57 protein-coding genes (2 of these 57 running past the window's edge) are annotated in these 57,671 nt (G+C 42.8%); 15 read left to right on the top strand and 42 right to left on the bottom strand.

The annotated features are described in order from the left end of the window. From J699_RS12565 to J699_RS12590, 7 genes are all read left to right on the top strand, one after another. Nucleotides 1–720 carry the 3' portion of a LysR family transcriptional regulator gene (locus tag J699_RS12565; protein WP_032868232.1) on the top strand. Its footprint begins 213 nt before the window's first position, so the window shows 720 of its 933 coding nt (coding positions 214–933); its start codon lies beyond the left edge, outside the window; it ends in the stop codon at nucleotides 718–720. A 128-nt stretch (nucleotides 721–848) separates the two neighbouring features. Beyond that, entirely contained in the window at nucleotides 849–1,799 is a 951-nt protein-coding gene (puuE, locus tag J699_RS12570; RefSeq protein WP_032882773.1) for an allantoinase PuuE, read from the top strand. A 100-nt stretch (nucleotides 1,800–1,899) separates the two neighbouring features. After that, complete coding sequence (locus tag J699_RS12575) at nucleotides 1,900–2,454, top strand: dihydrofolate reductase family protein (RefSeq protein WP_032867073.1); 555 nt, start codon at nucleotides 1,900–1,902, stop codon at nucleotides 2,452–2,454. Nucleotides 2,455–2,716: 262 nt separating this feature from the next. Next, nucleotides 2,717–2,962 carry a zinc ribbon domain-containing protein gene (locus J699_RS0218595; protein WP_032867068.1) on the top strand — a complete coding sequence of 82 codons (246 nt, stop codon included), beginning with the start codon at nucleotides 2,717–2,719 and terminating at the stop codon, nucleotides 2,960–2,962. Nucleotides 2,963–3,101: 139 nt separating this feature from the next. Beyond that, on the top strand, nucleotides 3,102–4,280 hold the full coding sequence (locus tag J699_RS12580) for an OmpA family protein (protein WP_032867066.1): 1,179 nt from the start codon (nucleotides 3,102–3,104) through the stop codon (nucleotides 4,278–4,280). A gap of 286 nt (nucleotides 4,281–4,566) precedes the next feature. Next, nucleotides 4,567–5,022 (top strand): hypothetical protein, encoded by a 456-nt coding sequence (locus J699_RS12585; protein WP_032867064.1) that lies wholly within the window; start codon nucleotides 4,567–4,569, stop codon nucleotides 5,020–5,022. 85 nt (nucleotides 5,023–5,107) lie between these two features. Then, a complete protein-coding gene (locus J699_RS12590; protein ID WP_032867062.1) occupies nucleotides 5,108–5,548 on the top strand; it encodes a hypothetical protein in 441 nt (146 codons plus the stop codon). Nucleotides 5,549–5,624: 76 nt separating this feature from the next. On the opposite strand, the gene J699_RS12595 is transcribed toward J699_RS12590, so the two are convergent. From J699_RS12595 to J699_RS12615, 5 genes are all read right to left on the bottom strand, one after another. Further along, nucleotides 5,625–7,079, bottom strand: coding sequence for an amidohydrolase family protein (locus J699_RS12595; RefSeq protein ID WP_032867060.1), 1,455 nt, complete (start codon nucleotides 7,077–7,079; stop codon nucleotides 5,625–5,627). Continuing rightward, nucleotides 7,076–7,870: an ABC transporter permease gene (locus J699_RS12600; protein ID WP_032867057.1), complete on the bottom strand. Its 795-nt coding sequence runs from the start codon at nucleotides 7,868–7,870 to the stop codon at nucleotides 7,076–7,078. Before J699_RS12600 ends, J699_RS12595 begins: the two co-directional genes overlap by 4 nt. Next, entirely contained in the window at nucleotides 7,863–8,684 is an 822-nt protein-coding gene (locus J699_RS12605; protein WP_032867054.1) for an ABC transporter ATP-binding protein, read from the bottom strand. Before J699_RS12605 ends, J699_RS12600 begins: the two co-directional genes overlap by 8 nt. 78 nt (nucleotides 8,685–8,762) lie before the next feature. After that, entirely contained in the window at nucleotides 8,763–9,755 is a 993-nt protein-coding gene (locus J699_RS12610) for an ABC transporter substrate-binding protein (RefSeq protein ID WP_032867051.1), read from the bottom strand. A 427-nt stretch (nucleotides 9,756–10,182) separates the two neighbouring features. After that, nucleotides 10,183–10,638, bottom strand: a complete 456-nt coding sequence (locus J699_RS12615) for a hypothetical protein (protein WP_032867048.1) — start codon at nucleotides 10,636–10,638, stop codon at nucleotides 10,183–10,185. A gap of 334 nt (nucleotides 10,639–10,972) precedes the next feature. Here J699_RS12615 and J699_RS12620 point away from each other — a divergent pair, with 334 nt between their 5' ends. Beyond that, nucleotides 10,973–11,986, top strand: coding sequence for an isopenicillin N synthase family dioxygenase (locus J699_RS12620; RefSeq protein ID WP_032867046.1), 1,014 nt, complete (start codon nucleotides 10,973–10,975; stop codon nucleotides 11,984–11,986). A 59-nt stretch (nucleotides 11,987–12,045) separates the two neighbouring features. Here the strand turns inward: J699_RS12620 and J699_RS12625 are convergent, their stop codons facing one another. From J699_RS12625 to alc, 3 genes are all read right to left on the bottom strand, one after another. Beyond that, entirely contained in the window at nucleotides 12,046–12,813 is a 768-nt protein-coding gene (locus tag J699_RS12625; RefSeq protein WP_032867043.1) for a hypothetical protein, read from the bottom strand. Between the two features lie 149 nt (nucleotides 12,814–12,962). After that, complete coding sequence (locus J699_RS12630) at nucleotides 12,963–13,499, bottom strand: ureidoglycolate lyase (protein WP_032867041.1); 537 nt, start codon at nucleotides 13,497–13,499, stop codon at nucleotides 12,963–12,965. Between the two features lie 289 nt (nucleotides 13,500–13,788). Next, on the bottom strand, nucleotides 13,789–14,793 hold the full coding sequence (gene alc / locus J699_RS12635; RefSeq protein WP_032882771.1) for an allantoicase: 1,005 nt from the start codon (nucleotides 14,791–14,793) through the stop codon (nucleotides 13,789–13,791). A gap of 164 nt (nucleotides 14,794–14,957) precedes the next feature. Between alc and J699_RS12640 the strand changes: the two genes are divergently transcribed. Both J699_RS12640 and hpxO read left to right on the top strand, forming a co-directional pair. Further along, nucleotides 14,958–15,674 carry a FadR/GntR family transcriptional regulator gene (locus tag J699_RS12640; RefSeq protein ID WP_009509224.1) on the top strand — a complete coding sequence of 239 codons (717 nt, stop codon included), beginning with the start codon at nucleotides 14,958–14,960 and terminating at the stop codon, nucleotides 15,672–15,674. A gap of 182 nt (nucleotides 15,675–15,856) precedes the next feature. After that, complete coding sequence (gene hpxO, locus J699_RS12645) at nucleotides 15,857–17,014, top strand: FAD-dependent urate hydroxylase HpxO (protein WP_032867037.1); 1,158 nt, start codon at nucleotides 15,857–15,859, stop codon at nucleotides 17,012–17,014. A 114-nt stretch (nucleotides 17,015–17,128) separates the two neighbouring features. On the opposite strand, the gene J699_RS12650 is transcribed toward hpxO, so the two are convergent. From J699_RS12650 to J699_RS12730, 17 genes are all read right to left on the bottom strand, one after another. Continuing rightward, nucleotides 17,129–18,412 (bottom strand): OprD family outer membrane porin, encoded by a 1,284-nt coding sequence (locus tag J699_RS12650; RefSeq protein WP_032867036.1) that lies wholly within the window; start codon nucleotides 18,410–18,412, stop codon nucleotides 17,129–17,131. A 177-nt stretch (nucleotides 18,413–18,589) separates the two neighbouring features. After that, nucleotides 18,590–19,963, bottom strand: a complete 1,374-nt coding sequence (locus J699_RS12655; protein WP_032867034.1) for a nucleobase:cation symporter-2 family protein — start codon at nucleotides 19,961–19,963, stop codon at nucleotides 18,590–18,592. A gap of 49 nt (nucleotides 19,964–20,012) precedes the next feature. Next, a complete protein-coding gene (gene uraH / locus J699_RS12660) occupies nucleotides 20,013–20,348 on the bottom strand; it encodes a hydroxyisourate hydrolase (RefSeq protein WP_032867032.1) in 336 nt (111 codons plus the stop codon). Then, nucleotides 20,348–20,848 carry a 2-oxo-4-hydroxy-4-carboxy-5-ureidoimidazoline decarboxylase gene (gene uraD, locus J699_RS12665; protein WP_032867030.1) on the bottom strand — a complete coding sequence of 167 codons (501 nt, stop codon included), beginning with the start codon at nucleotides 20,846–20,848 and terminating at the stop codon, nucleotides 20,348–20,350. Before uraD ends, uraH begins: the two co-directional genes overlap by 1 nt. A 185-nt stretch (nucleotides 20,849–21,033) precedes the next feature. Continuing rightward, nucleotides 21,034–23,457, bottom strand: coding sequence for a glucose/quinate/shikimate family membrane-bound PQQ-dependent dehydrogenase (locus J699_RS12670; protein ID WP_032867028.1), 2,424 nt, complete (start codon nucleotides 23,455–23,457; stop codon nucleotides 21,034–21,036). Nucleotides 23,458–23,473: 16 nt separating this feature from the next. Continuing rightward, complete coding sequence (locus J699_RS12675; RefSeq protein WP_032867026.1) at nucleotides 23,474–24,703, bottom strand: carbohydrate porin; 1,230 nt, start codon at nucleotides 24,701–24,703, stop codon at nucleotides 23,474–23,476. A gap of 18 nt (nucleotides 24,704–24,721) precedes the next feature. After that, on the bottom strand, nucleotides 24,722–26,182 hold the full coding sequence (locus J699_RS12680; RefSeq protein WP_032867024.1) for a right-handed parallel beta-helix repeat-containing protein: 1,461 nt from the start codon (nucleotides 26,180–26,182) through the stop codon (nucleotides 24,722–24,724). A 20-nt stretch (nucleotides 26,183–26,202) separates the two neighbouring features. After that, nucleotides 26,203–27,042 (bottom strand): type I 3-dehydroquinate dehydratase, encoded by an 840-nt coding sequence (gene aroD / locus J699_RS12685; RefSeq protein ID WP_032867022.1) that lies wholly within the window; start codon nucleotides 27,040–27,042, stop codon nucleotides 26,203–26,205. Between the two features lie 167 nt (nucleotides 27,043–27,209). After that, a complete protein-coding gene (gene pcaG, locus J699_RS12690; protein ID WP_005231114.1) occupies nucleotides 27,210–27,839 on the bottom strand; it encodes a protocatechuate 3,4-dioxygenase subunit alpha in 630 nt (209 codons plus the stop codon). 12 nt (nucleotides 27,840–27,851) lie between these two features. Next, nucleotides 27,852–28,577, bottom strand: coding sequence for a protocatechuate 3,4-dioxygenase subunit beta (pcaH, locus tag J699_RS12695; RefSeq protein ID WP_032867020.1), 726 nt, complete (start codon nucleotides 28,575–28,577; stop codon nucleotides 27,852–27,854). A gap of 10 nt (nucleotides 28,578–28,587) precedes the next feature. Continuing rightward, on the bottom strand, nucleotides 28,588–29,001 hold the full coding sequence (gene pcaC, locus J699_RS12700; protein ID WP_009509226.1) for a 4-carboxymuconolactone decarboxylase: 414 nt from the start codon (nucleotides 28,999–29,001) through the stop codon (nucleotides 28,588–28,590). 15 nt (nucleotides 29,002–29,016) lie between these two features. Continuing rightward, nucleotides 29,017–30,372, bottom strand: a complete 1,356-nt coding sequence (locus J699_RS12705; RefSeq protein ID WP_005231116.1) for an MFS transporter — start codon at nucleotides 30,370–30,372, stop codon at nucleotides 29,017–29,019. Nucleotides 30,373–30,415: 43 nt separating this feature from the next. Further along, nucleotides 30,416–31,201, bottom strand: coding sequence for a 3-oxoadipate enol-lactonase (pcaD, locus tag J699_RS12710; RefSeq protein WP_032867018.1), 786 nt, complete (start codon nucleotides 31,199–31,201; stop codon nucleotides 30,416–30,418). A gap of 4 nt (nucleotides 31,202–31,205) precedes the next feature. Beyond that, nucleotides 31,206–32,555 (bottom strand): 3-carboxy-cis,cis-muconate cycloisomerase, encoded by a 1,350-nt coding sequence (locus J699_RS12715; protein ID WP_032867016.1) that lies wholly within the window; start codon nucleotides 32,553–32,555, stop codon nucleotides 31,206–31,208. 8 nt (nucleotides 32,556–32,563) lie between these two features. After that, entirely contained in the window at nucleotides 32,564–33,772 is a 1,209-nt protein-coding gene (pcaF, locus tag J699_RS12720; protein ID WP_032867013.1) for a 3-oxoadipyl-CoA thiolase, read from the bottom strand. Nucleotides 33,773–34,181: 409 nt separating this feature from the next. Beyond that, entirely contained in the window at nucleotides 34,182–34,835 is a 654-nt protein-coding gene (locus J699_RS12725) for a 3-oxoacid CoA-transferase subunit B (RefSeq protein WP_032867009.1), read from the bottom strand. A 2-nt stretch (nucleotides 34,836–34,837) separates the two neighbouring features. Beyond that, entirely contained in the window at nucleotides 34,838–35,521 is a 684-nt protein-coding gene (locus tag J699_RS12730) for a 3-oxoacid CoA-transferase subunit A (RefSeq protein ID WP_032867006.1), read from the bottom strand. A 247-nt stretch (nucleotides 35,522–35,768) separates the two neighbouring features. On the opposite strand from J699_RS12730, the gene pcaU reads away from it, so the two are divergent. The 3 genes from pcaU (at nucleotide 35,769) to J699_RS12745 (ending at nucleotide 40,505) form a co-directional block, all read left to right on the top strand. After that, the gene (gene pcaU, locus J699_RS12735) at nucleotides 35,769–36,593 is read left to right on the top strand and encodes an IclR family transcriptional regulator PcaU (RefSeq protein ID WP_009509245.1); all 825 of its coding nucleotides are present in this window, start codon (nucleotides 35,769–35,771) and stop codon (nucleotides 36,591–36,593) included. A gap of 572 nt (nucleotides 36,594–37,165) precedes the next feature. Further along, nucleotides 37,166–38,851, top strand: a complete 1,686-nt coding sequence (gene aspT / locus J699_RS12740; protein ID WP_032882770.1) for an aspartate-alanine antiporter — start codon at nucleotides 37,166–37,168, stop codon at nucleotides 38,849–38,851. A 52-nt stretch (nucleotides 38,852–38,903) separates the two neighbouring features. Continuing rightward, complete coding sequence (locus J699_RS12745) at nucleotides 38,904–40,505, top strand: bifunctional aspartate transaminase/aspartate 4-decarboxylase (RefSeq protein ID WP_032866997.1); 1,602 nt, start codon at nucleotides 38,904–38,906, stop codon at nucleotides 40,503–40,505. Between the two features lie 76 nt (nucleotides 40,506–40,581). Here the strand turns inward: J699_RS12745 and cntB are convergent, their stop codons facing one another. The 6 genes from cntB to J699_RS12775 form a co-directional block, all read right to left on the bottom strand. Continuing rightward, the gene (gene cntB, locus J699_RS12750) at nucleotides 40,582–41,538 is read right to left on the bottom strand and encodes a carnitine monooxygenase, reductase subunit CntB (protein WP_032866995.1); all 957 of its coding nucleotides are present in this window, start codon (nucleotides 41,536–41,538) and stop codon (nucleotides 40,582–40,584) included. A 105-nt stretch (nucleotides 41,539–41,643) separates the two neighbouring features. Further along, entirely contained in the window at nucleotides 41,644–43,095 is a 1,452-nt protein-coding gene (locus tag J699_RS12755) for an NAD-dependent succinate-semialdehyde dehydrogenase (RefSeq protein WP_032866993.1), read from the bottom strand. Nucleotides 43,096–43,170: 75 nt separating this feature from the next. Next, a complete protein-coding gene (gene cntA, locus J699_RS12760) occupies nucleotides 43,171–44,286 on the bottom strand; it encodes a carnitine monooxygenase subunit alpha (protein ID WP_032866991.1) in 1,116 nt (371 codons plus the stop codon). 64 nt (nucleotides 44,287–44,350) lie between these two features. Beyond that, on the bottom strand, nucleotides 44,351–45,304 hold the full coding sequence (locus tag J699_RS12765) for an alpha/beta hydrolase (protein ID WP_032866988.1): 954 nt from the start codon (nucleotides 45,302–45,304) through the stop codon (nucleotides 44,351–44,353). Then, the gene (locus J699_RS12770; protein WP_165569292.1) at nucleotides 45,301–46,956 is read right to left on the bottom strand and encodes a BCCT family transporter; all 1,656 of its coding nucleotides are present in this window, start codon (nucleotides 46,954–46,956) and stop codon (nucleotides 45,301–45,303) included. Before J699_RS12770 ends, J699_RS12765 begins: the two co-directional genes overlap by 4 nt. A gap of 39 nt (nucleotides 46,957–46,995) precedes the next feature. Then, the gene (locus J699_RS12775) at nucleotides 46,996–48,108 is read right to left on the bottom strand and encodes a tartrate dehydrogenase (protein WP_005231132.1); all 1,113 of its coding nucleotides are present in this window, start codon (nucleotides 48,106–48,108) and stop codon (nucleotides 46,996–46,998) included. A 100-nt stretch (nucleotides 48,109–48,208) separates the two neighbouring features. Between J699_RS12775 and J699_RS12780 the strand changes: the two genes are divergently transcribed. Next, a complete protein-coding gene (locus J699_RS12780) occupies nucleotides 48,209–49,189 on the top strand; it encodes a LysR family transcriptional regulator (protein ID WP_032866985.1) in 981 nt (326 codons plus the stop codon). A gap of 75 nt (nucleotides 49,190–49,264) precedes the next feature. Then, nucleotides 49,265–50,098: a DMT family transporter gene (locus J699_RS12785; protein WP_032866984.1), complete on the top strand. Its 834-nt coding sequence runs from the start codon at nucleotides 49,265–49,267 to the stop codon at nucleotides 50,096–50,098. A 51-nt stretch (nucleotides 50,099–50,149) separates the two neighbouring features. Here the strand turns inward: J699_RS12785 and J699_RS12790 are convergent, their stop codons facing one another. From J699_RS12790 to J699_RS12840, 11 genes are all read right to left on the bottom strand, one after another. Further along, nucleotides 50,150–51,334 (bottom strand): porin, encoded by a 1,185-nt coding sequence (locus J699_RS12790; protein ID WP_032866983.1) that lies wholly within the window; start codon nucleotides 51,332–51,334, stop codon nucleotides 50,150–50,152. Between the two features lie 187 nt (nucleotides 51,335–51,521). Further along, nucleotides 51,522–52,469 carry an RDD family protein gene (locus J699_RS12795; RefSeq protein ID WP_032866982.1) on the bottom strand — a complete coding sequence of 316 codons (948 nt, stop codon included), beginning with the start codon at nucleotides 52,467–52,469 and terminating at the stop codon, nucleotides 51,522–51,524. An 89-nt stretch (nucleotides 52,470–52,558) separates the two neighbouring features. After that, entirely contained in the window at nucleotides 52,559–53,008 is a 450-nt protein-coding gene (locus tag J699_RS12800) for a hypothetical protein (protein WP_032868230.1), read from the bottom strand. Nucleotides 53,009–53,062: 54 nt separating this feature from the next. Further along, nucleotides 53,063–53,533 (bottom strand): hypothetical protein, encoded by a 471-nt coding sequence (locus J699_RS12805; RefSeq protein WP_032866981.1) that lies wholly within the window; start codon nucleotides 53,531–53,533, stop codon nucleotides 53,063–53,065. A 49-nt stretch (nucleotides 53,534–53,582) separates the two neighbouring features. Beyond that, on the bottom strand, nucleotides 53,583–54,038 hold the full coding sequence (locus J699_RS12810; RefSeq protein WP_032866980.1) for a hypothetical protein: 456 nt from the start codon (nucleotides 54,036–54,038) through the stop codon (nucleotides 53,583–53,585). 655 nt (nucleotides 54,039–54,693) lie between these two features. Further along, on the bottom strand, nucleotides 54,694–55,137 hold the full coding sequence (locus J699_RS12815; protein WP_228131906.1) for a hypothetical protein: 444 nt from the start codon (nucleotides 55,135–55,137) through the stop codon (nucleotides 54,694–54,696). Nucleotides 55,138–55,164: 27 nt separating this feature from the next. After that, nucleotides 55,165–55,623 (bottom strand): hypothetical protein, encoded by a 459-nt coding sequence (locus J699_RS12820; protein ID WP_032866978.1) that lies wholly within the window; start codon nucleotides 55,621–55,623, stop codon nucleotides 55,165–55,167. Between the two features lie 180 nt (nucleotides 55,624–55,803). Next, the gene (locus J699_RS12825) at nucleotides 55,804–56,274 is read right to left on the bottom strand and encodes a hypothetical protein (protein ID WP_032866977.1); all 471 of its coding nucleotides are present in this window, start codon (nucleotides 56,272–56,274) and stop codon (nucleotides 55,804–55,806) included. Nucleotides 56,275–56,316: 42 nt separating this feature from the next. Further along, nucleotides 56,317–56,769: a hypothetical protein gene (locus J699_RS12830; RefSeq protein ID WP_032866975.1), complete on the bottom strand. Its 453-nt coding sequence runs from the start codon at nucleotides 56,767–56,769 to the stop codon at nucleotides 56,317–56,319. Between the two features lie 27 nt (nucleotides 56,770–56,796). Continuing rightward, nucleotides 56,797–57,249, bottom strand: coding sequence for a hypothetical protein (locus tag J699_RS12835; protein ID WP_032866973.1), 453 nt, complete (start codon nucleotides 57,247–57,249; stop codon nucleotides 56,797–56,799). 10 nt (nucleotides 57,250–57,259) lie between these two features. Then, nucleotides 57,260–57,671, bottom strand: the 3' portion of a protein-coding gene (locus J699_RS12840) for an RHS repeat-associated core domain-containing protein (protein ID WP_032882769.1). The gene runs 4,382 nt beyond the window's last position; only the last 412 of its 4,794 coding nucleotides appear in the window; its start codon lies off the right edge, out of view; it ends in the stop codon at nucleotides 57,260–57,262.

The following is a 57,671-nucleotide window of genomic DNA, read 5'->3' as shown; positions in this document are numbered from 1 at the left end:
CGCAGCTGGCAAAAAGAGTTTCAAGCTACACAAAAGCGTTTAAATGAAATCCAGGGTTTACAGCGCGGTTCCATTGATTTTGGAATGATTGCAGCGCTCAGTGAAAGTTTTGTCAGTACCGTGATGCAGTCGATTGCTCAGCAATATCCATGGATTAATTTTAAGCTTCGGGTCTTGGACAGTGAGCGTATCGCTGATCTGGTAATCAATGCTGAACTCGACTTTGGCTTGATACTGAATCCCAAATATCAGCACCAATTACAGATCAGTGCCTTTATTGAAATGCCCTTGGGTTTCGTCATTCCCAAACAGCATGCTTTAGCCCATAAAGAAAAAATCTACTTTTCCGATACGCTGGAGTTCAATCATATTGTTGCTGCCGAACCATTGATTATTCATGATCATGTGCATGCACTCTATAAAAAGCATGACTTCAACCCAGCACACACAATCGAATGTAATGATATCCGCATGATGGTCTCATTGCTTAAGCAAAACTTAGGCATCAGCATCATGAGTTATCTGGATGCAGCCCCTTATATTGAAAATGGTCCGTTTGAGTTTAGAACAATCAATGACCAAGATCTTCATCCGATTACGGTCGCACTTTGTACTGCACCAAAACGGCAACTTTCCCGAATTGCGCAAATCATGATGAATCATATCATTATCGAGATGGAGGCACTAAAATCGCGCATGCTAATGAATATTCATCAATAACATGGTATTTTTGCACCAAAATAAAACACTCAAGCTATTGATTTAAATAAATATAGTGTTTGACACTCAAAGATTCAATCGGTTAATTTGATGTGAAGATTCACCTTTTTCACGATTCAGGCATTGCTATGGTTTGGTCCAGTACAGACACTCATTTAACAGCAGATTATCCACGCGATATGGTCGGTTATGCTGATCAACCACCCCATGCCCAATGGCCCAATCAAGCAAAAATAGCGGTGCAGTTTGTGCTGAATTATGAAGAAGGGGGTGAAAAACATATTTTGCATGGCGATGAAGGTTCGGAACAGTTCTTATCTGAAATCAGTGGCGCAGAAAGTTATCCAGCACGGCACCTTTCAATGGACTCGATTTACGAATATGGCTCACGGGTCGGTTTTTGGCGGATTCAGCAGGAATTTGCCAAACGTCAATTGCCTATGACCATTTTTGCCGTTGCCATGGCTTTGCAACGGAATCCATTGGTGGTCGAAGCCATCAAACAACACAACTATGATGTGGTTTCACATGGCTTACGCTGGATTCATTATCAGAATATGGATATTGAAACCGAGAAACAACATATGGATGAAGCCATGCACATCCTTAAAGATTTGTTTGGTGAAATGCCGACAGGCTGGTATACAGGCCGTGATAGCCCGAATACCCGTCAATTATTGGCGGAATATAATCAGGTGCAATATGACAGTGATTATTACGGTGATGACTTACCTTTTTGGACAACACTCCGCAATGCAGCAGGTGCAACCCGTCCGCATTTAATTATTCCCTATACACTTGATACCAATGATATGAAATTTGCATCCCCTACGGGTTTTAATCGTAGTGAGGATTTTTTTGAATATTTAAAAGATGCTTTTGACGTCCTCTATGCAGAGGGAGCAACCTCGCCCAAGATGCTTTCTATTGGCATGCATTGCCGCATTTTAGGACGTCCTGCCCGTTTTAAGGCGCTACAACGCTTCTTAGATTATGTACAAAATCATGATCGGGTCTGGATTTGTACCCGTCAGCAAATTGCTGAGCATTGGTATACGCATCATCCTTTTCAAGCTTAAGTTTATTAAAGCGTCCTAAAGTGTCGTATATCCGATTTAAACAATTTATCCAAAGAAAATAAGTTTTAAGCTACTCCTTTAGAATAAGGAGATGAACAGAATGAAAGTACAATATTTTGCAGCGAGTACATTAGATGGATTTATTGCGACCGAAGACGATTCTTTAGAATGGTTATTTACATTAGGCGGACTAGATAACTCAAGTTATCCAACCTTTATTGCAAATGTTGGTGCTCTGGTGATGGGTTCAGCAACTTATGAATGGATATTGAATAACGCAGAGCAAGTTGCTGCCGAAACAGGTTCCCCTTGGCCCTATACTCAGCCAACCTGGGTGTTTTCCAGCCGTAAACTGCCCCTAATTGAAGGAGCAAATATCCATTTTGTGCAAGGTGACATCACTCCTGTTTATGCTGAAATTCAATCCATCATTGCGGATAAGAATATCTGGGTTGTAGGTGGTGGCGAATTGGCTGGCCAGTTTTATGATGCAAATTTGCTTGATGAACTCATTATACAAATTGGTTCAGTCACACTTGGGAAAGGAAAAGCACTATTTCCCCGACGAGTACTTGCGCCAACGCTTAAATTAATCTCCGTTCATCACATGGGGGAAGGTATGGTTGAATTACATTATACCGTTGCACCCATATAAAATTAGTCAGATGTTGAATGCCTTAAATGATCTATTGCCTTAAATGATTTATTTATCTACCTTACTAGAGAACAGCAAAGCAATTGGCAAACTCCTCAACTCAGTCGAAACAACCCATTCTGTTAAATAAAATGGGTGATTCGGAAGAATTTTCCAATCTTTTAGCTGATACAATTTTATGATCTGATTGCGAATCGACAACAGTGTCTATACGGCATTTCTTAATGTCCAAAGGGAAAATAACTTAAAAGGAAGAACACTTATGGCGCTTATTTCATGCCCCGAATGCAGCAGTCAGGTTTCGACCCAAGCCAACTCCTGCCCGCATTGCGGTTATCCGCTGCAGACCCAACGTCACACGCCCGAGTCAGGGGCATTACAATCACCGCATGTCTTGAGCCGCGCCATCATGGCACTCGGTGCTTGGCTGGTCACACCCTGGATCGCGCGACTTCTGTTCGGACTAGCGGTGCTTGTCTTCGCCTATTTTTTACTCAAGAGTAAATAATTGATCTTAATGAAATAACTACATCACCTTGTTGTGGAGTTGTACACGTGATTTTTATTAAGCAACATAGGCATTTGAAGGATTTAAAGCGACTTAATTAAAACAAAACACGGTCAATATATAAGTAGAGTAATTAGACATGTTTTCAATGAACAGGTTCATGGTGCTGGGAATGGCATTGCTCGCTTGCTCTTGCACGAAGTCACCCTCGGCTGACGAGCAAAAGACCAATGATGCGACTGCGAAAACTGCCAAAGTCGCAGCCAAGTCCGCCGGGGATGTCGACTTCCCGGTGATCCCGCAAATCGTCGTGCCGGAGATCATCGGCATTGGCCCGGCCCAGCGAGCACTGGAAGCATCAATGCAAGACATCATTGATCCAGTTGCTGGGATTAGCGTTAAGCCCGCTCACTGTGCAACCGACGGCGCATTACTCAACGATGTAGGCATCACCAGCATGGATGCGCAAGGCAATCTATCGCGTAACGGTAATGAAGGCATCTTCCATATCAACGCAGATGGCAGTGGCACCGCCAACTATGAAGGCGGCGTCATCGTCGTCAACGCAGACGGTAGTGGTACAATCAACGGTAATGGCGACGGTGGTGCTGACGATGGGATCATCTCGGTCGAGGCCGACGGTTCGGGCACGTATAACGGCAAGTACGGCATCATCGTGCTGGACGGCAAAGGTGGAGGCACCTGGAACGGTGAACATGGTGTGATTCGCAACGAAGGTGATGGTTCAGGTAGTTGGAACGGTCCGCAAGGCATTGTCACTATCAATGCCGATGGCAGCGGTACCTGGAACGGCCCACATGGGTTGGTAAGCAACGACGGTAAAGGGAACGGCAGCATAGGTACACCAGCACGTCAAGTGAAAATGGCACCAATTCCCAAGGTCGCGCCAGCTGGCAAGTTTCCGCCGTTAACAAAATTCGCTCCATCAGGCGCGCCATGCGGGTTCATCATCACTCTCAATGATCAGGTGTTGTTCGATTTCGACAAGTCAGATATCCGTCCTGACGCAGCCAAGGTGCTGGACAGCTTGGCCGTGGCCTTGCAGAAAGTACCAGCCAAGGCAATAGAAATTCGCGGTCATACAGATGCCAAGGGCAGTGACGCTTACAATCTGGATTTGTCCGAGCGGCGTGCCAAATCAGTGGGCATGGCCTTGCGCCAGCGTGGTGCCGCAGCTGCCGCCAGTACACATGGTTACGGCGAGTCGCAGCCTGTAGCGCCCAACGAGGTCAGCGGTCAAGACAACCCCGCCGGCAGACAGTTGAACCGACGGGTGGAAATCTTCGTGCGCACTTGATGATGTTGAATGGCTTATCTAGCCTGTAAATACTGATAAAGCAATTAAAGAACTCCTCAACTCAATCTACATAACCCATTCTGTTAAATAAAATGGGTTATTCGGAAGAATTATCCCATCTTTGAACTGATACAATTTTATGAGCTGATTGCGAATCGAGGAGATGCGTTTATACGACACTCCTTAATGCTCAAATGGAAAATAACTAACTACGATAAAATTAAAATTTAAATCAGTATCATTATTTAAATGGTGAGTAATGGTGCAGTTTTTGGAGATATAAATCATGAAATACGATGATGCTTCTTGGCATTATGGAGGTGACTTCCCTGTAGATCTTCCACAAGAAGCAGGAGCAACCCATATTGGAATGTTTTTAACATGGATGCTTCTTCACAACTTTGCTAGTGAAGAATTAATTGAAGATTCACGAGATGCAATTGAACATCTAAAGACAAAACAAATTACAGGAGCACATTTTCTCATTGATGAACTTGATGAGAAGCTCACTGACAATGATTTTAACGAAGAAGGTAATGCTTTTGCTTTGGCGTATTACGAAGGATTAAATAATGATAGTCGATATATTGATGACTACTTGCTTAGCTTTTCGGTAGATACGAATAACGTGTATAGAGTCGCTGATACTTGGGAAAATTACCACAAATTGGCAAACCATATTGCTGAAAGGTATCGTAGGTGGGTCATGGATGGTAGGCCAAAATACATAGCTGAACGGTAGCGATAAAACAGTAATCAAAAACTCTCTGAAAAAATAAAGCTTAATATATAAAAAATGTTTTTTAATAATGAACTAGAGGTATTTCGTGTCCTTATATCAAAAAGGAAAATATTGGTATGGTCAAAATCGAGACGACTTGCGTTTAGAAATGACTCGTTTTAGCTACCTAAATGGTTATGAAGCAAAAGAATTTGCATCAAGTTTCTGTCGATGTGGAAACCATATTTTCTGTTTAGAAAGTGACGAAAATGAAGGAATTGCTAGAAGGATCTGTACTCAATGTAACCATGCACATTTGATGGGAGATAGTGCTGAATATATTGAGAATGCCGAGCTAGAAGAACATATTTGTATTTGTGACAATGAACAATTTGAACTGGAATCTGCAGTTGCACTTTATGATGGATCAGATGATGTCCGCTGGTATTACATAGGCTGTCGTTGTACAAACTGCTCACTTATTGGTGTATTTGCAGATTGGAAATGTGAAGGCGGAAATGCAACCAAATTTTTAGCTAAAATATAAACACAAGTATTTTAACTCTTGGATAGTCACTCTTTAAGAAAGAGAGCTATCCAATTCCATAAGGTAATCCATTAGCTTAGGCTATTTTTGCCATACCCATACTGCGCTGTTGTAACAGCTTCACCGCTTGCTTGGCTTGCCAAGCCAACTCCATCATATCCAGATCAGGAACCTGATCATTTTCCATCACCATTTTCCCTGCTACAAACATCGCTTTAATATGCGCGCGTCCACCACTTGCCACAGGTCCAATCGCCATATCATGTAATCCAAAATAACGAGGATCATCTAACTGATATATGACCAAGTCAGCCTGTTGCCCCACTTCGATTGTCCCGACTTGATCAAGCCCTAAAATCTTGGCTCCCCCCATCGTTCCCCAACGGATTACATCCTCAATACTGGCAGCATCTGCACCACCTTCAAATTGCCCTCCCTCATATTGTGGCTTGGCTAACATCCCCTTTCTGGCTCGCTGCAATAACCAAGCGGCATGGGTTTCAGACAACATATCTGCAGCTTCATTGGAACCTGCACCATCTACCCCGATCGAAATCGTCATGCCTGCCTGTTCCAAAGCAACCAGATCGGCAATACCACTGCCCAAACGGGCATTACTCTGCGGGCAATGTGCAATGCCTGTCTGAGTTTGTCCCAGCAACTGAATTTCTTCGGGTAATAATTTCACCAGATGCGCAAACCAGACATCACTGCCAATCCAGTCCTGCTCGGCACAGAACTGGACTGGGGTCATACCAAACTTGGCGCGTGCTGCATCCAGATAATCCACCGTTTCAGATAAATGGCTATGCATCCGAATCCCCAATTGTCTGGCGACTTTGGCGCTTTCCCGTAATTGTTGTGCTGTAGTCGAATGCAAGGTTGAAGTCGGTGCCATCACGATTTTTCGGAAAGCTTTTGAATCGGGTTGATGATAGTGCCGCACCAAACGCTCAATATCCGCCATATAGTCTTCAAATTTCTCAGGTCGTAGGGCTTGAGGCAATTCACTTTCCAAGCCACGTGTAAGTGTTGCTCCACCACGACACAACACAAAGCGCATACCCAGTTTTTCGGCTTCATCAAATAAAATCGCAGCGCCATCAAATGGCATCTTGGGCCAATACAAATAATGATGGTCGGCTACCGTTGCACACCCCGAGCGTAATAGCTCGACAAGACCAATCCGTACTGCAACCCTGAAAGTGTTTTCATCAAACGCACCACGAAACCGATACGGCGTACTGGCAAGCCATGAGGTCAGATTTTGATTCAACCCTTGTGGCTCACCCTTTAACAAGGACTGAAATAAATGATGATGGGTATTCACCCATGCCGGGTAAATTACACAATCTTTAGCATCAATCACCTGTTCATTCGGCTGAGCATTTAACCGACCTATTTCAGTAATTTGTCCTGATTGGATACGGATATCAGTGGATGAAGCACGTGCAGCCTCTCCAGATAAACCCGTTAAAATGGCATGGGCATTTTGAATTAAATAGCTTTGATTTAATTGCTTTGGACTCATACTTGCTCACTCTCATGCCATTTACTTAAAAAGAACTGGCTTAATAAAGACATCACGACAAATAAGCCCAAACCCGTGCAAGTAATTAGGAATAGTGCAGCAAACATCAGTGGTAAATCCAGTTGAAAACCTGCTTGCAAGATTTGATAAGCCAAACCTGCACTGGTGCCACCCGCACCGGCAACGAACTCGGAAACCACCGCACCAATCAGCGCCAAGCCACAGGAAATCCGCAAGCCACCAAAGAAATAAGGCAACGCATTCGGCACACGTAAGCGCATCAGAATCTGCCAGCGACTGGCTTTATTGATTTGGAAAAGGTTAAGCAAACCTTTATTGACACTACGCAGACCTAAGGTGGTATTGGTTAATATGGGAAAAACCGCAACCAGCATGGCACACACCACTAACGCTAAAGTGGTATTTTGAATCCAGATGATGACCAGAGGTGCAATCGCGACAATCGGTGTGACCTGAAATAAAATGGCATAAGGCATAAAACAGGCTTCGAGCACGCGACTCTGTACAAACACAAAAGCGACCAATGTACCGATCATCACCGCGCATGCAAAAGCCAATAAGGTAATTTTTAGAGTGACCCATAAACTGCCAAATAACATACTGGATTGATGAATCAATGCCATCACAATATCACTAGGCTTGGGTACCACATAAACAGGCACCGCAAGCTGCTGGAAGCTCAACTGCCAAATCAGCAGAAAGACCAGCCCCAAACCAAGCGGAGCCGCGATACGTTGTACGGTTGGATGTTGTATCAAGGGTTTAATCATGAGCATGCCCTCCACTTGCCTCAGCCAATAATTGCGATAGATGCGAACATTGTCGGATAAAAATCTCTGAGCTTCGGAAAGCATCGTCACGTAAATAAGGTCCTTCAATGTCCAGATCGGCGACTACCCGCCCAGGCCGTGCGCCCATCACAATAACCCGTGAAGATAGATACATGGCCTCATAAATACTATGAGTCACAAACACCACCGTGAGATCTCGCTCTGACCATAATTGCCGGATATCACTATCCAGTTTATGGCGAGTAAACTCATCCAAAGCGCCAAAAGGTTCATCCATCAATAACAGATCAGGTTCAGTCACCAAGGCTCTGGCCAAAGAGGCACGCATTTGCATGCCGCCCGAAAGTTCCCGTGGATAGGCTTTACTAAATTTCTCTAAACCTACAGCTGCTAAAGCCGCCATCACTTTCGGGGTACTCACTGATTTTGAGATATGTTGTAAATCGAGAGGTAAACGCACATTGTCTTCGATATTGGCCCATGGCATCAGCGTTGCCTCCTGAAACACCATGGCCATTTTGCATTGCGATTGCATCTCAGCCTTGCCATTCCAGCGCACCACTCCGGCAGATGGGTGCTCCAGATCGGCAAACATTTTTAGCAAGGTACTTTTACCGCAACCTGACGGCCCCAGTAATGAAACAATTTCACCACGGGCAATATTTAAATCTAATCGTTGTAAGGCGTTGGTGCCATTTGGATAGGTTTTTTCAACCCCTCTGGCCATAATCATCGGCGTAATAAAGCTCGAAGACTCATGTATTGGTGTATCCATTGGTAAAGCAGAATTCATGTGGTTTCCCCCTTCGTGCGAGTGCCCTATTTTGTTCACCCTTTCACCCTGACTTACTTCTCAGGCAAGTATCTAAGATTATTTGGCTGCTTTAACAAACTGAGTGGTATAAGCGGCTTTCCAATTGGTTTGGGCTTTGAGTAAACCTGCATTCACCATAAAATCTCGGGTTGCTTTCCAACGTGCATCCGTCATGACGCCAATGCCTTGGGTCTTGGCATCTCCACCATCAATCAACTTCAATTTGCGCATTTGCCCGACTGCAAAAGCCAGTAGTTCATCATTCATATTCGGGTTTTCTTTTTTAATGATGCTATTGCCCAAACGTGGATCGGCTAAGTAGTTTTTCCATCCCTCCATCGATGCCTGAACAAAACGGCGTAGTACCTCTGGTTTGTTTTGGATCACATCATTACGGGTAACTAAAATGCCGCCATAGGCTGGATAACCCGCATCAGCAAATAAAAAGAAATGACTCGAAGGTTCTGCTTTTTTGGCCTGAAAAACCTCAGATGTGGCATAGGCTTGCTGGACTACATTTTTGCCTGCTAAAAAAGGCTGCATATTGAAGGTATACGGGCGAGCTTGTGCTACATCTAATTTATATTTGCCTTTTAACCAAGGCCACCAGCTTGCTTGTCCACTGGTCGAGACCAGAATGGTTTTGCCTTTCAGATCGGCCAAAGACTTTACATCGCTATGGGTTAGTACACCTTGCGGATCAAACTGGAATGGTGCTGCCACCGCTTTGATGGGAAAGTTGCTTTCGATGCCTTTTAAGACCTGTAGATCATAATTAATAATAATATCGGCTCGCTTGGACAATAATAAGCTCATGTTATTGACTTGTGGCCCGCCGATTTTGATATCGACATCAAGTCCGTATTTTTTATAAATTCCCTGTGCCAGTGCCTGATAATATCCACCTTGCTCGGCTTGCGCATACCATGTGGTTTGTAAAACAAGTTTATCGGCTGCAAAACTAGTTGAGCTGATAACTGTGCCTAGTCCCAATAACGCGCCCGCAATTACAGTACGTCGCCCTTTGCCTACATAGTGCTGAATATTCATAAATAAGACCCCTAAATCTGTATGGATTCATCTTGCTATTCTTTTTAGGGGGGTAATCAATGTATAAGCTACACATTTCTCTCAAAGCCAAATCAATTGGCTTTGTCCCCGAAAGAGGAACAGCAAACGCTGTAGAGCAATGTCCCGTATGTTTGCCATACTGACCGCTTATACTCAATCATGATTTAGCAAGCTCTGTGCCAAGATTGATTTCACCTTGTTTTTGTTGGTAATTCTCTAGGTCGGATTTATTTTTAATTGTTCTAAGATGAATAGACTGTATTGAGTCTTTGGTGTTGAGTGCAGTTTAATAGTGCATTCAGTACGTGCAGTTGCACCTTAAATGAACTACCTACTGCACAAATGGATGTTTTAAATAGCCATGTTGCATATCAACAATTGTTCTGAAACAGGGTAAAAGTTGCCATCAAGTTCCCGACACACATTCCTCGAAGTATCCATCAATCGTCACTATAGCGGGTAAAAAATCCAAATGTTGTGATGACTCAAAGATAATCATTATATTGATCCGATTATCTTCACCACCAAAATAGTTTTCATCGGAAACCTCTATTTCACAAGGGGAAAGATACTGCCAGATATGATGCACATCAGAACCAAAGTCGCTTGGAAGAAGTTCACAATCCTCAAAAACATCAACCATTGCCTTACTTGCCAATGCCTTGATGGACGCGATATCAGAAAGCAAACGAGCCATTGCTGCAATCTGCGCATCTGTTGGACCATCACGCTTTGCTCGAACAATAACCCTAAGCATCCCTTCAAATGCCCCAAGTTCAACTTCTCCCAGCCAATGTGCACTGCCATATTTCAATCTTCCAAATGGTGGACAATTCACTGTATGCCGATTAAATACGCTCATTACTGTCCTTTCTTGCAGATAGCTTAACCATTGAATTAATTTTACGCAGTGTGAATTAAACCATTCAACATAGCTCAAAATTCAGGCCGATTTTAACATCATTGTATTTCACTTTATAAACTGGCACAAAAACTGCTTCATCCTTTATGTCAGAGTAGAAGCGTTCAGCATAGTCAGTCACATCGGCTGTTATGTGGGTCATTGCTCAGAAATCAGCTTAGGCTCTTCATCAGAACGATCTTTTGAAGGGAATGAAGCTTTTTTTTGAATGTGACCCCGTCTCTTTCAATTCATTTGATTGGGTCACGGTTTATCCAGAAGATGAGGTTGAAATATGAATAGCGCCAACATGTCTGCATTAGCGGAAAATGACTACAGCTTAGAAGAACTGCAAAAAGAAGCGCGTATGGGCGCTTTAGGTCAAGAGACCTTTGAACGTGAAGTTCGAGTGATTGATTTATCCAACTTTGAACAACGTAAATTTGAAATTGCCGAACAGCTTTGGGCAGCAGCAACGGATATTGGTTTTTTTCAGGTCTCGCATCATGGTATTCCACTTGAGCAAATCCAAACTGCATTTGACATGACACAACAGTTTTTTGCTCTACCTGAACCTGTCAAAGCGCGTTACCCGCTCAATCGCAATGGAGGTTGGGAAAGTAAGGCGCAGGTTCGTCCATCAACCAGTACCCCAGACCAGAAAGAATCCTACCAAATCACTCGCCCACGTATGGACGGACTTTATCCAACCGAGCAAGAGCTACCTGACTTTAAAAATACCATGCTTGAATTTGAACAGGCCTGCTGGCAAGTGGGTATGAAAATACTTTCCTGTTTCGCTTATAAACTGGGTTTTGCCGATAATTTCTTTACGCTGGCGCATGATCCGGAACAAGACAGCTATCAAAGTACTTTAAGAATGTTGCATTACTATGCCATTGATCCTGCTTTAAAAGATCAATTGGGGCTATGGCGTGCAGGCGCACATACCGATTTTGATTGTTTAACCTTGTTGTTTCAACGTAATGGTCAAGGTGGTCTGCAAGTGTGCCCAGGTAAAGATATGGAACAGCAACAATGGACCAGTATCGAACCACGAGATGATGTGATCACCTGTAATATTGGCGATATGCTGATGCGTTGGAGTGATGACCAATTACCTTCTAATTTCCATCGGGTCAAAAATCCGGAAGCAGATGAATATCAAGGGCCGCGTTATAGTCTGGCATTCTTCTGCCAAGCCAATGAAGATGTGCTGATTGAAAGTCCACAACAGAAATATCCAGCAATTACAGCGAAGGAATATTTAAAACAACGCATCAGTGCGAATTTTAAAGGGAAATATTAATCGTTGATTCCTTGTAGACAGAGGCAGATGGTCTCTGTCTACCATTAAAAATTATCGATTTATTTTTTCCGTGATCTCTTCTTGGTTCTTTTAGGTACCACTTTTTGGGGAACAATAATTTTTCCAGTGCCTAATCCTCGGAAAAAATAGTTAACAAGATAAATAAATAAAAAACCAAAATAAAAAAATGGGAATATAGTAAAGACACTAAACATACTTTCCCAAAAAAGTACACCAATCCGATAATTATAACCTAACTGGATAAGTGCACCTCTACGACTACCATCCTGAAAGGAGATATTTTCCAAAAGAAAATGGCCCATCCCCATGATAAAGCAGAATAAAAATATCCCTGAAACAATCGTTTTTTTAATCCATGGCTTCTCCAGCCACGGATATTTCTTCGATGCCTCAAACTCAGCCTGAAAAAACTTACTATAAATTTTTTCCTGAAACGCCTTGTTCATGCCTACTTTCTTAATAAATAACAGGCACATGTAACAGCCCGCGACAAAAGTTAAAATAGTACAATAAATACTTGAAAGAATAGTAAAAAATGGCAATGGACCTTTAGTCCCCACCGTAATCAACATCTGCTCTGTAATATAACGATAAATCTCATACTGCCACTGATTGCGTGGATATGCTGGAAATAAAAATAAGGGTAAAACAAATAAGATAATCCAAAAAGCAATCTGTAATTTCGCTTTTCTTTTTACTTTAGCTTGTTGTTCAAGCGCCAAACGTCTTTGTTCTAATTTTTCTTGCTTCTTTTGCTTTGTGTGCTGCTCAAGCAATTCTCTTGCTACATAACGTTTTGTTGACATAGAAAATCAATATTTATGTTTTATATAAAAATCTTAATTAGAAAATAATAAAGATACGCGAATATTCTTACGATCAAGAATTCTAGATTAAAATGAACAACCTTCCAATATTTTAAAGTACATATCTTCTTTTTATAAAACTTGTACAGTCAGAGATTGACGATCTCTGACTGTACTAAAGCTTCAGTGATCCAGCGAACCTGAGATAAATGGTGGACATCACAATTACTGCCGCCACCAATCCGATCAACCACGAGAAAATCACTATTGGCTTCCAAAGTAATTAAAGGATGGTGCCATACCCCTTGATGATAAGTAATTCCCTGTTGTCCGTTACTCATAAATGCATAAATCCTTTGTTCATCGGGACGATCCTGATCCAAAGGCAGTGCCACAACAATAATAAATTTCTGCTGCTGTAAAGGAATAAAGGACTGTGAACCATAAGGATGTCGTTCCAGCATCTCAATTTGAAATGGAATCTGAGTTGCAAATAAATTGTGAAAAATGCTCATCCCAACAGCAACATGATCACCTGAAATTTGTGCCAGTGATAAGGCGTGATAACGCTCAGTGAGTCCCTGATTAATCGGGATAAAGTCTTTGCCGCTCTTTTCAATGACCTCACCAAAAGCAGCAAAACTGTCCTGAGTTAAAGGCTGGATTACAATAGTTTTCTCACACATAGCCATTCTCTTTAATACAAAGAAATATCAGCTCAAATCTCACTTATCTAAATGAAAATTATAGTAATATTTCACTATCGTGGTTGGCGGCATGGATGCCGCCTGTTTGGCTGTGGTATCAAGGACGTACCATCAGCCAATGAGCAGCGGTAAAGCTGCGAAAGATTTTTGCCTTACGCTGTTTCACAGCTCATCATCCTTGAAAAGTAAGATAACACCTATATAAAAATCAGCTTATAAACAGCCAATTTATGAGATCGTACAATCGTACTAAATAATATAATTTAACTTATTCAACTACTTTTCCCCATAAACGAATCCGGCTAATCCCACCATCGGGAATCATATTGACGCGGATATAGTTCACTTTTTGATGTTGCAGTACTTCTGCAACATATTCATGAATATGGTCCATGGTCAAAGGCTGCTGTTCCAATAGAAATGGCCAGAACATACTTTGCGGAATCAGTTGTGCATCGGTTGCATTTTCAATATAAGCGGCTTGAATCGAACAAAATGCGGGGAAATTGCCTTTAAAAAATGCGGTATCGACTTCAATTTTTTCAACGAATCCAGATTGTCCCAAAGCAATAATGCACCAGTCAAAACCTGGCGCACGGCGACGTTTTGTTTCCCAACCATCGCCCATATTTAGCCCACGATCCGGACTGAGCAAATTATTCGGATGACCAAAATGCGCATCGCTAAAGGCCACAATACGCCCGCCATTTTTTAAACCAATCAAGTCCATCTGCCGGGTTGTATCGACATGTTCGAGCAGCACACGGCCATACGCTCTTAAACGTGCAATCCCACCATCAGGGAAAATATTAATGCGAATATGCGTGATTTTCTGTGCTGAGCAATCAAAGAAATGATGCTGATCCGGAGATAAAACCGAGTTTTCTAATAAAGCAGTCCAGCTGATCCCTTCCAATTGATTATCTGGTGCATAGCAGCCCTCAATAGAAGCAGATGCCGGATAATTGCCTGTAAAGAATGAGGTATCAATATCAAATCCAGATACAATCCCCGTTACACCTAAACGAACAATACACCAGTCATAGCCAGACTCACGCTTACGGCGGGTCTCCCAACCATCCATCCATTTACCGTGATCATCATATTTTCCTTCAATGAATTGAGCGGGTGCACTTTGCAACATTCTTGCAGCTTCTGCAAAAAACTCATCGGAACAACTCACAATATTTGCACCAATTCTGGCATCAGCGAGATTGGTTAATGCTTGCAAATGGGTCGGTAAAGCTACGGTTTTAGCAACATGCACTGTCATTGATCGTTCCTGAAGGTTTAATTTCTATTCTATTATGCAAAATCCAGTCCAACTGGTCTGACCTGTTGTTAAAAATATAGCGATTTTTGATCGACAGCACCAACAAAAAGATGAATTTTGTGTAGAATCAAACTGTTTATTTTGATCTTTAAGGCGTGTTGCTTATGAGTCCACAAGCTCTGCTCAATGGAAAATCATCTCAGGTGACTGAGCAAGCGGTGGAAGTAATTCATCAACGCATTCAACAGAATACCTATCCTGTCGGTTCTGCCTTACCCTCACAACGTGATCTTGCCCTCCAGTTGGGCATCAGCCGTGCTTCGTTACGCGAGGCCCTCACCCGTCTTGCCGCTTTAGGATTATTGGAAATCAAGGCGGGTAAAGGGGTTTATGTGATTTCACAACATAGTCAGGCCGCCGAACAATGGGACGGCGAACACCGTGTTTCTCTCAAGGATTTCTATCAATTACGCTACGTACTGGAAGGTTTTTGTGCGCTGTTGGCCTGCGAATATTTAACTGAACAGGATAAGTCGACCTTACAGCAACATTACCAGTCACTAGCCTCTGCAATTCAGGCACAGAACTGGCAGGCCGCCTCTGAGGCAGATTATGCCTTTCATCAGCATATTATTGAACTTAGTCATAATCAGTCGATTATTCAAACACTTAAGATGCATACCGAATGGATTAAAAAAAGCCAGATCCTGCCTTTTGTCCAGCCGAATCTGGCATTTAAAACCATTCAGGAACATGAATTCATTCTGCAAGCCTTATTTAATCAGGATGCAGCTGCGGCTGAAAAAGCCATGCAAGCGCATATTATTGGTGCTGCGCAACGTGCGGGTGTGTACTTTGCTCGGCATAACAGCTCAATCTAAGTATGAAAATTAAATCTGCACCACTTTGCCCCATGCCTTGAACCATATCCATGCAGCCTTCCCTTTTATGCTTTTTAATAAAGCAAACCATCTGGTATGACCAGTAAAACCAGTTGATAAAATTGGCACACTTCTCGCTTAGAACTGTTTAGAAACTTATTTATATCTTTAGGGTCTGAACGATGAATATTGCGATTGTAGGTGCAGGTATGGGCGGTTTGACTGCTGGTATCGCGTTAAAAAAATTTGGACATCAAGTCACGATCTATGAACAGGCAGCCGAAATATTACCTGTCGGTGCAGCCATTTCACTTTGGTCAAATGGAGTCAAGTGCCTGAATTATCTAGGCCTAACCGATCAAATTAAGGCTCTCGGCGGGCAAATGGAGTCTTTGGCCTATGTCGATGGACTGAGCCAACAAACCATGACTCAATTTAGCTTATCTCCTTTATATAAAGAAGTCGGGCAACGTGCCTATCCGGTCGCCCGGGCCGATCTACAACATTTATTAATGCAGCAATTTGGTCTGGCAGATATCAAACTGGGCATGAAAATGACGGCGATTGAAAGCCATCAAGATGAGGTCACCATTCATTTTCAGGATGGCTCACAAGTTCGGGCTGATTTACTGATTGGTGCAGATGGTACACATTCTCTCACCCGACAATTTGTACTGGGCTATCAAGTCGAACGCCGCTATGCGGGTTATGTCAATTGGAACGGTCTGGTTAATATTGATGAAGCCATTGCGCCTGCCATGCAATGGACCACTTATATCGGCGAAGGCAAACGTGTGTCACTGATGCCGGTGGCCCAAAATCGTTTTTATTTCTTCTTTGATGTCCCCTTAGAGGCAGGACTGGAAAATCGACGTGAATACTATAAGCAAGATCTCAAAACTCATTTTAGCGGCTGGTGTGAACCTGTACAAAAACTGATTGAACATTTAGATGAGCAAAAAACCAATCGTGTCGAAATCCATGATATTGAACCTTTTATGGACTTTTACAAAGGACGTGTGGTGCTGTTAGGTGATGCAGCACATAGCACCACACCAGATATTGGCCAAGGTGGCTGCCAGGCCATGGAAGATGCGATATATCTCGCCCGTGCCTTGCAAATCAATACCTTCGGTCTGGAAGATGCTTTGGCGCGTTATCAAAACAAACGTAATGAACGTACACGAGAAATGGTCTTGAGAGCACGTAAACGTTGTGATGTCACCCATATGAAAGATCCTCAGGTGACTGAAGAATGGTATCAATCGCTCTATCAGGAGCAAGGGTCACACATCATGCAAGGCATCATCAGTAATATTATCGGTAATCCACTGGATTAAGTCTTTTTGTTTTTAACTCCCCCCCTTTCTAGGGGGCTTTTTTTCGTCTTATGTTGCAGTCCACAAAAAATGCATATCCCGACGAGAATATGCATTCGATGTTGAACTCATTGCTTAAAATTTATAACTCAGTGTCAAACGGTTCTGCAAGAAGTTCTTGTCATAACGTGGGGAAGTCTGAATCCCTGCAAAATTACTGATACTGAAACCTTTTAGCGCCCCTGTAAAATTATAAATACCGAATAGCATATATTCAGATTGGTTTCGGCTGACCACATGCTCTGCTTCCTTTAAATCCATAAATGAATAACGTGCCCCTGCAATCACTTGATCTGTTAGTTTACCCTCTAAGGACAACATCAAAGCATTGCCCGCACCTAAATCCTGAGTACTGGTAAAAAAAGGCTGGGCAAAAATTTCACCTGAAGAGGTTTTGGCGGCATACGGCGTTAACAGTGCACCATTCAGATAACTTTCACGATCTGGTTTAATATAGTTATATGCAACTTTTAAAGTGGCTACAGGCAAGACCTTAACTGCTGCCTGTGCACCAAAAATCTGGCTGTTCACCTCACCTGCCAGTGCTTTGCCCTGATCTTTGCCAGACATATATTGCAGTGAAAACTCAGGGGCATATTTAAGTTTTGGCATTGCCAGATCCGCTTGTGTATAAATCAGACGGGTATAATCATCATAACTTTGATACCACAACTGGGTTTTTAAGCTTCGATCGTCGGCTAAGTGAAAACGTTTCCCAACACCCACTGACCAAACCCCATCGGTTTGCAGATTCGAGTTCTGACGAGCGCTTTTTGTAAACTCATCTTCGCCATAACTTTTATATTTATTGACTTTGGTCAGGCGCAAGAAATCGTTATTGTCTCCGAACTGGACATCGGCGGCCTGATATAAAAACATCAAGACACGGCGGTCTGCATAATCCCCCATAAACGGTAAATTGAGACGCTGATTCCCGACGGTCACCCGAGCCAAATCATTTTTCCATGTCAGATAGGCTTCTGCTAAACCATCACCATCTTCCTTGAGTTCATCGACTTCAGCCTTATAATCTTTCTCATCTAAACGTCGCTGAATATCATAGCCAATTCCTGCCTGCACCCCATAAAAAGGCGCTGTTTCGTATTTGATATAGCCACCGATGACAGCCGTATCCTGATTCAGATTATCCACAAAATAAGCATTATTGAGTGAGTAATAGGTTGATTTCACTGCACCATGCAGGCTGCCACAGGCAAAAGCCGCAGCCAGTTGATCGTTCACCTGACAATCCTGTTGCAGGTTCAATAGATGATTCAGGCTGGTATCCGTTGCCCACGCCTGTATGGCTGGGCTCATCACGAGCACGAGTATGGCTGATTTTAATTTAAAACTTCTCATAAAATTCCCCGTAAGATTTGATTTAAAAAATCACTTTTGGCTTTTAAAAATCCTGTTTCTGGCTTTTTCAAGACAAAAACTCCCCTTGACCTATTCAAGCTTGAATAAGCAACTTTGAATAATGTGCAGGTAAAAAGCGGGATTCAGACTAAATATTCGACCCTGAACCCGCGATGATCAATGCCCTGAATTTACAGGCAAGCTTGCTACTTCCACTGTTTTTTTAGTGAACGGTAAATGGTTAAAAATGATGTTGAGTAAGATAGCGGTAATACAGGCTGAGCTAATACCTGAATGCAATAAGGTTTTTACCCATGTTGGAAATTGTGCATAGAATTCCTGATTGACGATAGGAATCATGCCGATAGCCAGTGAAGTGGCCACAATAATCAGATTCTTATGATCGTTATAATCCACTTTGGCTAAGGTACGTATACCACTGGCGGCAACCGTACCGAATAACACGATGCCAGCACCACCTAAAACGGGCATTGGAATTGATGCCACCAGCCGCCCCACGATGGGCAATAAGCCGAGGATAATCAAGATTCCTCCTGCAGTCGCCACCACAAAACGGCTTTTAATGCCCGTCATGGCAACCAGCCCGACATTTTGGGCAAAAGCTGTTTGCATGAATGAACCAAAGATCGGAGAAATGGCGCTCGATAACATATCGGCACGTAAACCGTCGCCTATACGTTTCGAATCAACCTTGCTTCCAACAATTTCACCGATGGCAATAATATCGGCGGTGGTTTCGGTCATAATCACCAAAGTCACAATCGTCATGGAAAGAATGGCAGAAAACTCAAATACAGGCGAACCAAAATGGAAGAAACTTGGAAATGCAAAAACCGGACCTGTACTGACCTTTGAAAAATCGGTAAATCCTGCCGCATAGGCGAGCACAGTACCTAGAATAATGGCAACCAGAATCGCGAGCCGACGGAGCATCTGACTACGCAACATGCTGAAGATAATCACAATCGCCAGCGTCATCACCGCCAGACCGACATTAGCCGGATCGCCCCAGTTCTCAGCTTTGGGATTACCCCCCATAATCCAGCGGATCGCCACAGGCAGCAGTGAAATACCAATCATGGTAATCACACAACCGGTTACGACGGGTGGAAAAAAGCGGATGATTTTGGCGAAAAATGGTGTCAGCAATAAACCAATGAGGGAAGCAACGATTACGGCACCAAAGGCAGAGGCTAACCCGCCACCGGTGCTGACAATTGCCAGAATGGTCGCAACACCTGCAAAAGAAACGCCTTGAACAATCGGTAATTTTGCTCCGAAATGCTTGAGACCCAGGGTTTGCAACACCGTCGCCAAGCCCCCTACAAACAAGGCAGCAGCCACCAGCAATCCAATTTCTGAAGCCTCCAGTCCTGCAGCAGCTCCAATAATCAATGGGGGTGCAATAATTCCACCATACATCGTCAACACATGCTGCAAACCATATAAAATGTTTTTATTCATGCCTAAATATTGATGTTCTGCCGAGATCAGCGCCTCTCGTTCTGTAGATGTGTTGTCTTGATGCATGGTTAATTCCTCAAATTAGATTCATAAGGTCCACATTGTTTAAGTTGATTTAGCTACCGCGATAAGTTGAATAGGAAAATGGACTGATCAATAAAGGCACGTGGTAATGCTGTTGCGTATCAGTGACCTTAAAATCGATACAGACGCTTGGATAGAAACTGGCTGTGTTCAAAGTCTGAAAATAATCCCCTACTTCAAAAATCAACTGATAATTGGCTGGGATAAATGCTTCGACCCTGAAAGCAGGAATACGGCCATCCGAATCCGTCAACTGTTTATCCTGCAAAACATATTGATGATTGATTTCCTGATAGAGTTTCACCAATACCTGAGGTGCTGGCTGCCCCAGTGCTGCATTTAAAATATGTGTGCTGATCCCCGCCATTATTGAATCTCCTGTTCTAAACGAATCAAGGCAATTTCAGCCAACTGTTGTTTTACTTCGACTTGCTCTTGTTCGACCGTATTGAGTAAGCGACGTTGCAATTCGGACAAGATTTGCTGACCAGAGCGGCCCGCCGCACGGATCAGAAAAATATGCCCAAATTTGTGCTCGTAATCTAAATTGCCCTGATATAGCGCCAGTTGCAGCACAGCATCCGTTTCAACCTGAGCTTGTTCAAGTTGGGAAAAATGCTGCTCTTTCTCAGACAAAACTGCTGCTGCTTTTTTCTCGCCAATGCGGGGATGTTGCGCCAAAGCTACAGAAATTTCAGGCCAGGACCATGCCTGCGCTTGTGTCACTGCAGCCTGATAAAGTTGCTCTTTAGCTGGATAAGGACGTTGCTGTAGCAGTTCAGCAATCCAGTCCGGGATATGCACACAGGCCTGTAAAACACCTGCTGCTCTCTCTGGATCGAGTTGATTAAATGTTTCAAGTTGCATCGCTGCTCCAATTTAAGGCATTGTCTGACTGGTCAGACCAGATATCCTAAATAAAGCAATGAATATGCCAATTATGCTGTGTGAAGCTTTCAATAGCATTTGTTAAAAAATGATCTGGATATCTAAATGAAAAACGGCAATCACCGAGGATTGCCGTTTTTTTATTACTATCGATTAAAAAAGCTTTAGTTCAGGCTATACGCAATCACATAGTCTCCATGATCAGGCGATTGACGCGCACCACCTGCAGTAATCAGCACATACTGCTTACCTGATTTCGGTGACACATAGCTGATCGGTGTACCTTGGCTACCGACAGGTAAACGCGCTTTCCAAAGCTCTTTGCCCGAAGATGAATCCAGTGCACGCAAGTAATAATCTTGAGTCGCCGCAAAGAATACCAAACCACCTTGAGTTGCCATTGGACCGCCAATGGTTGGCATACCAATTGGAACAGGCAGGCCCATTTTGATTCCCATCGGGCCAGTATCTTCTACCGTTCCCATTGGCACTTGCCATGCAACCTGACGCGTTTTCATATCTACTGCAGTAATGGTGCCATACGGCGGTTTTTGGCAAGGAATCATCAATTTCGACCAGAAGCGGTCTTTATTGACTTTGTATGGGGTTCCTTTCATTGGTACGGCGCCCATACCGGTATTCACTTTTTCACCACCATTGGCCTGAACTGCCAGATCTTCCGGCGTCTGTTTAATTAACTGAATCCATAAGCCCAAACGCATGTCATTGACGAACATATATTGATGGCTTGGATCAAAGGCAATACTGCCCCAGTTCATACCGCCTAGAGAACCCGGGAAGCTCAATGATTTATCGGTACCCGGTGCAGTGAATAAACCTTCATAACGCATCGATTTAAAGTTAATACGACACATGAGCTGGTCAAATGGTGTGGCGCCCCACATATCAGATTCCGTTATGGTCTGATTACCAATCTGCGGCATTTCGACTGAACGTGGCTGTGTTGGGCTGTATTGTTCCCCCGGAATATCCGCAGGTTTCACCGCTTGCTCAACCACCTTGGTTAATGGCTGCCCGGTTACACGATCCAGTACAAAGAACTGGCCGGATTTGGTTCCAATTACCACAGCAGGTTTGTTGCTGCCATCCTTCATCGGGAAATCGACCAGACTAGGCTGCATTGGCAAATCAAAATCCCATAAATCATTATGAACTGTTTGATAGACCCACTTTTCCTGACCTGTGGTCGCATCTAAAGCCAGTACGGATGAGTTGTATTTGTGATCCAGTGGTTGACGGTTACCGCCCCATACATCGACAGATGAGCTACCCATTGGCAAAAATACCGTGTTCATCTGCGGATCATAAGACATCGCTGCCCAAGAGTTGGCAGAACTACGTTTATAGGTTTCTCCATCCTTCAACACATAGTTTGGATCAGGATTGCGTGGATCAAAGGCCCAACGTAATTCACCTGTAATCACATCGTATGCACGAATTACACCACCAGGCATATCTGCTGCAAAATTATCGGCAATACGGCTACCGACGACAATTACCGTACCCGCAATGGTTGGTGCTGAAGTCACTTCAAAACGTGGTGCTGTGGTTCCCTCACCCAAGCCTTTGAGCAAGTCAACGGTGCCTTCTACCCCAAAGTCTTTACAACGTTCACCCGTATCTGCATTGACGGCAATTAAACGACCATCCGGTGTATTGGTATAGACACGACGTAAGCATGAAGTATTGTTTGCCACCGCTTTTACCGGTGTCGCTCCAGCCAGCGTCGGCTGAACCAGCGCTTGCGTTGAGTCAAAATAAGCTACACCACGGCAACGTTCCCATGCATCTGACTTGGAATTGACTTCTGCTTTCCAGAGTTGTTTACCGGAGTCCGCTGCCAAGGCAAAAATATTGTTATGCGGGGTACACAGGAAAATCTTGTTGCCGACTTGTAGCGGGGTCATCTGATCTTCTGCACCATTGCCTGAACCTGTGGTGAAATCACCGGTACGGAAACGCCAGACTTCTTTCAACTGATGCACATTATCACGTGTAATCTGATCCAGTGCCGCAAAACGGCTCCCCCCTGCATCCTGACCATAATGCTGCCAGTTGCTCTTCTTCATATCGGTTTTTACCGGGATTAGCGGTAATGCCTGACCCGACGCAGTGACGGTTGGATGTGGCTGGAACATCTGATAAAGACCTATCACCATACCAATCACTGTCAATATTCCAAGACCATAAGCAGGTAAATCCGCACTCGGTTGAAATTGATAACGACGAATGGCAGGTAAAGTAAACATCAGGGCCGCAAATAAGCCTGCTGGAAACATCAGTCGAGAAAATAAAGGCCAGAACTCCAGCCCTGCATCAAACAACGACCAGACGATTGTTCCCGCAAATACCAGGGTAAATAACCAGACACCGAGCGCTTTTTTCCTGAAAATATAAAGTGCAGCGATCAGCGTAAGGGCACCTGAAATCACGAAATACCATGATCCACCTAAAGTCGCCAGCTTTACCCCACCGACTGTAAAAAACAGTCCGGTCAGCAATAAAACCAGCCCCAGAATAAAACACCATATTTTCAGCATGGTATGCGAGCTTGAAGATTCAGACATCTGTCATACTCCTGTATTAGAAATTCAGCCCAACTGAAATACCGGCTACCCAGACATTATCACGAGACGGATTACCCCTTGGCTGATAAACATACTGGATATTGGGACGTAACATTACGGCTGGGGAATAGTTGTAAACATAGTTCAGTTCAACATTCATCTCATCATCACGATCATGATTGGCAAGGATCTGGTCGTTAAATTTATAACGCCCCACCCCGAAACCGATCTGGTCGGCCGGTCGTGATGGCAAGGCTCCCTTGTACCAGAAGGCGATTTGCTGGGTATCAGAAATATTGGCGGTTTTATCGTTGTTCCAGACCAGATTCACGGCGCCATATAAACCACCCTTTGAATCCGTGGCATTGCTGCTCAACTGTTGCTGGGTATTCAGCCAGATGGCCGACTTTGGATCTTGTCCTGCTTGTGCATCAACCCGGTCATAGCCATGACTACTCCAGAAACCGCCAACTTTATACTCGCCCGCCAAGCCGTTTAATTTGTTGGTTTTCCAAGCCAATTCGACTGGAATCAGGACACCTTTGGCCCGATCCGTAGACAGGTTGAAATTGGCATTGTCCTTCACTTCAGTATTTTCGGGATTATTTTCATAAACGCCCACACCAAAGGTCCATTCAGGCAGAAACTGGTATTTAACATTTACAGCCCAGCCACTCACCGGACCGTTATACCAGACGTCGCCCTGACTCTTGCCCACTTGGCCACCACATAAAATCAGACTCTGGAAATTACAGTGTGAGCCATTAAAGTCCTCGGACATGCCCATACGCCCAAGCTTAAACTGTAGGGTATTGTCCAGAAATCCTGTTTTAATCCATGCTTGCGTCAAGCGCCAGATATTGCCGCGCCCATAGATTTCCGTTGGACTACCGTTCATGCCAATATTGCTGGCAATATTACGTCCATCCCGTTTGGTCACGGTGAGAGCGGCTGTCGTGTTGGGTAATCCCGCAATTTTAGCCAAATCAAAATTTGCACCCAATGCCACCTGATTGGCATTTTTGGTGGGATGATGGTCCAGACCGTCCAGCACTGTTGCTGTCTGGTTCATGACATTGAGGTTAAATTTATAGCCCTCTTTTTCCAGTTGCTGGCGCTGGCCATTCCAGTCGCCGAGGAGCCATTGACGATCCTGTGACCAGGGCTGATCCGCAAAAGCAGATTGAGCAGCACATAGCGCCACAGCCAGACAGCTCATCTTGAGCAAAAATGCATTCGAATTCATATTCAGCCTCCTTGCCGTTTATTTCAGTTTTACAGCTGAACTGAGTTCAGACGTTGCACCCAAACGATCCGTAATATTTGCTGTCACTGAAGCAACTTGTGCTGTTGGTTTCCAAGTCAGCGTCGCTATTCCTTGCGCATTGGTGGCAGCAATCGCCGAACCTAAATAAAACTCGGCTTCATTTGAATTTGCCGATGAGTTTCCAAAAAACTCGACCTGATAACGCTGGTTCGGCTGCGCTTTAACTTCGACTACAATTTGTCCTTTGGACAAGCTTAATTTCGGTGCCTGAATATTTTGGTTAGGTTGAGCATTACAGCCTTGCTCATTGGCCTGCTTGCAGGTCTTCTGCAAGTTTGCAGGATCAATCTTGACGCCATGACCGCGAGATCCTACAAAATGCGCATGTTCCAGTCCTGGAATGTCAAAAATAATCGCGCCGACACGTTGATTCGGTACGCAGCTGCCGCCTGCTTCACAACGTCTAATCTCTTTACCATTATTCCAGATTTGGTTTTTAGTCAATGTGATATGTGCATCGGCATCTTTCTCGGAACGAATGGCAATGCCAACCCGGTTGCCGTGTACCTTATTGCTGTCAAAAATGTTGCCATCACCCGTCAGGTTAAAACCGTTGGAGTTATTGGTCAGTTCGTTATAGGCAATGTAGTTGCGTTTGCCCCAGTTGATCTGTAGGCCATCCGAATAGTTTTCAAATTTATTGCCGACGACTGCATTGTCATTGCCCCACAAGATTTCAATCCCTTGTGATGGTTCAGGATTGGCTGCCGTAGAAATAAAATGGTTATTGGCAACCAAATTGAATGCTGCACCACGGGTCAGTTCAAGACCATCGCCATTGTCCTGAAAATAGTTATTCAATACTTTGTTGTTATTGGTGGTGGTCGCTGTTGGATTGCCCTTGCCATCGTCTCCAGTCAACATTACCCCTGCGCCGCCATAGTTATGCATGATGCGGTTATTTTGAATCAGGTTATTGCTGGCACGGTTCATTAAAATTCCAATACAGAAATGACGGATTTCCAAACCTTGGATGGTGACGCCATTGATGTCACGTAACACGATGCCCGGTAAAGTCGTGGTACGGACATTGGTTCCGAACTGCCCTTCAACTGCACCAGGACAGGCTTCAACACCCGTTCCTTTAATATAATTCGATCCATCGACTGCAATAAACTCCCCTGTTTTTGCCCATTGCGTTCCGATAATTTTTACCGGTGCTTTGATCTCAGGTAATGGACTGTTGACCTTAATGGCATAAGGCGCTTTGCCGACTGCCTGAATCAGAATCTCGCTGGCTTCAGTCGGCTTGCTGTTGGCTTGCTCAATTGCCCAGCGCAAAGAACCTTTATCCGCATCATCCTGATAACGATCAACAATATACGTTTCTGCTGCTGCCCAACCCGAAACTGCCATAGCGATGGCTAAAGTACTTAAACGTAAGTAAATTGTTTTCATGTCTAAACATCCTTTTTAAATTATTGTGTAGGCTGAACCGTTTTTAAAAACTGTTTCAGTTGGGTCACATCAATCTGGCCGGGTGCAGATGCTTCACCAATCATGCCAAAGCTAAAGCTACCGCCCATGTTGGCAGTGGCGATGCGGGAAATCGTGCCCAGTTTGCCCATCGACATGGTCAGTAATGGTTTTTTAGACTGTTGACTGACTTTCAAGGTCGCATTCATGAGGGTAAATACATCCTGTTTGTTTTGCGGCATGACTGCAATTTTCAGAATATCGGCGCCTAACTCATCCTGTTTAAGTAACCTCTTGATAATCTCAGACTCGGGTGGCGTTTTCTGGAAGTCGTGATTGGACATGACGATCAGTACTTTTTTCGCATGAGCTAATTTGACCGTATTCTTTACAATTTGATGATCACGGAACATTTCCACATCCAGCATGTCCATAAATGGCTGCTGTAAATACGCTTGATAGGTCTTGCCATAATCTGCATCACTTATTGTTAATTGCCCACCTTCGTTATGGGTACGAATCGTGGCGATCAGCGGTTTAGTGCCTAATATCTGTTTGAGCTCATGGCCTAAGGCAATCACCTGCTTGCGATCACTGGCAAAATTGAGTAAATCAATCCGAAACTCCGCAAGATCGGCATCCGCATTGGCTGCAATCACTTTTGCCTGAGCAATGGCCTGCTCTCTGGTTTTGGCCGTAATGGGCACAATGGTTTTCACAGGCAGCTTTGCCAGCTCAGATAATTCAACCTGCTTTTGCTGATGATCTTGCGCTTGTGCTGTTTGAACCATCAATAAGGGGCTAACAAGCAACATTACTGCTGCCAGTGTTTTCATTTTCATCTGTATCGTCCTTAATAAATTTTTTGCAACTCTGCGGTCTTGCCGAGTTCTCATTTCATTTTTTGATTGCTCCTCACCGGTTCAAAATGAGGAGTATTTCCAATTTCAGGAATCAATTAATTCCATGATCAGCCCATCGCTGAAACGAAGACATTTAAAAGAAATATCTAAATATCAAAGAACACGGTCTCATCATCACCCTGAATACGGATATCAAAGCGATAGACTACTTCACCATCCACGTCACTGCGTTTGGCGATTAAAGTCTGGCGACGTACTGCCCACTCAATGCTGTTCAGCACTGGATCATTGGCATTGGCATCCACCTCATCATCAAAATAGATACGGGTGTGCAAACCGATATTAATGCCACGTGCAAAAACTGCGACTGCAATATGTGGTGCCTGAATTGAGCCTTTACGACCGGCAACAGCGCCCGGTTTTACCGTATGAAAACTCCAGAAGCCTGTTTCAAAATTGGCACCTGTACGTCCCCATCCTTGAAAATGTGGGTCGGCAGTTTTGCCTTGGGTATCCGCCTGACTTGGATAAACCCCATTGGCATCTGCCTGCCAGATTTCCAGTAACACATCTCTTAATGGCAAACCGAGTCCGTCAAACACCTGACCTTCCAGACGAATCCGTTGCCCTTGCGTCTGCTCATTGACTAACTGGTTATCGAAGTTATGCTCAAATACTTCAATATTGGCCTGTTGTGGTAATAAGCCGATATGCACATAAGGACCGCCGGTTTGTGATGGGGTCTCTTTCAATTCCTGAAAATTCCATGCATTCATCGTATGTCTCCCTTATGTCAAATCATTTTCAAAATAAGTCGCACGACGACCACGCAGATGAATATCAAAGCGGTAATAACGGCTATCTGCTTCAATGAAATTGTTTTTATCTTCCAGTGCGATCAAGGCACGACGCTGATCTTCAGATGGAATGGTTTTTAAAATCGGACAGGTGTCAATCAGCGTATCGCCTTCAAAATAAAACTGCGAAATCAGACGCTGTGCCCAACCATCGGCGATCAGGGAAAAATGGATATGCGCCGGACGCCATTCATTAATCCGGTTACGCCATGGATATGGTCCCGGCTTGATGGTGCGGAAAATATAGAAACCATTTTCGTCGGTTAAGGTCCGGCCACAGCCACCAAAGTTAGGGTCCATCGCACCAATAAACTTGTCATTAGGGTGACGATAACGACCCGATGCATTGGCTTGCCATACTTCCAGCAAGGCATTTTTCACAGGACGACCAAACTGATCACGTACATAACCATGCACAATGATACGTTCACCAATCGGCAATCCTTCTTTGGCATAGTTCAGAATCAGATCATTATCTTTAGGGCCAAAAATACTCGGTGAAAAATGCGGTGATGTCACTTCAGTCAAGGTTTCATTAATTGAAATCAATGCATTCTTTGGCGAGCGTAATACACTGGTCTTATAGCCGGGTGTATATGCTGGCGGATGATCATCGGTATTTCGTTGTGGGTATGCCCCTAATGTATGCTTTAACATGCCTGTCTCCTTAATCCTGTGGTTGTGCCGCAACGGGTTGCACGTCTATGCCAAGTTCTTTAAAGACGTCTTCGGCCATATGCATCGCCGCATTCGCTGCTGGTAAACCGGCATATAAAGAACTATGTAAAATCAGTTCCTTTAATTCATCTTTAGTCACACCGTTATTGAAGCAGGCACGTAAATGCATTCTCAGTTCGTCTTCTCGCCCTAAAGCCAATAAGATGGCAATCGTGACCAGACTGCGGGTATGGCGTGGTAAACCTTCACGTGACCACACTTCCCCCCAGGCGAAGCGACTAATAAAGTTCTGGAAGTCCTGATTGAAATCATTCAGGTTCTGTAAAGAACGTCCGACATGTTTTTCGCCCAGTACTTCGGTACGGACTTTCAGTCCTTGTTGATAACGCTGCTCATCATTCATTGACTTTTTCCTCGATTAAGTTGCATCGGTATGGGCAACGATAGATTTAACAAAAATGGCGACTGCTGCTGCTGCGGCAGGAATCATTAGCAGGCTCAGAATGGCGGTAAATGACCAGTTATTTCCAAGCAGGATCGCCCCGATCCATGCACCAAATACCGCACCAAAACGTCCAATTCCCATCATCCATGCAATCCCTGTTGCACGACATTGAGTCGGGTAGAAACGGGCACTTAATGCAGGCATGGAAGACTGGGCACCATTGATGGCAACACCGGCACAAAGCACCAGAATGGCCAATAAAGTCGGGCTATTCAGGCTTTGACCAACGGCTACAGCGAAAATCCCTGCCACGACATAGAACACTGCCAATACCCGGTTTGGATTGAATTTATCCATTGCCCAACCAATCACCAATGCACTGAGTACACCGCCAAACTGGAATAACCCGCCGATAAATGCCGCACGTTCCATGCTCGCACCGGTTTCACGCATCAAGGTTGGCAACCAGCTGGTCAATAGATAAATAATGACCAGCCCCATGAAATAGGTGAGCCACAATAAAACCGTACCTTTGGCATATTGTTTGGAAAACAACATCTTGAATACGTTGCCCTTTGGTGCAACATTGGATTCTTCTTCAGGAATATGAAACTGGGTAATACCTTGGACTTGTGAAGGCGCAATATGGTTTAAAATTTTACGTACTTTTTCAGGGCTCTTATTTTTTACGATCAGGAAGCGATAAGACTCCGGCAAGAACACAATCACCAGAAGCATCAATATCAAAGGAATGATTCCGCCAAACAGGAATAAACTGTGCCAACCAAAAGCAGGAATAAGCCAGCTACTGATAAAGCCACCAATCGCCATCCCCAGGTTAAAACCGCAGAACATACACACCACTAAAATAGAGCGTACGCGTTTCGGGCAATATTCCGAGAACAAGGTTGTGGCATTCGGCATGGCTGCACCCAAACCAATACCGGTTAAAAAGCGTAATACCACCAATTGATCCAGTCCGGATGCATAGGCAGAAGCAAAGGTAAAACCACCAAAAATCAGCATGGCCACAGTCAAAACGATCTTACGGCCAAAACGGTCAGCAGTTGGTCCCGAGACTAAAGCCCCAATAATCATACCGCCCAAAGCGGCACTCATCACCGGTCCTAACTGGGAACGGTCAATGCCCCAGTCCTGTGTGAGGGCTGGTGCAATAAAACCCATTGCAGCAGTATCCACACCATCAAAAAAAACAATTAAAAAACAGATGATTGCAATCATCCATTGATACTTGCTAATCGGCGCATTATCAATTAATTCCTGTGCATCCATGCTGTTATTTTTTGCAGCGTAATCCTGAAACGCCATAGTAGTCTCCTTGAGGCGAAATCCTTTTAACAAACCTAAGTGCTTATATTCTTTGGATAAACTTTGTCAGTTCCTGAGTAAATACTTGTGGTTGCTCAATATTCGATAAATGTGAAGCCAGCAAAATCTCAAGCTGACTGTTTGCAATGTGATGATGCATAAACTCTGCATCCTGGATTGTGGTGACGGGGTCGTATTGCCCTGCGATAATTAAAGTAGGAATTTGAATCTGAGCAAGTTGCGCCCGAACATCGGCATCAGCTAAAGCACGACATGCATTGGCATACCCCTGTGCAGGTGTCACTGCCAGACTCTGAATGGTTTTTTGTGCCAGCACATCATGCGCATAATCAAAATGCTCACTAAACCAACGGGTATGCGTGGTTTTTACAAGTTCTGCCAAACCGTTTTGCTCTACGCTATCTGCACGGGTATTCCATGCCTCGGCATTCCCAATTTTTGCAGCCGAATTTGCAACCGTGATGCTATGAAAGCGTTGTGCATGATTGATGGCCAAGGCCAAGGCTGTAATTCCCCCCATTGAAATACCGCAGAAATGGGCTTTTTCAATCGCTAAGGCATCAAGAATATCGATCACATCCTCTGCCAGATTTTGCAAGGTCGTATCGGCAATCACACTACTGGTACCATGTCCACGTGTGTCATAGGTAATGACCTGATAATGCTCAGTCAAGGCTGCCACTTGCGCCTGCCACATTCCATGATCGGTTCCCAATGAGTTAGAGAACATGATCACAGGTGCATCTTTGCGCCCTTGAACCTGAACAGCCAGCGGATGCCCCTGACGATTATTGATATGGGTGATCATGTGCTTACTCTCCTTGTTGTGCATGTAGGACTGCATCAATTTGTGCCTGAATATTGCCTAGGTAAGATGCAGGATTGAACAACTCATCTAATGCCTGGTTATTAAAATGGGCTTGCACCTGCTCCATGTCTGCTAACACGGTTTTTAAATGCTGCTGTTGAGCAACAGCTTGCTGGCAGGCCTGCTCAACCAGATGATGTGCGTTCAAACGGCCAAGCTTTGGTGCCAATGCCATCATCACTGCCTCTGCCATGATCAGACCATGGGTACATTCAAGATTACGTTGCATCGCCTCTGCATTGACTTGCATATGTTCAAGCACATCGCAGCTACGTTCTAAAGCACCTGCACATAACTGGAAAATTTCTGGAATTACGAGCCATTCCGCATGCCAAGCCCCTAAAGCCCGTTCATGCTCTTGCACCATGCTTTGAAAGACGCTTGCCATTAAGGCCGGTACACGATTGGCTGCGGCAAGAATTGAAGCTGCTGCCACCGGATTACGCTTATGCGGCATGGTCGATGATCCACCACGCCCTTTTGCTGCCGGTTCAAAAACTTCTGCGATTTCGGTTTGCATCAGCAATGACCAATCTTTTGCCATCTTGCCGACATTCCCTACAATCAAGGCAAGCGTGCTGGCAAGCTCAACCATACGGTCGCGCTCACCATGCCATGTACATTCAGGCGCTGTTAAATTGAGTTGTGCTGCAAAAGCTGCAACCACCGCAGAACCGTGATCCTGTAAAGATGCCAGTGAACCTACTGCACCACCGAGTTGTGCAGTCAATACGCGACCTTTCATGGCCTGTAGACGATCAAGATCACGTTTCAAGGCAGCTGCCCAACGGGCAAATTTATGACCTAAAGTAATCGGCAAAGCCTGCTGCAACCAGGTACGTCCAATCATGACCTGATCGCGATATTGCTGCGCTTGCTTTAAACAAACTTCATAGGTCTGTTGCAGTTGCTTTTCGATCAATGCCAAGGCATCACGACACTGCAAAATCGTTGCTGTATCAATGATATCCTGACTGGTTGCACCCCAATGCACATAGCGGGATGCATCTTCATTCTGCTGTTTTACCAAGGCAGTGAATTGCTTGACCAATGGAATCGCAACATTACCTGCCAGCCCTGCTGCTGTAGCCAACGCATCCATATCGATGTGCGCAACAGCATTTTGACCAACCTGTTCAATCATCGTTGCTGCTGAAGCAGGAATGACGTTGACCTGTGCCTGTGCATTGGCTAAAGCCACTTCGGCTTGTACCATATATCCCAATAAAGCGTGATCACTAAAAATTGCAGTGACATCAGGCTGATAAAATAAGCTGGCGTATAACTGGCTCATAACAGACCTCACTCAACACGTTGAATAATCAAGGCAATCCCTTGACCGACACCAATACACATCGAACACAAGGCATATTCACCTTTGATCTGTTCAAGCTGATTCAAGGCCGTGGTCACCAGACGTGCACCAGAGGCACCGAGTGGATGACCCAAGGCAATTGCACCGCCATTCGGATTAACCCGTGCATCATCATCTGCCAAAGCTAAATCACGGGTCACCGCCAAAGCCTGTGCCGCAAAAGCTTCATTCAATTCAATCACATCCATTTGTTCTAACGTGAGATTGGCCTGTTTCAGCAGTTTCTTGATCGCAGGCGCAGGCGCAAAGCCCATAATCCGTGGTTCAACCCCAACTGTAGTCGCAGCAATGATTTTGGCGCGTGGCTTGAGTTGGTATTTTTCTATAGCGTGATCCGAAGCAATCAATAAGGCAGCAGCACCATCATTAATTCCAGAAGCATTACCTGCGGTCACGGTACCTTCGGCTTTCACCACACCTTTGAGTTTGGTTAATGCTTCTAAAGTGGTCGATGCACGTGGATGCTCATCAGTATCCACCACAAAAGCATCGCCCTTACGCTGAGGAATGCTGACAGGCACGATTTCATTGGTGAAGAAGCCTTTGGCTTGCGCCGCTGCAGTACGCTGCTGACTGTTTAAAGCAAATTGGTCCTGATCGGCACGGTTGATGTTGAACTGTTCCGCCACGTTTTCTGCGGTTTGCGGCATGCTGTCGACGCCATACATTTCTTTCAGCTTAGGATTGATGAAACGCCAGCCCATGGTGGTGTCTTCAATCTTTTGACTACGGCCAAAGGCGCTATCGGATTTACCCATCACATAAGGTGCACGGCTCATGCTTTCGACACCGCCGGCAATAATCAGATCGGCTTCATTGGCTTTAATGGCACGGGCAGCCATGGCAATGGCATCCAGTGATGAACCACATAAACGGTTTACCGTGGTGGCAGGCACCTGATACGGTACGCCAGCCAATAACGCTGACATACGCCCCACATTACGGTTATCTTCACCCGCTTGGTTGGCACAGCCATAGATGACATCATCCACCTGTTGCCAATCCACAGTTGGGTTACGCTGCATGAGTGCTTGGATTGGAACTGCCCCCAGATCGTCAGCACGGACAGGAGCAAGACCGCCTGCATAACGACCAAATGGGGTACGGATGGCATCGATGATATAAGCGTTTTTCATAGTCTTACATTTCCATTTCTAAATCTGTTGTGAGCACTGCCACAAATTATGGGTTTAGTCATTCTTCCTTTGCGTAGGCAATGCCTCACTTTTGACAGGACAAAAGTGACAAAACCCTTTGTTGAACAGAGGAAGCTTCCTTGCCTCCCTGTCCAACGGGCGACATCCCTGTCGCCTGTCACGATAGTAAATTAGGTGAAAAGTCTAAATCTTCGTAAGTAGAAGCTGCATTTAAACCTTACCATTCAATGTTTCGCGATGGCGGCATGGATGCCGCCCGTTAGACTGTGGTATATGGATATACCATCAGTCTAACAAAGGATTTTTGTTACTTTTTATCCTTAAAAAGTAAGGCAATACCTATACAAAAAGCCTCTGCTTGAACCCGTAATTATTGGATGTGTAAACATTATCCTTGAGTCGCATCAATCAACTGAGCACCCGTCAACGCCTGTAACGCCTCAAAGCTCAAACCTTCGACTTTCTCAATCACTTTCAAACCGTCTTGAGTCACATCAATCACACACAAGTCGGTATAAATACGATCGACACATTTCAAGCCTGTTGCCGGATAAGTGAGTGCTTCAACAATCTTCGGTTCACCTTGCTTGGTATTGTGATCGGTGGTGATAAATACTTTCTTGGCGCCGACAGCCAAATCCATGGCACCACCTACTGCAGGAATGGCATCTGCTGCACCGGTATGCCAGTTGGCGAGATCACCATTGGCCGCCACCTGAAATGCACCGAGTACCGCAATATCCAGATGACCACCACGCATCATGGCAAAGGAATCACCGTGATGAAAAAAGCTACCACCCGTCAGCATGGTCACATATTCTTTACCTGCATTGATCAGCTCAGGATCTTCCTCACCTTTGGCAGGAGGCGGACCGAATGCGAGTAGGCCATTTTCCGAATGCAGGAATACATCTTTATCGGCTGGAAGATAATTGGAAATCTTGGTGGGCAGGCCGATGCCGAGATTGACATAAGCACCATCTGGAATATCTTGCGCCACACGTTCAGCGATCTGGTCACGGCTTAATTTTTGATAGCTCATGTTTATGCTCCTGCGCCAGTCGTCGCATCAACTGCAACCACATGCTGGACAAAAATCCCTGGGGTAATGATATGTTCAGGATCAAGTTGACCGAGTTCAGCCAGTTCAGACACCTGTGCAATGGTGACATCTGCGGCCATTGCCATGATCGGGCCGAAGTTACGGGCAGATTTGTTATAGACCAGATTGCCCCAGCGATCGCCTTTGTGTGCCTTGATCAGTGCGAAGTCGGCCTTGATCGGATATTCCAGTACATAGTCTTTGCCATCGATATGGCGGACTTCTTTGCCTTCTGCCAATAAAGTACCAAAGCCAGTTGGGGTAAATACAGCACCGAGCCCCATCCCCGCAGCTTGAATACGACAGGCCAGATTGCCTTGCGGCACCAGTTCCAGTTCAATCTTGCCGGCACGATACAGTTCATCAAAGACCCATGAATCTGACTGGCGCGGGAAGGAACAGATGATTTTACGAACCGCACCTGTTTTGAGCAGTTTGGCCAGACCGTAATCGCCATTGCCTGCATTGTTATTGACAATCACCAGATCCTTGATGCCGAGTTCGATCAATCCATCAATCAGTTCAGCGGGTTGTCCTGCGGTGCCGAAGCCACCGATCATGATGGTTGCGCCATCCTTGATCTGTGACAGTGCCTCAGTCAATGTGAGCGTACTTTTATCAATCATCTACCTACTTCCTGTACGATGCATCACTCGTATTTTCATCCTGAAAGCCGATGAAATTAAGTCGAGTGCTTTGTTCGGATTTCTTCTATTCATTCTTGATAAATTCTGCGCTCACTTCTAGACGTTGAAGTGCATTTTGTTCGATGATTATTTTTTGTGTTCGATCATCGAACATTATCCAAGTAAAATAGTCATGTTTAGTTTAGAATAATTCTTCAACAAAAGATTTGGAACGGATACCTAATCAATGGAAAATGATGAAGCTAAAAGTCCTCGATTAATTCACCATAATGAAAATAAAAAGACCATCCGCCATGAAGACTTTATTGCAGGAATCGCGAAAGGCTTGGCTATTCTGGAATGCTTCGGTCCCGAACGACACCGCTTGAATATGAGTACGGCGGCTGAAAAAACCGGCATGACCCGTGCTGCTGCACGACGCCATTTACTCACATTAGAATACTTAGGCTATTTAGATTTTGATGGACATTACTATTATTTATCACCCAAGATTCTCAAATTTTCAGGGGCTTATCTGGATGGTTCTACACTTCCCAAAATCTGTCAGCCCTTATTAAATCTTTTAACCAATCAGACTTCACTGATTTACTCGGTCATGGTTTTAGATGGTTATGAAGCAATTACTATTGCCCGTAGTGCGGCTCACCAACAAACCGATCGGGTCAATCCTTATGGTTTGCATTTAGGTAATCGCCTCCCTGCCCATGCCACCTCTGCCGGCAAAATTTTACTGGCACATTTAACGCCCGAACAACAAAAGCGCTGGCTGGAAAAATATCCATTAAAACGCCTGACCAAATATACGCATACCGAAACTGAGCTATTTTTAGAATTACTGCATGAAATCAAGGAACAGGATTGGTGTTACTCTTGTGAAGAACATGAGTTGGGCGTCCATGCTGTGGCTGTCCCTATATATGACTCTAATGCCAGCGTAGTCGCCGCACTGAACATTGTGTCCCCGACCATGCGCACTACCAAGGATTATTTAATTGCGCATATTTTGCCGCTATTACAGGAAACCGCGCGTGATTTGCGCCAAGTGATTTAACCCGTCATCTAAAATTCAAGGCAAAAAAATGCCACATTTGGAATGTGGCGAAAGGTGTACTGCATCAACAATTGTGTTGGTATGTTTAAATTAATCAACTTTTCTTAAATGAATATTAATTTTCTTAACGATGTTGCTGTTTTATTATTCAGTCATTTTTAAATCTTTCCTATCAATATTTAAAATAAATCATATTTAACTAAAATTTTAATTCCTAAAAATTATAATTAGTATTTAAGTATTCATACTAAATGATAAATATACTAAAGACTTAACACTTTTAGTTTCAATGTGATATGCAGCTCACAATTTATACAACACAATCTAAATGTTATGTTTTGTATTTAAAAATTACTTATTGTAATTACTATCTTAATATTTAATTTTTTTATCCGACCTCAATCTAAATAATTAAAATAAAAAATTGATATATAAATATTTTTATAAAATAGCTTAGCTAAAAATCAGTTTATTTGTATTAGCAAAAGAAGCATAGTATTTTAAAAAACACATGAAAAATAAATAAATTTTAAACCTAAACATAGATCGAATAATAAAAGTGAGATCGAAAAATGATTGAATGGTTACAAGGCGAATTAAAACATAGCCCAGAAATCTTATTGTTCTTATCCTTGGCAATCGGTTTCTGGATTGGACAGTTTCAATTCGGAAAATTTCAGTTTGGTGGTGTAGCAGGGTCTCTACTTGTAGCAGTGGTACTCAGTCTTATCGGGGTTCCGGTCGATAACGGAGTCAAGGCAATTCTATTTGCATTGTTCATTTATGCCGTCGGTTTTGAAAGTGGACCCCAGTTCTTTAAATCGCTTGGCCCCCAATCAATCAAAGAAATTCTCTTAGCTGTATTCATGGCAGTAAGTGGTTTAATTACTGTCTTGATCATGGCAAAGCTATTCCACCTCGATAAAGGTCTGGCAGCCGGATTAGCCGCAGGAGGCATGACCCAATCTGCAATTATTGGGACTGCAGGCGATGCAATTTCCCGTCTCGACTTACCTTTGGCTGAAATTCAAAAGCTGCAGGCCAATGTCGCGATCGGCTATGCCGTCACCTATATTTTTGGTTCATTGGGCGCGATTATTGTCTGTGTGAATATTCTGCCTAAATTTATGGGTAAGGAAATTCACGATGATGCTTTAAAAGCGCAGTCTGAACGTCTCAAGGGGGCTTTTGAATTAGCCCCAGGTCAAGAACTGGCAATGCCAGAAATCGTTGGACGTATCTATAAAGTCAAAAAAGCCAGTGGGCAAACCGTTGCAGAACTTGAAGCCAAGCAAACCAGCATCACCATTGAGAGGATCAAACGCAAAGATCAATTCATTGATGTGGTACCAGAACTCACATTACAAACAGATGATGTGATCTTACTGGTCGGTCGTCGAGCCAGTGTGGTGTCTATTTCCGAGCAGATCGGAACAGAGTTACAGTCATCACAAGGCATGGAAATGATAATGGATACTACAGACGTGATCCTGAGAAATTCCAAATATATCCATCGTACACTTGCTGATATCAAATCAAATACCCCTGCATATCTAAAACATGGGATTTATGTGCTGGCCATTAAACGCAATGATGAAACCCAAAGTTTGCATGATGATACTGTTTTACAGCAAGGTGATGTCATCACTGTGTATGGGACTAAAAGTGATCTTGATCGTTTAGTGAAAGAAGCAGGAAAGGCACTACCAGAAAGCTTAAAAACCGATTGGATTTTTCACGGTGCTGGTCTGGTGGTCGGCTTATTGATAGGTCTGTTTGTAATTCGCATCGGTGATGTACCTCTGACACTCGGCGCAGGTGGTGGTGCGTTACTCTCAGGCCTTCTGTTTGGCTGGTTACGCAGCCGTAATCAAGTTCATGGCAACATGCCTTTAGCCGCATCACAACTGCTCAAAGATCTGGGCCTTGCCGGATTCGTGGCTGCTGTTGGCTTACAATCTGGTCTACAAGCCATTCAAACCATTAAGGACAGTGGTTTGTCCCTCTTTATGATCGGAGTCGTGGTCACTTTAGTTCCGCTGATTCTTTCGATGCTTTTCGCACGCTATGTGCTGCGATATGACAATGTTGCGGTTATGGCGGGAGCATTATCGGGTTCACGCAGTGCCAACCCTGCCTTTGGTGCGATTTTAGATAAAGCAGGAAACTCCATTCCTACAGTTCCATTCGCCATTACTTATGCACTGGCAAACGTATTCTTGACCTTGCTTGGCCCCCTCATCGTCGGCTTGGCCTAAAGATAATTTTTTCAATCACTTATTGCTTCAACTATAATTAAGGAGACTTCCCATGGGGAACGTTGATTATTCAAAATACTCAAAACTCAGTCCATTCGAACTCAAAGATAATTTAATTGAACTTGCTCAAAGCAAAACAGACCGGATGATGCTGAATGCAGGGCGCGGTAATCCAAACTTTTTAGCCACCATTCCACGTCGGGCATTCTTCCAATTGGGGTTATTTTCCACCACCGAATCAGAGTTTTCATTCTCCTATATGCCAGAAGGTTTAGGTGGATTCCCTCGCCCTGTTGGTCTGCAATCTCGCTTCGATAACTTCATTATGCACAATCGGGATAAACCCGGCGTGGTCTTTCTCGGCAAAGCCATTTCCTATGTCCGAGATCAGCTCGGTTTAGATCCTGATGCTTTTTTACTGGAAATGGTCGAGGGAATCTTAGGCTGTAACTACCCTGTTCCAGACCGCATGCTACGTATCAGTGAATCCATCATCAAAGAATATATCCTGCGTGAAATGGGCGTCCAGGGCATGCCTAAAGAAGGCTTGGACCTGTTTGCGGTCGAAGGTGGAACCGCAGCAATGGCCTATATTTTTAACTCCTTAAAAGAGAATAAAATTATTGCCAATGGCGATCGTATCGCAATTGCTACGCCCATTTTCACACCGTATTTAGAAATTCCAAAACTGAATGACTATCAACTTGAAGAAGTCCTGATCGAGGCAGATCCTCAGCTTGACTGGCAATATCCGGAATCTGAATTGCGGAAACTGGAAGACCCATCGATTAAAGCGTTCTTCCTTGTAAATCCAAGTAATCCGCCTTCAGTAAAACTCAGCGATGAAGTTTTGGCGATCTTGGCCGATATCGTAAAAAAACGACCTGATCTGATTATTTTGACTGACGATGTATACGGTACCTTTGCAGACAATTTCAAATCACTGTTTGCCGTCTGTCCAGACAATACCATCTTGGTATATTCATTTTCTAAATATTTTGGGGCAACTGGGTGGAGACTTGGGGTTATTGCCCTTTCCAACAATAATATTCTGGATCAAAAGCTGGCGGCACTGTCGAAAAAAGACAAAAAAGAACTCGAAGAACGTTATTCATCATTAACGACTGATCCAGCCAAGATCAAATTTATTGATCGTCTGGTCGCGGATAGCCGTAATGTGGCACTCAACCATACCGCAGGGCTTTCTACGCCACAGCAAGTACAGATGGTCCTGTTTGCCCTGTTCAATATGATGGATTCACAACAGAACTATAAAAAAGCCGTTAAATCCGTGGTGCGTGAACGTGACGCGGCACTGTATCGCCAATTGGGGGTGGCAGTGCCAGAAGATCCAAATTCGGTTGATTACTATACCTTGGTCAATCTGGAAAATACCTCTCGAACACTTTATGGTGATGAGTTTGCGGATTGGGTGATGAAGAATAAAAATCCAACCGAGCTATTATTCCGCGTTGCCGATGAAACAGGTGTGGTGCTGTTACCAGGTTCTGGCTTTGGTGTATTGCATCCATCTGCCCGTGCATCATTGGCCAATTTGAATGAATATCAATATGCAGCTATCGGAGACTCATTAAGACGTTTTGCTGAAGAGTCCTATCAAGAGTACCTAATCACCAAGCAAAACAAAAAATAAATCTGAATCAATGTTCATGATCAATAAAAAAGCAGCCTAGGCTGCTTTTTTAGGTTTAATAATTAAAGTTTATAATTTAAAGATCAAGTACCAGTTTCTTGCCTTTGGCACGTGATACACAGATCATCATCGATTGCTGTGAGGCTTTTTCATCATCACTCAGATATTGGTCAAAATGCTTTGCCTCACCCTCCAGAATGGTGGTTTCACACGTCCCACACACCCCTTCACGGCATAAACACTCCACATCAATATTCAGCAATTCAATCGCTTGTAAAATGGTTTGATTGCCTTGAACTTCAACTTGCTGATTGGATTTGGCCAATACCACCGTAAATGCTTCCCCCTCTTCAGGTACAGTTGAAGCAAATTGTTCCCAGTGAATATATTCATCGCGATAACGATGGTAATTGCAATGATCAATCACCGTATCAATCATCGGTTTCGGACCACATACATAGACATGCGTGCCTTTCGGTTGAGACCCAATCAGTTGATCCAGATCAAGACATTTTCCATCCGAATCCACATAGCTGAATATATGTTCGCCATGTTTTTGTTTTAACTCTTCCAACAATGCTGCATGCTCTGGTGAACGATAGGCATAATGCAACTCATAGTCGGCACCGCGTGCAGCCAGTTCATCCATTTGCGGTACAAACGGGGTGATGCCAATTCCACCCGCAATCAGAATATGTTTCTCGCCATCTGCCGCCAATGGAAACAGGTTCTTCGGTTCAGAAATCAGAATCTGGCAGCCTTCATTGCACTGATCATGCATAAAGACTGAACCGCCCTTACCTTCGACATCCTTGCGTACACAGACTTGATAAGTCGACAGATCTTGAGCACAGCTCATCAATGAATAAGCATTGGACAACTGGTCATTCATTTTCACAATGATATGACTGCCGCCATTAAACTGAGGGAAATTTTTTCCATCCTGACGTTTAAATGTGAACCGTTTAATCAATGGAGTCAGTTGCTCTACACAAGTGACCACTGAAGGGAACATTTCATAATGACTCGCCATGTCTAAATCCTCTTTACCGCCTGCTGCTCATCCCAGCATTTTCTATTTTTAAACGCAAATGGCCTGTTGGACCGATTATTCAGCGTATCCCAACAGGCTGTATTGCTATAATCCTAAACACATATACTTAATGGTCATGAATTCTTCTAAACCATATTTAGAACCTTCACGTCCCACTCCTGACTGTTTGACACCACCAAATGGCACGACTTCGTTGGAAATAGCGGTGGAATTCATCCCGACCATGCCATATTCCAGTTGCTCAGCCACACGCCAGATCCGTGAAATATTTTCACTATAAACATAAGCAGCCAAACCAAAAATCGTATCGTTGGCTTGTGCCACTACATCGGCTTCATCCGTAAAGCGAATTAACGGTGCGACTGGGCCAAAAATTTCTTCCTGAACAATCTCCATATCACGCGAAACATCGGTTAACACCGTTGGTTCAAAGAAAGTCTGACCCAATGCATGCTGTTGACCACCGCACGCCACTTGTGCACCTTTTTCACAGGCATCATCAATCAACTGTTTGGCTTTCAGTACCGCCTTGTCATTGATTAACGGTCCGATCTGCACATTCGGCTCCAAACCATTGCCGATTTTGAATTTCTGTACTTCTTGTACAAATTTCTCGGTAAAGGCCTGATAAATCTGGTCATGGACATAGATTCGATTGGCACAGACACAGGTTTGACCTGCATTACGGAACTTGGCAAAGATCGCGCCTTGCACCGCTTTATCCAGATCGGCATCATCAAACACAATCAGGGGTGCATTGCCACCGAGTTCCAGCGCCAACTTTTTAATGGTGCCTGAACATTGCTGCATCAATAAACGGCCGACTGGTGTAGAACCGGTAAAGGTCAGTTTTTTGACTTTTTCATGGCTAGTAAAGACCGAACCAATCTCTTGTGATTTGCCTGTTACCACATTAATGACACCCGCTGGGATACCCGCCATCTCTGCCAGCTTGGCAATTGCCAGTGCACAATACGGCGTTTCATTGGCAGGTTTGATCACGATGCTACAGCCCGCTGCCAAAGCTGGTGCTGCTTTACGGGTAATCATGGCAATCGGGAAATTCCACGGCGTAATGGCGGCAACCACACCGACAGGTTCTTTGGTCACAATAAAACGTTGCTGACTGTTGGTGGTTGGAATCACATCGCCATAAACACGCTTGCCTTCTTCGGCAAACCATTGAATAAATGAAGCGGCATATTTCACTTCCCCCAAGGCTTCGGCTAAAGGCTTACCCTGCTCAATGGTCATGATCCGTGCCAGCTCATCCGCGTGGCTCAAAACCAGTTGATACCAAGCCAGTAACAGGTCTGCACGTTTTTGTGCCGTTAATCCTTTCCATGCTGCTAAAGCTTGATACGCCACTTCTACCGCTTGCGTAGCTTCCGCTGCACCCATATTTGGAATCTGGCCAATTTCTTCACCCGTCGCCGGATTGGTCACAGGGATTGTGGCACTGGATTGTGCATTGACCCATTGACCATTGATCAATCCGCGTTGTTGAAATAATGGACTTCCTTGCAAAGTTGACATGTCATGATCCTATTGATTGAAAGCAAGGTACGGTCTGCGTCCCGCACCTTAAATGACTGAATAGCTGATACGCGATTATTTGTGGTATTGCGCAACAAGATTCTGGAAATAGGCAATGCCATGCTCACTGATCCCTGAACGTTGCTTGTCAGTCATAATCCGGCCCTGACCACGATAACCCCGTGATTTCAAGCCACGTTGTACGCTTTCAACCAGTTCCAGGTCTTCAGGACGGAAGACATTGCGATACCATTCAATCAAGTCTTTCTGATCTTGGGTCAATTCTTCATTGGTGAAGAAAATATCGTAGTGCTGCAAGGTGGTTTCCGCATCCATCGGAAATTCATAGATCACGGTCATGAAGTTTGCACCGGGTGGCACGTTAAACATGGTGCATGGCCAGGTCCAGAAACCGCTAAAGGTCGGATCTTTCACCGATGGGTCAAGCTTGAATGACTTTTCTGAAGAACGTGCATAACCATATTGCAGCGTCCATTTCTGATGGGTGGTGTGCCAGTATTTATCGACCTGCACTGAATCGGCGAAACCCGGATGTGCCGGACCACAGTGATAACATTCCAAATAGTTATCTACGATCACTTTCCAGTTGGCAGGCGTTTCCGTTACGAAACGTGCCGCCAGTTTTAGGTCTTTAATCACTGCACAGGCTTCATTCAGTTTTTGTGCAAATTCAGGCAACTGATCTTCAACACAAGTGGCATTTTCATCCATATTGATAAAGACAAAACCGCCATATTCTTCCACTTTTAATGGCACCATGCTGGAGTTTTGCTTGTCAAAAGACTCGACATGATCACAGTTACGCGCCAGTGCCAAACTCCCATCCAGCTTGAATGTCCATGCATGATACGGACAGGTAATCACGTTTTTGGCTTTACCGCTACCGCTTAACAGCTCATGACCACGATGTGGGCAGACATTATAAAATGCACGCAATACACTATCTTTGCCGCGAATCACGATGATGTTTTCACCAATGACCTTACGGGTAATATAGTCATTGTTCTGGGCAACTTCACTGCCATGTGCCACGCAAATCCAGCTTTTCGCAAAAATTTCTTCTTTTTCACGCTCAAACACCTGAGATGAGGTATAGAACACTTTGGGAAACGTCCATGCCACATCTGGGTTTGAACAGAAATCTTCTGGTAATTTTTCAACTGCATTCATGGTTTTACTCCATTAAACTCTTTTGTCCTAACGACCGTTTTATCAAAATTGGCTGATGTTCAAATCACTTGAACATTTGCTTTAACGAACTCAGCATGTGCTGATATAAATCCTGTACCACAGGACAGTCCCGTACTAAACGTAAACTGCCATGTAGTAATCCTTTGCCGAGATAAAACTCGGCAGCAATATGGGCTTGTTTTAACTTGTCCACGAAAATACGTCCGTCGTCGCTCAGTGGATCATATTCAGCCACCGCAACAAAACTGCGCGGCATGTCAGAAAAATCCTGTGCGTTCAATGGTGCTAAACGTGTATCTTTCCAGTCGCTTGCATTCGGTGCATATTCCTTCAGGTAATAATGCATTTCCTCTAGCGTCAGTAACGGCGCATGTGCATGCTGCTGGCAAGACGCCGTATCAAAACTACTGCCCAAACATGGGTAGATCAAAGCCAAACCACAAGCCTGATTGCCTGTATGCTGTAGCTGAACCGCCAGTGCCGCGGCTAAGTTGCCGCCTGCGCTATCACCTGCTAATACCAACTGCGCTGGATTGATGTTCCAGTCTGCGCCATGCGTGCGAAGCCAGTGATAGACCGTTTCACAATCCTCATAAGCGGCAGGAAAATGATGTTCGGGTATCAAACGGTAATCTACGCTCAACACTGCAACATTCAGATCACGGCATAAATAGCGGGTGATAAATTCGTGTGAATCCAGATTGCCCAGCATCCAGCCACCACCATGGATAAACAGGATACACGGCCAACCCTCCGTGGGTGCTTCGCCTAATGGTGAATACAACCGAACATTGACGGGATGAGTCGCATGCGCAACGGTTTTATCTTCAATCTGGACTGACCCATCGCGTGGCAAGGTGTAATGCAGGCACATCGCGTCATAGGCTGCACGTATTGAATCAATATCATTATCCGCGGCTGAATAAATGCTGCTCCAGTACACCAGACTTTGCATTTCTTCGCTTAACTCATAGTTCATGTTCGGCTGCTGTGTCATGACAATTCCTTTTGACTGCTTTTATGTGCCAGTGCGGTTGCCGCAATATCAATCTGCATCTGTTGATTCGAGTCAGTATGCTCAAGCGCGTCCAGATCACTAAAGCTGCTCTGTTCAATCAAATGCGATGGCACTTTGGAATAATCCTCAATCAACCATTTCACCAGGCCATAGGTCTGTACCAGAATAATCACAATAAACGGTAAGGCAGTCACAATGGTGGCCGTTTTCATGGTGTCTAACGGCGCCTTTGAGAAAATCATCGCAATCGGCACCAGGGTTAACATCAGACACCAAAACAAGCGCGCATTCGGAGATGGATCTTGCCCTTCACTTAAACCACGGGTACAGGTTGCAGACACCGCATAGCCCACCGCATCCATATGTGCCGCAAGGAAAATCACCATAATGCCAAGGAACAACCACATCATCAGTTTGCCTGCTGGCAATAAACCCAACAGTTGACCAATCGCCACTTCACCACCTTGCTGACTCAAGATTTGCGGCACATTGACCATGCCGTGAATGAAGCTGTGAACGCTGTAATTTTCAAATACCCCGAAGATAAACCATAAACCAACGCTACCGCCGATGACCATGGCAAGAATCACTTCTTTAATGGTGCGTCCTTTAGATACACGGGTCACAAACAACGCCACGCCCGGTGCATAAGAAATCCACCATAACCAGTAGAACACGGTCCATTCACGGGTGAATTTCCCATCGCCCATCGGGTCGGTAAACAGGCTCATATCGACAAAGTTGGTTGCCATGAGGCCGAAGCTCATCAATGAATTATTCATAATGAACTGGGTTGGTCCAAAGCACAGCACATAGATTGCAAACAGCACCACGCCCAAACACACCATATGACTCAAGCGCTGCATGCCTTTATCCATACCAACATAGGAGCTCAGTGCGAATAACACCGATACCGCTAAGATAATGATGACTTTGGTCATGAAGGTATTCGGGATACCTGTGAGTTGCGACAGAATATTGGTAAAGGTCACCGCGGTCAGTACCAGTGAAATGGTCAAGGCACCAAACATACACAGCAAGAACATCAAGTCGACCACGCGACCAACTGGACCAGTCGCTTTAAAGCCAGTGACCGCTTCCACCATTGACGCCAGACTCAAGCCTTTGTTCTTTCTGACATGGTAGCTATAGCATAGTGAAATCGATGCCAAAGCATAGATCGACCATGCACTCAAACCGGAGTGAAAGAAGGAATAAGCCACGCTGTATTTCAGCGCTGCTGCCGATTCAGGGGCTAAATTCAATCCCGGGGTCTGGTAATAATAGGCCCAGTCCAGAAAGCCCCAGTACAAGGTGGATGACCCAATCCCCGACAAAATGAACATGAAAATCCATGACATGGTGCTGTATTGGGGCTTGCCTTCACCAAGCTTGATTTTGCCGTATTTACTAAAGGCCAAACCGAAGGTAAAAATAATTGATAAAAAAGCAAATAACAGTACTGGCGTAGTGAATACCGAGGTGGTCCACTGCATCCATTTTGCCGCCAGCTGTATTGATTCAGATGAGTAGATTGCCAGACCAGCCACCGAGGTAAATACAACGGCTAGACTGGTGATCGCAAGCGTCTTATCTGTATAAGGTTTTGTAATTTGATTATCCATATCTATTCAATCCATCTCGGATAGTGACTATTCCCTGAGGGGTACTTACTCCATCGCGAATAAATCCATTTTTTGCTGAGTCACACAGGCTGCAATCGCATCACCCACTTCATAGGTCTTGGCAGTTCCACCGACATCAGGCGTTTTCGGGCCATGCACCAACACATGCTCAATCGCCTGCATGATTTCCTGTCCTGCCTGAATCACCTGCTCATCCCCATCTGCCAAGAAATCCAGCATCATGGCACCCGACCAGATCGCTGCAATCGGGTTGGCAATTTGCTGACCATAAATATCGGGTGCTGAACCATGTACAGGTTCAAACAAGGATGGAAACTTACGTTCAGGATTCAGGTTAGCCGAAGCCGCCAGACCAATGGTGCCAGTACATGCAGGACCTAAATCCGACAAGATGTCACCAAATAAATTCGACGCCACCACCACATCAAAACGCTCAGGCTGTAGAACAAAACGTGCCGCTAAAATATCAACGTGTTGCTTATCTGCCTTGATCTGTGGATAGCGTTTCGCCATTTCATCAACTCGTTCATCCCAATACGGCATGCTCACCGCAATCCCGTTAGACTTGGTTGCAGCCGTGATTTTCTTCGCCTCACGCTGATCGGCAAATTCAAAGGCATATTTCAAAATGCGATCGACACCGTGACGAGTAAATACCGCTTCCTGCAACACAAACTCACGATCGGTGCCTTCAAAGGCTTTACCACCAATGGCAGAATATTCACCTTCACTGTTTTCGCGTACCACATAAAAATCGATATCGCCCGGTTGCTTGCCTGCCAGTGGACATTTCACTCCAGGCATTAACCGAACAGGACGTAAATTCACATATTGATCAAAACGACGGCGGAACTGCAGCAATGATCCCCACAGTGAAATGTGATCCGGCACCTTTTCAGGCCAACCCACAGCACCAAAGAAAATTGCATCATATTCCTGTAAGACTTCAAACCAGTTATCCGGCATCATTTTGCCGTGTTCAAGGTAGTAATCACAGCTGGCCCAATCAAAGCTATCCATTTGAACTTGAATGCCATATTTGTCTGCTGCTGCCTTTACAACCTTGATGCCTTCTGGTAGAACTTCTAAGCCAATTCCATCGCCTGCAATCGTGGCAACTTTATACTTTTTTGCCATAACGCTCCCTTACACCTTTGGTTAATATCCTGAGTTGTAAACATGCTGTTTTCGGCAGCAATGATCAATAAGAAAACTATCACCCCAATGGACACGGATCGTGAATAATCTACCTAACCTATCGGATTTAAAGGTTTTTTGCACAGTCGCCAAACGCAAGAGTTTCGTCGACTCAGCGGAGGAACTCGGTGTTTCACCTGCATTTATCAGTAAACGCATCAATATTTTAGAAACCAACCTGAACTGCAAACTGTTCCACCGCAGTACCCGTCATGTCAGTTTGACCGAAGATGGCAAACTGATTCTGGATCGGGTCTCCAATATTCTGGATGAATTTGATGAAATCAGTGAGCTGGTGAATAACCCCTTAAGCACGCCCACCGGTCATCTCGACATTGTCAGCAGCTTTGGTTTTGGCCGTAAACATGTTGCGCCCATTTTGTCTAAACTGATGACCATGTATCCCAAACTGGAGATTCAGTTTGATACCATCGACAACACCAAAGATCTGATTCAACACAGCATTGATCTGGATATTCGCATTGGCAATGAGATTGCCCCGAATATGATTGCCAAAAAACTGCTGTCGAATTTCCGGATTTTCTGCGCTGCGCCCAGCTATTTGTTGCAACAAGGCATGCCTGAAAGTCTGGACGATTTGCGCAATCATGATTGCCTGACCATCAGTGAACGAGATCAATCCTCAGTGTTATGGAAATTACGCCATCCTTCGGAAGATCGTTCGGTGCATGTCACACCACGTTTTATTTCCAATAACGGCGAGATTATTCACCAGTTGGCAATTGAAGGACATGGCATTATCTTACGTTCGATCTGGGATGTGGCAGATGAATTGATTAGCGGTCAGTTACAGCATATCTTGCCGGAATACTGGCAAGATGCCGATGTCTGGGCAGTGTATCCTTCACGTTTAAAAAGCTCATCCAAACTACAGACCTGTATCCTGTTTATTCAAAATGAACTGATCAACCGTTTACAGCATATCCAAAACCTGAACCGTGGTCAGTTAATCCAACCGATTGAGCCGATCAATCCAAATACAGAGAAAGTATTTCTATAATTGCGATAAGCTGCCTACTTTCTTTTTTCAACTCTATCATGCACATTAGCAAGATCATGAATTAACAGGCAGCTTATGAGCACGGCAATATTTGGCCTTATTTTACTTGCGGCAACATGTCACGCCACATGGAATGCCATTGTAAAAGCGGGTACAAATAAGTTTTTAACCACAGTATTGGTCACTGCATCCGCAGCAGTTTTAGCCGCACTCCTGCTGCCCTTTTTCCCCATGCCGCATCGCGAGAGCTGGCCTTATATTCTGACTTCAACTGCAATACAGATTCTGTATTTTGGCATGGTGGCTAAAATCTACCGTGTGGCCGATATGGGGCTAACCTATCCCTTAATGCGTGGCACAGCACCGCTGATTGTTGCCGTTTTAGGCACCTTGTTGCTGCATGAACAACTTCAATTCAATGCATGGCTAGGCATCATCACCATTTCCGTCGGCATTTTATCCATGATTCTGGCTGCGCCCAAAACGGGACGCAAAGGTATTGGTCTGGCCTTAGTCAATGCCGTGCTGATTGCGGGTTATACCTTGCTGGATGGTCATGGCGTTCGCCTTGCAGGATCGGCCATTGCCTATATCCTATGGAGTTTCGTACTCTCAGGACTGATCTTTTTTATCTTTGCCCTAAAAATGCAGTATCGTCAGATGGGTGAGTATTTTCGACATAATTGGCATTTAGGTTTAATTGGTGGAATCGGCTCATTTTTCTCTTATGGTTTGGCGCTGTGGGCAATGACACTTGCACCGGTTGCGATTGTTGCCGCACTACGAGAAACCTCGATTTTATTTGCCACGCTGATCTCAATCTTTATTCTAAAAGAACGCCTCAATGCAGTACGGATTATCTCCTCGTGCATCATTTTAATCGGGGCTTTGATCTTAAGAACCGCCTAAACGAAAAAAGCCAGTCTATCGCAAACAGACTGGCTCTTTTCAACACTAAGTTTAGAAGTAATAACCCAGCGATAAATAGAACAATTTATTCCATTGATTGCTGTCACCTTGTGCCAGTCCATCTGCGCCACTGCCCGTCATTGGGTCATTGCGACTCCAGATATATTCGCCCTGTATGCCGACTTTTTTATAGTTAAAATATAGGCCTGCGATTAAGCGATCCGAATCTTGATAGCCTGATTCATCTTTATAAAAACGGCTATACGACACATAAGGTTTAATATTTTCTAACTGATGAAAAGGCTTGGCAAAGGTGTAGTTAATTTCATTGGCCATATATTTGCCTTTGTTGGCGACCTGATAAGGATAATCAAATGCGCCAATAGTCGAGCTTTTTGGCAAAAGATCATCTGCATTTTTAATGTCCTGCTCTCCTGCCAAAAACAACCACTGCCATGCCTGATAATTGGTGGTGCTAAAAATGCTCCATGTACTACGATGCCCATCTTTATTGGTTCGGTTATTTTCCAGTTCCGAATACCAGTAAGAGCCACCAATTTCCGTGGAGAAATTCTGGGATTGATCTAGTTCAAACTTTCGGGATAAACGTGTCACCCACATATTCTTTTCATCAATATCGGTGCCTTGGGTCAGATCATCGGCTTGGACAAAGTTACCGCTATAGCGGCTGGAATCCTTGGAGGTACCTTTGTAATTGCCACCATCGGTCGGGTAAAAACCGAGAATGAAGTTATACCGATTGTCCTTAAACTGGTACTTCACCCCAAGGTTTTGAATGTCTTCCAGCCCAACGGTATTGAGTAAAGTTTCATAATAGCTATTGCCCCACAGTCGACCAAAGCCGAAATCAACCGATTGAAAACCGACTGTCAGCCGTTGCTGATCCGAGAATTTATAGCCTGCCCAAGCATCTTTCAAAAACAATGCATCACATAAGCGATCATACTGGTAGCAACGTACATCCATAGATGCAATCCAGTCTGGGTTTTCATAACTGAGCACCGCCTTGATATCGGCCAGTTGCCAGTCATCATTTTTAGAACCTTCATTGGCTTCGACAATATAGTCTTTATGGATATAGCGGGTACGGATTGCACCTGTCAGTTTCAGTTCACCCGCTTGGGTTTTCGGGTCACTGATACTGATATCGGCGGCCCAGACTGGCGTATTTGCCAAGACACCCATTGAACCCAAGAGAAGCAGTGCTTTTTTCATTGTTGTACGTCCTTGTTTAACCTCATATGAAAATGAAGAAATTCATGCAGACAAACAATGCTTAAACTATAAAGTTGGTCTTTACGGAATGTGTTTAATGGGACAGGATTCGAGATGCTGAAGCTATGTGCAAACAGATTAAAAGAATTTAATTCATGCCATAGATAGCTTCAGCTTTTTTCATGGTTTAAAAATTTACGGTAGAAATCTCTTCTACTACTTTTAATCCTTGCTGTGTTTTTTTAACTGAGTACATATTTAAATCAATTGATGAGGCTAAGCCAAATTGAAGCCGTGTGCTCAAAAGAATTGAAATGTTACTGCTGTCATTTATTAACTGTGGCTCGAGTATCTGTAGATGATCTGCAAATGCTTGAGCGAAAAATGAATTATTCAGTTTTGCTGGGTCATTGATCTGTACATCAAATAAAATGAGTTGAGTCTCTGATTCTTCTTCCGTTTCTGAAATCCGTTTTACATGAATAATTTCTGGTTGAATGTCCTTAAACTTGTTAATTTCAACAGTATTATCCCGATCAAATAGGTTGAAAGAAGATATGCCAGTACCTAAACACACCAAGGTAATCAATGTTGCAAAAATCTTATGCTTAGCCCACATCTCAGGAACTTGCTGTTCTTGATCATCTTTTTTTAAATTAATCACCATTGAACCCGCAACGAAGTCATGAAGTGAACGGCGGTTTTGTCGGTTAAAAATATAAAAATAAATAATCAGGATTTGTAAGCAGACCAACAATAGGTTGAATAATTCAGATAACAGTAAAATCGGGAAATAACCACTTAATGACACGAGGCAGGATGGCGCAAACAAGAGGGCTGAACGAAGCAATGATGGGATTACAGCAAGAACTTTCCCATGTGTGTCAGCCACTTTGATTTTTAAAAGCTGTTTGCCAAACGTTTGTCCAGAATGTAAGTGGCTGTTTAACAAACCAAAATACAAAACAACAAAGAAATATCCAATAAAAATAGATATAACTGGAAATGGATACATAAACTCAGAGAGAAGTCGAATCGTACTCCAGCAGAAACCTCCTACCAGTAATAAATCAATAAGAAAAGCGAATGATCGGCGCCAGAAACCAGCAATATAAGAAAATTTTACAGAAGACAAAACATACCCTTTATATTTAATTAAAAATTTATAACGTTAGCTATCAAACTAAAATTTCAAGATTATATAATAAATCCTAATAAAATACATTAATGAAGCATCTCACCCAAGGCTTTTATATTCAACCACTCTTCATCTGTATATTTCATTTTAGCTAATAATTTTTGCTCACTAATTTTTCGTTTATACTGTTTATATATATTAATATTATTTTTATTCAAAAATTCAACATACTCACCACCATTTTCATTGCGATGAAATTCAGCAAAAAACAAAACTGTATAAAATTCTTCCCGTTGAATTTCATTCAACCCTACTAATAAACTATCCAGGCGATTATAAAAATCACTATAAGGATGGTTTCCACAAAAAATTTTCTGATCAATACGATTGATCACTTTTTGTACACCTAAATCTTTACTTAGTTCCAGCACTCTCTGATTAAAGCGATGTACACACATTTTTTCCTCAAGTAAAGAACAACTCAAAAGAGGCACTACTATTAAAGAAATGAGTAATTTCTTAAAGTGATTTGTCATTTCCTTCTTATCCATAAATATTTTATAAAATAAATTCAAAAATCTGTATCATATTTAACTTTTACTTCTCAAATAACACTCGTTTAAAGTACCATTAGCAGTATGCCTAAAAAAAATATTCCAATTCTTTTTAAGCTGTTTGCCAATATCTCCCCGGCCTAGTTCATTGTTACCGGCAAGAACTTGTGGAGGAATTATTTCTAATTGGCGAGAACCTTGGCAAAATATATAGCCTTCATTAACTTTTGATCTAAAAAACCAACCTTTTTCAGGTAGTATCTGATTTTTGTAGAATTTAAACTGTTCCATACTTAAATTTCTAGCACTAATTTTATAAACAACATCATTTGAAGAAAATGATTGATAACTTCTTTCTCTTTCTAGCTTATCTCCAAAAACATCTTTAGCCTCTCTCTTCAACTCTATATTAATTGGATGATTACTTCTTCCAATCTCTAGATTTTCATCCTGTGCACAGGAAGTTAAAAGTATGACAATTAAAAAAGATTGATATATATTTTTCATTATATAAATACACACTTTGCTAAAAAATTAAAATATTTAAATTCAAACATTATTTCTTGTAATCATAACAAACATAGCGCTTTGTATTATTTGGTGACATGAATATAACATGCCAAAATTTATCCAACTGCATACCAGCAGAACCTTCAACCAAAACTTTATTTTTAGAAACAATTCTAGGTGATATTATCTCTAATTGTCTTTCCCCATCACAAAAAATATAACTTTCATTATACTTTTTATAGAAAGACCATCCCATTTTTTTTAAATCTTTACTCTCTTCTTTCATAAAAAAATTAATATCAAATTTATCTGCTTTAATTTTATATGCCACAGTGTTATCAGTATATGAAGAATAAGCACTTAAGTCTTCAACAGTACCATTAAATAAAACTTTGGCCTCATCAACAAATCTTTGATTAACCTGATCTAAATAAGGATTTTCTGCTACCTTCTTATCACATCCGATGAAAAAGAATGAGAGGATTAAAACAATTTTTTTCACAAATTACTACTCACCTCTTGCTCCAATCAGTTACAAAAACACTGTATAAAATTAGTTAAAACAATGAAAATCAACATTTTGCTCAGAGTAAAATTTAAAAAATAAGCTTAAATTATTTTTTAAGCTTATATCCACAATTCGTACACTTTTTAGTATAAATACTAAATCCAAGATTAGATAGACCACCTTCTTTTTTTTAAAAAACTTTTATTACAATCTGGGCAAGTATTTTCATCAAAAATTAATATTTTTAATATATACATACTATATACAGCCACAATAAAAAAACCTAGGAACACTAAAACATTGAGATCAAACTCACTACCAACCACTGTAAAAAATGCAAGTATTGTTATAGAAAAAAACTGGTAAGCAACAACTTTTTTTGACTACACCTCTTAGTCTTTCATTAATATTTCCATTCATTGTTTTTTGCCCCAGTATTAATTAATTTAATAAACGTAAAGCAAGGAGTTGTACCTCCTACAAAATCCATAAACACTTCACAAACTTCCTTTAAAGGAATAACACCACATCCAATTAAAAAATAAAATTACATACAAGATAAAAGTTCAACTCCCAATTTAATAAAAAATTTATTTTACTACACTCATATCATCTGGTTTTCTGGGAGTAGAAAAATAAACTAGAAAAATTATCTCTCACAACTATTCACACCATTTTTGTTATAGTACAACCCTATATTCCAAGAGTTTATATCCTCATAAGTAATTTCCTCACCTTTCTTGTTTCTCTCAATCAAATCATTAGGATACAAAATCCCAATAAGCTGATAATTACCAAGACAATACAAGGTATAGTTCTCCGAAATCTCCATTTCAACCCACCCATCTGATTTTATTTTATTTTTTATCCCATCCATTTCTACATTTGATAGTTTTGTCTTATCAATTAAAATTGTTCCAGCATGATTTCCAGGGCGCCTAATAGATACTTCAAAAGCAGGGTCATAAGATTCAAAATATTTAGATATGATATCTTCAAAACTCATCATTTCAGATTTTCCGCGTTCGCCTGTACAAGATAAAATAGACAAAACAAAAACCAACAAAATATTTATTTTAAAAAATTTTCTCATCCAAGCAATTATCATATAAAAAAATATTTAATCCAAATTAATTACTGGAATTTCGTCTTTAATACAATGCTTAACCCCTGCTTCGCTATATGACAATCCAACTGACCATTCATTTATATTTTCATATTTTATTTCCTCACCATCATAACCATAGTGTTTTGGATTTATTGGATACAACACTCCCATATATATCTTTTTACCAAAACAATATTCAAAAAAACTATCATGACTTGATATTAGCACCCAACCATCATCTTGCAATTTTTTTTGTATATTTTCAAAATTACCAAATGACATTTTTGATTTTTTCACCTCTACTGTGGCGTACTTATTCATAGGCTTATCAATCCAAACTTTCTCTTTTGGTCTGAACTTCCCAAAGTATTTATTAACTACACTATAAAAATATTGATCTTTCTCTTTTTCCTCAGTACTTGAACATGCAGTCAGCAAAACAGATAAAAACAATATTGAAATAACTTTCATAAATTTACTCTTAATATTTAACCTACAGTTAAAAATAAAATACTAATCGCAGCACCAGCATCTATTTATCAGCCAAAATCTATTTCTATTGTTTTATAGTTACTAATATTATCTCCAAGAAAATATTAAGAATACGTCTAAAGATAGTATTTCAAAACTTATTCAAATTATTTTTTTAAATTAATCTAATTTAATTACGGGTATCTCATCTTTTCTACATTGATTCACTCCACTTTCCCCATAAGATAACCCTACTAGCCAGTCATTAATATCTGTATATTTAACTTCACGCCCTTCAGGGTTGTAATGATGTGGTCGTATTGGATAAAGTATACCTATATGTATTTTCTCACCCAAACAATACTCATAGTAGCTATCTTGATCAGAAATAAGTTTCCAACCATCAACCTCCAACTTCTTACGAATATTAGAAAAATCATTTAAAGAAAGATTTGATTTTTTTATTTTAGTAATTGAATATTTACTTTCTGGCTTATCGACCCAAATTTTCTCATTTGGTTGATATTCCCCAAAGTATTGATTAATAACATGTGTAAAATACTTACCTTGTTGAGTTTCTTCAACGCTAGTGCAAGAACAAAGATATAGTATAAAAAATAAAAAACTAGCTTTATTCAATACTTTTTTCATTTACAAAATAACCTAAAAACAAAAGATTCAACATACTCATCTCTATTTATAATTATGACATATATATGAGGTTGTATTATTAGCTTTATAAAATATTACATGCCAATCATCATTTAATTGCATTGCAACAGAACCTTCGGCCAATTCTTTATTACCCACAACAACTCGCGGTGCAACAATTTCAAGTTGACTCTTACCCCTACAAAATATATAACTTTCATTATATTTTTGATAATATTCCCACCCCATTTCTTTTAATTGTTTATCTTTCTTGTTTAAGAAATTATTGATATCAAATTCATCTGCTTTAATTTTATATGAAACCCTATTAGCACTATAAGATGAGTAACCTTTTAAATCTCGAGTTTTACTATCAAAAAGGATGCTGGCCTCATTTACAAAATCCTGATTCACTTTATCTATATAGGGCTTTTCTACTATTTCTTCACCACATCCGACTAACAGAACCGAGAGGATTAAAACAATTTTTTTCATACAAGCTAAATCAAAGCAAAAAAATAATCACTTACTATAATACTCCATACAATTATTAATACCCAATTTATTATAATAAAGTGCAAAATACCAATAATCTTTACTTTTAAAATTAACTTCCTCACCATCTCGCGTATAATGCTTATCATAAATCGGATTCAATATATCTATCGAATAATAGTTAGTTTTACAAAAATTATAATAACTATTATAAGAGTCTACCAAATCCCACTTTCTATCTAGCAGTTCTTTTTTTACATCCTCATAATCTCTACTAGAAAAATCTTGTTTTTTTATTTTCACTACTAAAAGTTGAGTCGAACTCTTTTCCCTATCAGTATCATATTCATATTTATATTCTTTAAACATTTCATTAGAAAGTTCTTTTAAGTCAATTTTCTCAGGTACATCATTCTCACTTACAGAATTACAGCTTATAATAAGACAAGAGAGAAATATATAATATAATGCTTTTTCCATTCTATAACCTTTAATCTTGTGTACGAACTAAAGTCGGTTTACTATCACTTACGCTTATATCAACTCCTGGCGTACCAATACCGACTTCCACACCTACAGGGCCATTCCGATCAAAAAAGGATCCCGCAGGAGTTGTTACTCCAAATCTAGCTCCCCACCAACCAACACTTTGGGTAACTCCCATACCAGTTAAAAACTCATCTGTGGCTTTGGAGTTTGTTAAGCCTGATGGCTTGTTCAGGATATAACCAGCCATACAGCTTCCACTAAACATTTTCTTCAGTTTATTTAAATTTGCAGCACCAACTTTAAAACTATTATCTATACTTTTTTTAGCAATATCACCAACTGTTTTAGCATGATCTTTTGCATCTTTCATACCAGTTAATGAGATTCCGCCAGCATTATAGACATTACCATTA

The organism is Acinetobacter sp. 1000160 (assembly GCF_000588715.1).
Classification (GTDB): Bacteria; Pseudomonadota; Gammaproteobacteria; order Pseudomonadales; family Moraxellaceae; genus Acinetobacter; species Acinetobacter courvalinii.
The sequence above is the reverse complement of the archived record's forward strand: the minus strand, read 5'-3'. Positions and strand labels throughout refer to the sequence as shown.

Coding starts and splice junctions, on each gene's coding strand:
- J699_RS12830 (WP_032866975.1), bottom strand. CDS start 56,769: ATGAAAAAAATTGTTTTAATCCTCTCGGTTCTGTTAGTCGGATGTGGT.
- J699_RS12675 (WP_032867026.1), bottom strand. CDS start 24,703: ATGAATTCGAATGCATTTTTGCTCAAGATGAGCTGTCTGGCTGTGGCG.
- puuE (WP_032882773.1), top strand. CDS start 849: ATGGTTTGGTCCAGTACAGACACTCATTTAACAGCAGATTATCCACGC.
- J699_RS12580 (WP_032867066.1), top strand. CDS start 3,102: ATGTTTTCAATGAACAGGTTCATGGTGCTGGGAATGGCATTGCTCGCT.
- J699_RS0218595 (WP_032867068.1), top strand. CDS start 2,717: ATGGCGCTTATTTCATGCCCCGAATGCAGCAGTCAGGTTTCGACCCAA.
- J699_RS12605 (WP_032867054.1), bottom strand. CDS start 8,684: ATGAATTCTGCTTTACCAATGGATACACCAATACATGAGTCTTCGAGC.
- J699_RS12825 (WP_032866977.1), bottom strand. CDS start 56,274: ATGAAAAAAGTATTGAATAAAGCTAGTTTTTTATTTTTTATACTATAT.
- J699_RS12655 (WP_032867034.1), bottom strand. CDS start 19,963: ATGCATCAAGACAACACATCTACAGAACGAGAGGCGCTGATCTCGGCA.
- J699_RS12815 (WP_228131906.1), bottom strand. CDS start 55,137: ATGAGAAAATTTTTTAAAATAAATATTTTGTTGGTTTTTGTTTTGTCT.
- pcaG (WP_005231114.1), bottom strand. CDS start 27,839: ATGAATGCATGGAATTTTCAGGAATTGAAAGAGACCCCATCACAAACC.
- aroD (WP_032867022.1), bottom strand. CDS start 27,042: ATGAAAATGAAAACACTGGCAGCAGTAATGTTGCTTGTTAGCCCCTTA.
- J699_RS12755 (WP_032866993.1), bottom strand. CDS start 43,095: ATGTCAACTTTGCAAGGAAGTCCATTATTTCAACAACGCGGATTGATC.
- J699_RS12620 (WP_032867046.1), top strand. CDS start 10,973: ATGAATAGCGCCAACATGTCTGCATTAGCGGAAAATGACTACAGCTTA.
- J699_RS12765 (WP_032866988.1), bottom strand. CDS start 45,304: ATGACACAGCAGCCGAACATGAACTATGAGTTAAGCGAAGAAATGCAA.
- J699_RS12800 (WP_032868230.1), bottom strand. CDS start 53,008: ATGACAAATCACTTTAAGAAATTACTCATTTCTTTAATAGTAGTGCCT.
- alc (WP_032882771.1), bottom strand. CDS start 14,793: ATGACAGTGCATGTTGCTAAAACCGTAGCTTTACCGACCCATTTGCAA.
- J699_RS12615 (WP_032867048.1), bottom strand. CDS start 10,638: ATGAGCGTATTTAATCGGCATACAGTGAATTGTCCACCATTTGGAAGA.
- pcaC (WP_009509226.1), bottom strand. CDS start 29,001: ATGAATGATGAGCAGCGTTATCAACAAGGACTGAAAGTCCGTACCGAA.
- J699_RS12785 (WP_032866984.1), top strand. CDS start 49,265: ATGAGCACGGCAATATTTGGCCTTATTTTACTTGCGGCAACATGTCAC.
- J699_RS12705 (WP_005231116.1), bottom strand. CDS start 30,372: ATGGCGTTTCAGGATTACGCTGCAAAAAATAACAGCATGGATGCACAG.
- J699_RS12745 (WP_032866997.1), top strand. CDS start 38,904: ATGGGGAACGTTGATTATTCAAAATACTCAAAACTCAGTCCATTCGAA.
- J699_RS12610 (WP_032867051.1), bottom strand. CDS start 9,755: ATGAATATTCAGCACTATGTAGGCAAAGGGCGACGTACTGTAATTGCG.
- J699_RS12630 (WP_032867041.1), bottom strand. CDS start 13,499: ATGTGTGAGAAAACTATTGTAATCCAGCCTTTAACTCAGGACAGTTTT.
- J699_RS12805 (WP_032866981.1), bottom strand. CDS start 53,533: ATGAAAAATATATATCAATCTTTTTTAATTGTCATACTTTTAACTTCC.
- J699_RS12775 (WP_005231132.1), bottom strand. CDS start 48,108: ATGGCAAAAAAGTATAAAGTTGCCACGATTGCAGGCGATGGAATTGGC.
- uraH (WP_032867032.1), bottom strand. CDS start 20,348: ATGGCGGGGATCAGCACACATATTTTAAATGCAGCACTGGGGCAGCCA.
- pcaU (WP_009509245.1), top strand. CDS start 35,769: ATGGAAAATGATGAAGCTAAAAGTCCTCGATTAATTCACCATAATGAA.
- pcaD (WP_032867018.1), bottom strand. CDS start 31,201: ATGATCACCCATATCAATAATCGTCAGGGGCATCCGCTGGCTGTTCAG.
- J699_RS12680 (WP_032867024.1), bottom strand. CDS start 26,182: ATGAAAACAATTTACTTACGTTTAAGTACTTTAGCCATCGCTATGGCA.
- J699_RS12600 (WP_032867057.1), bottom strand. CDS start 7,870: ATGATTAAACCCTTGATACAACATCCAACCGTACAACGTATCGCGGCT.
- J699_RS12820 (WP_032866978.1), bottom strand. CDS start 55,623: ATGAAAGTTATTTCAATATTGTTTTTATCTGTTTTGCTGACTGCATGT.
- J699_RS12715 (WP_032867016.1), bottom strand. CDS start 32,555: ATGAGCCAGTTATACGCCAGCTTATTTTATCAGCCTGATGTCACTGCA.
- J699_RS12625 (WP_032867043.1), bottom strand. CDS start 12,813: ATGTCAACAAAACGTTATGTAGCAAGAGAATTGCTTGAGCAGCACACA.
- J699_RS12790 (WP_032866983.1), bottom strand. CDS start 51,334: ATGAAAAAAGCACTGCTTCTCTTGGGTTCAATGGGTGTCTTGGCAAAT.
- J699_RS12835 (WP_032866973.1), bottom strand. CDS start 57,249: ATGGAAAAAGCATTATATTATATATTTCTCTCTTGTCTTATTATAAGC.
- uraD (WP_032867030.1), bottom strand. CDS start 20,848: ATGCAACTTGAAACATTTAATCAACTCGATCCAGAGAGAGCAGCAGGT.
- J699_RS12670 (WP_032867028.1), bottom strand. CDS start 23,457: ATGTCTGAATCTTCAAGCTCGCATACCATGCTGAAAATATGGTGTTTT.
- pcaH (WP_032867020.1), bottom strand. CDS start 28,577: ATGTTAAAGCATACATTAGGGGCATACCCACAACGAAATACCGATGAT.
- J699_RS12650 (WP_032867036.1), bottom strand. CDS start 18,412: ATGAGAAGTTTTAAATTAAAATCAGCCATACTCGTGCTCGTGATGAGC.
- aspT (WP_032882770.1), top strand. CDS start 37,166: ATGATTGAATGGTTACAAGGCGAATTAAAACATAGCCCAGAAATCTTA.
- J699_RS12725 (WP_032867009.1), bottom strand. CDS start 34,835: ATGAGCTATCAAAAATTAAGCCGTGACCAGATCGCTGAACGTGTGGCG.
- hpxO (WP_032867037.1), top strand. CDS start 15,857: ATGAATATTGCGATTGTAGGTGCAGGTATGGGCGGTTTGACTGCTGGT.
- pcaF (WP_032867013.1), bottom strand. CDS start 33,772: ATGAAAAACGCTTATATCATCGATGCCATCCGTACCCCATTTGGTCGT.
- J699_RS12595 (WP_032867060.1), bottom strand. CDS start 7,079: ATGAGTCCAAAGCAATTAAATCAAAGCTATTTAATTCAAAATGCCCAT.
- J699_RS12640 (WP_009509224.1), top strand. CDS start 14,958: ATGAGTCCACAAGCTCTGCTCAATGGAAAATCATCTCAGGTGACTGAG.
- J699_RS12575 (WP_032867073.1), top strand. CDS start 1,900: ATGAAAGTACAATATTTTGCAGCGAGTACATTAGATGGATTTATTGCG.
- cntB (WP_032866995.1), bottom strand. CDS start 41,538: ATGGCGAGTCATTATGAAATGTTCCCTTCAGTGGTCACTTGTGTAGAG.
- J699_RS12730 (WP_032867006.1), bottom strand. CDS start 35,521: ATGATTGATAAAAGTACGCTCACATTGACTGAGGCACTGTCACAGATC.
- J699_RS12585 (WP_032867064.1), top strand. CDS start 4,567: ATGAAATACGATGATGCTTCTTGGCATTATGGAGGTGACTTCCCTGTA.
- cntA (WP_032866991.1), bottom strand. CDS start 44,286: ATGAATGCAGTTGAAAAATTACCAGAAGATTTCTGTTCAAACCCAGAT.